This is a genomic window from Bradyrhizobium lupini (genome assembly GCF_040939785.1).
GTDB lineage: Bacteria > Pseudomonadota > Alphaproteobacteria > Rhizobiales > Xanthobacteraceae > Bradyrhizobium > Bradyrhizobium canariense_D.
The window spans coordinates 3,640,523-3,695,619 of sequence record NZ_CP162553.1 but is presented as its reverse complement, the minus strand read 5'-3'; the positions used below and the strand labels follow the sequence as shown (position 1 = coordinate 3,695,619).

51 protein-coding genes, 2 tRNA genes and 3 pseudogenes (1 of these 56 cut by a window edge) are annotated in these 55,097 nt (G+C 63.8%); 28 read left to right on the top strand and 28 right to left on the bottom strand.

Annotated features, from left to right (window positions below; genetic code table 11):
* Both AB3L03_RS17375 and AB3L03_RS17370 read right to left on the bottom strand, forming a co-directional pair.
* Positions 1-557: pseudogene (locus tag AB3L03_RS17375) on the bottom strand (methylated-DNA--[protein]-cysteine S-methyltransferase); it reaches 339 nt to the left of the window's first position.
* A 56-nt stretch (positions 558-613) separates the two neighbouring features.
* Entirely contained in the window at positions 614-1,147 is a 534-nt protein-coding gene (locus AB3L03_RS17370; protein ID WP_018459597.1) for a DUF2244 domain-containing protein, read from the bottom strand.
* Between the two features lie 22 nt (positions 1,148-1,169).
* Between AB3L03_RS17370 and nth the strand changes: the two genes are divergently transcribed.
* From nth to AB3L03_RS17355, 3 genes are read left to right on the top strand one after another with little or no spacing between them, the layout of a single operon-like run.
* Positions 1,170-1,922: an endonuclease III gene (nth, locus tag AB3L03_RS17365; RefSeq protein ID WP_368508960.1), complete on the top strand. Its 753-nt coding sequence runs from the start codon at positions 1,170-1,172 to the stop codon at positions 1,920-1,922.
* A 34-nt stretch (positions 1,923-1,956) separates the two neighbouring features.
* On the top strand, positions 1,957-3,093 hold the full coding sequence (locus tag AB3L03_RS17360; protein WP_247474983.1) for an HlyD family secretion protein: 1,137 nt from the start codon (positions 1,957-1,959) through the stop codon (positions 3,091-3,093).
* Complete coding sequence (locus AB3L03_RS17355) at positions 3,080-4,708, top strand: MFS transporter (RefSeq protein WP_368508959.1); 1,629 nt, start codon at positions 3,080-3,082, stop codon at positions 4,706-4,708. Before AB3L03_RS17360 ends, AB3L03_RS17355 begins: the two co-directional genes overlap by 14 nt.
* Before the next feature lie 52 nt (positions 4,709-4,760).
* On the opposite strand, the gene AB3L03_RS17350 is transcribed toward AB3L03_RS17355, so the two are convergent.
* Positions 4,761-5,552, bottom strand: a complete 792-nt coding sequence (locus tag AB3L03_RS17350) for a phytanoyl-CoA dioxygenase family protein (protein ID WP_018459592.1) — start codon at positions 5,550-5,552, stop codon at positions 4,761-4,763.
* Positions 5,553-5,771: 219 nt separating this feature from the next.
* Positions 5,772-6,512: a sulfate transporter family protein gene (locus tag AB3L03_RS17345; RefSeq protein ID WP_368508958.1), complete on the bottom strand. Its 741-nt coding sequence runs from the start codon at positions 6,510-6,512 to the stop codon at positions 5,772-5,774.
* A gap of 192 nt (positions 6,513-6,704) precedes the next feature.
* Between AB3L03_RS17345 and AB3L03_RS17340 the strand changes: the two genes are divergently transcribed.
* Positions 6,705-7,898 carry a CoA transferase gene (locus tag AB3L03_RS17340; RefSeq protein WP_368508957.1) on the top strand — a complete coding sequence of 398 codons (1,194 nt, stop codon included), beginning with the start codon at positions 6,705-6,707 and terminating at the stop codon, positions 7,896-7,898.
* Positions 7,895-8,842, top strand: a complete 948-nt coding sequence (locus AB3L03_RS17335; protein ID WP_368508956.1) for a hydroxymethylglutaryl-CoA lyase — start codon at positions 7,895-7,897, stop codon at positions 8,840-8,842. Before AB3L03_RS17340 ends, AB3L03_RS17335 begins: the two co-directional genes overlap by 4 nt.
* Positions 8,843-9,143: 301 nt before the next feature.
* Here AB3L03_RS17335 and AB3L03_RS17330 read toward each other — a convergent pair whose 3' ends face one another.
* Positions 9,144-11,579, bottom strand: a complete 2,436-nt coding sequence (locus AB3L03_RS17330) for a heavy metal translocating P-type ATPase (RefSeq protein WP_368509056.1) — start codon at positions 11,577-11,579, stop codon at positions 9,144-9,146.
* A gap of 49 nt (positions 11,580-11,628) precedes the next feature.
* Here AB3L03_RS17330 and AB3L03_RS17325 point away from each other — a divergent pair, with 49 nt between their 5' ends.
* Positions 11,629-11,904 carry a metal-sensitive transcriptional regulator gene (locus AB3L03_RS17325; RefSeq protein ID WP_085359525.1) on the top strand — a complete coding sequence of 92 codons (276 nt, stop codon included), beginning with the start codon at positions 11,629-11,631 and terminating at the stop codon, positions 11,902-11,904.
* Between the two features lie 103 nt (positions 11,905-12,007).
* Here the strand turns inward: AB3L03_RS17325 and AB3L03_RS17320 are convergent, their stop codons facing one another.
* On the bottom strand, positions 12,008-12,985 hold the full coding sequence (locus AB3L03_RS17320; RefSeq protein WP_018459587.1) for a YiiX/YebB-like N1pC/P60 family cysteine hydrolase: 978 nt from the start codon (positions 12,983-12,985) through the stop codon (positions 12,008-12,010).
* Between the two features lie 192 nt (positions 12,986-13,177).
* Between AB3L03_RS17320 and AB3L03_RS17315 the strand changes: the two genes are divergently transcribed.
* Positions 13,178-14,566 carry an FAD-dependent oxidoreductase gene (locus tag AB3L03_RS17315; RefSeq protein ID WP_085385564.1) on the top strand — a complete coding sequence of 463 codons (1,389 nt, stop codon included), beginning with the start codon at positions 13,178-13,180 and terminating at the stop codon, positions 14,564-14,566.
* A 142-nt stretch (positions 14,567-14,708) separates the two neighbouring features.
* On the opposite strand, the gene AB3L03_RS17310 is transcribed toward AB3L03_RS17315, so the two are convergent.
* From AB3L03_RS17310 to pheS, 3 genes are read right to left on the bottom strand one after another with little or no spacing between them, the layout of a single operon-like run.
* Positions 14,709-15,479, bottom strand: a complete 771-nt coding sequence (locus AB3L03_RS17310) for a sulfite exporter TauE/SafE family protein (protein WP_018455726.1) — start codon at positions 15,477-15,479, stop codon at positions 14,709-14,711.
* A gap of 22 nt (positions 15,480-15,501) precedes the next feature.
* Positions 15,502-17,910 (bottom strand): phenylalanine--tRNA ligase subunit beta, encoded by a 2,409-nt coding sequence (gene pheT, locus AB3L03_RS17305; RefSeq protein ID WP_204512938.1) that lies wholly within the window; start codon positions 17,908-17,910, stop codon positions 15,502-15,504.
* Entirely contained in the window at positions 17,907-18,989 is a 1,083-nt protein-coding gene (pheS, locus tag AB3L03_RS17300) for a phenylalanine--tRNA ligase subunit alpha (RefSeq protein WP_027514765.1), read from the bottom strand. Before pheS ends, pheT begins: the two co-directional genes overlap by 4 nt.
* A 150-nt stretch (positions 18,990-19,139) precedes the next feature.
* Between pheS and AB3L03_RS17295 the strand changes: the two genes are divergently transcribed.
* Positions 19,140-19,550, top strand: a complete 411-nt coding sequence (locus AB3L03_RS17295; protein WP_368508955.1) for a hypothetical protein — start codon at positions 19,140-19,142, stop codon at positions 19,548-19,550.
* Position 19,551: 1 nt separating this feature from the next.
* Here the strand turns inward: AB3L03_RS17295 and rplT are convergent, their stop codons facing one another.
* Together rplT and rpmI are read right to left on the bottom strand one after the other, a co-directional pair.
* Positions 19,552-19,911, bottom strand: a complete 360-nt coding sequence (gene rplT, locus AB3L03_RS17290) for a 50S ribosomal protein L20 (protein WP_007598538.1) — start codon at positions 19,909-19,911, stop codon at positions 19,552-19,554.
* A gap of 81 nt (positions 19,912-19,992) precedes the next feature.
* On the bottom strand, positions 19,993-20,193 hold the full coding sequence (gene rpmI, locus AB3L03_RS17285) for a 50S ribosomal protein L35 (RefSeq protein ID WP_007598540.1): 201 nt from the start codon (positions 20,191-20,193) through the stop codon (positions 19,993-19,995).
* Between the two features lie 270 nt (positions 20,194-20,463).
* Between rpmI and AB3L03_RS17280 the strand changes: the two genes are divergently transcribed.
* On the top strand, positions 20,464-20,868 hold the full coding sequence (locus AB3L03_RS17280) for a hypothetical protein (RefSeq protein ID WP_368508954.1): 405 nt from the start codon (positions 20,464-20,466) through the stop codon (positions 20,866-20,868).
* 117 nt (positions 20,869-20,985) lie between these two features.
* On the opposite strand, the gene infC is transcribed toward AB3L03_RS17280, so the two are convergent.
* The gene (gene infC, locus AB3L03_RS17275) at positions 20,986-21,525 is read right to left on the bottom strand and encodes a translation initiation factor IF-3 (RefSeq protein WP_085349942.1); all 540 of its coding nucleotides are present in this window, start codon (positions 21,523-21,525) and stop codon (positions 20,986-20,988) included.
* 249 nt (positions 21,526-21,774) lie between these two features.
* Between infC and AB3L03_RS17270 the strand changes: the two genes are divergently transcribed.
* Positions 21,775-22,587, top strand: coding sequence for a carboxylesterase (locus tag AB3L03_RS17270; protein WP_247474994.1), 813 nt, complete (start codon positions 21,775-21,777; stop codon positions 22,585-22,587).
* Positions 22,588-22,731: 144 nt separating this feature from the next.
* Entirely contained in the window at positions 22,732-23,199 is a 468-nt protein-coding gene (locus tag AB3L03_RS17265; protein WP_368508953.1) for a nuclear transport factor 2 family protein, read from the top strand.
* Positions 23,200-23,216: 17 nt separating this feature from the next.
* Here AB3L03_RS17265 and AB3L03_RS17260 read toward each other — a convergent pair whose 3' ends face one another.
* The 3 genes from AB3L03_RS17260 to AB3L03_RS17250 form a co-directional block, all read right to left on the bottom strand.
* Positions 23,217-24,014, bottom strand: coding sequence for an acyl-CoA thioesterase domain-containing protein (locus tag AB3L03_RS17260; protein ID WP_368508952.1), 798 nt, complete (start codon positions 24,012-24,014; stop codon positions 23,217-23,219).
* Between the two features lie 200 nt (positions 24,015-24,214).
* Entirely contained in the window at positions 24,215-25,405 is a 1,191-nt protein-coding gene (gene queG / locus AB3L03_RS17255; protein WP_085349917.1) for a tRNA epoxyqueuosine(34) reductase QueG, read from the bottom strand.
* Positions 25,354-26,046, bottom strand: coding sequence for a glutathione S-transferase family protein (locus AB3L03_RS17250; RefSeq protein ID WP_018455735.1), 693 nt, complete (start codon positions 26,044-26,046; stop codon positions 25,354-25,356). The genes queG and AB3L03_RS17250 overlap by 52 nt, the downstream gene beginning before the upstream one ends.
* A gap of 170 nt (positions 26,047-26,216) precedes the next feature.
* Here AB3L03_RS17250 and AB3L03_RS17245 point away from each other — a divergent pair, with 170 nt between their 5' ends.
* Positions 26,217-27,023, top strand: a complete 807-nt coding sequence (locus AB3L03_RS17245; RefSeq protein ID WP_368508951.1) for an undecaprenyl-diphosphate phosphatase — start codon at positions 26,217-26,219, stop codon at positions 27,021-27,023.
* A gap of 33 nt (positions 27,024-27,056) precedes the next feature.
* Here the strand turns inward: AB3L03_RS17245 and AB3L03_RS17240 are convergent, their stop codons facing one another.
* Complete coding sequence (locus AB3L03_RS17240; RefSeq protein WP_368508950.1) at positions 27,057-28,022, bottom strand: complex I NDUFA9 subunit family protein; 966 nt, start codon at positions 28,020-28,022, stop codon at positions 27,057-27,059.
* A gap of 163 nt (positions 28,023-28,185) precedes the next feature.
* Between AB3L03_RS17240 and AB3L03_RS17235 the strand changes: the two genes are divergently transcribed.
* A tRNA-Leu gene (locus tag AB3L03_RS17235) sits at positions 28,186-28,272 on the top strand.
* A 301-nt stretch (positions 28,273-28,573) separates the two neighbouring features.
* Here AB3L03_RS17235 and AB3L03_RS17230 read toward each other — a convergent pair.
* Positions 28,574-29,035, bottom strand: a complete 462-nt coding sequence (locus AB3L03_RS17230; RefSeq protein WP_368508949.1) for a lysozyme inhibitor LprI family protein — start codon at positions 29,033-29,035, stop codon at positions 28,574-28,576.
* Positions 29,036-29,833: 798 nt separating this feature from the next.
* On the opposite strand from AB3L03_RS17230, the gene AB3L03_RS17225 reads away from it, so the two are divergent.
* From AB3L03_RS17225 to AB3L03_RS17180, 10 genes and pseudogenes are all read left to right on the top strand, one after another.
* A complete protein-coding gene (locus AB3L03_RS17225) occupies positions 29,834-31,357 on the top strand; it encodes a hypothetical protein (protein WP_368508948.1) in 1,524 nt (507 codons plus the stop codon).
* Positions 31,358-31,504: 147 nt separating this feature from the next.
* Entirely contained in the window at positions 31,505-32,119 is a 615-nt protein-coding gene (locus AB3L03_RS17220) for a ribonuclease D (RefSeq protein WP_007598566.1), read from the top strand.
* A gap of 143 nt (positions 32,120-32,262) precedes the next feature.
* Positions 32,263-32,991 carry an LPS export ABC transporter periplasmic protein LptC gene (gene lptC, locus AB3L03_RS17215; RefSeq protein ID WP_368508947.1) on the top strand — a complete coding sequence of 243 codons (729 nt, stop codon included), beginning with the start codon at positions 32,263-32,265 and terminating at the stop codon, positions 32,989-32,991.
* Positions 32,992-32,996: 5 nt separating this feature from the next.
* Positions 32,997-33,707, top strand: coding sequence for an LptA/OstA family protein (locus tag AB3L03_RS17210; protein WP_026233014.1), 711 nt, complete (start codon positions 32,997-32,999; stop codon positions 33,705-33,707).
* A 266-nt stretch (positions 33,708-33,973) separates the two neighbouring features.
* Entirely contained in the window at positions 33,974-34,972 is a 999-nt protein-coding gene (gene lptB, locus AB3L03_RS17205) for an LPS export ABC transporter ATP-binding protein (RefSeq protein WP_018455742.1), read from the top strand.
* A gap of 90 nt (positions 34,973-35,062) precedes the next feature.
* A complete protein-coding gene (gene rpoN / locus AB3L03_RS17200) occupies positions 35,063-36,676 on the top strand; it encodes an RNA polymerase factor sigma-54 (protein ID WP_085349908.1) in 1,614 nt (537 codons plus the stop codon).
* An 81-nt stretch (positions 36,677-36,757) separates the two neighbouring features.
* Positions 36,758-37,333 (top strand): annotated as a pseudogene (raiA, locus tag AB3L03_RS17195) (ribosome-associated translation inhibitor RaiA); the annotation flags it as partial.
* 279 nt (positions 37,334-37,612) lie between these two features.
* The gene (gene ptsN, locus AB3L03_RS17190) at positions 37,613-38,074 is read left to right on the top strand and encodes a PTS IIA-like nitrogen regulatory protein PtsN (protein ID WP_018455745.1); all 462 of its coding nucleotides are present in this window, start codon (positions 37,613-37,615) and stop codon (positions 38,072-38,074) included.
* Between the two features lie 450 nt (positions 38,075-38,524).
* Entirely contained in the window at positions 38,525-39,658 is a 1,134-nt protein-coding gene (locus tag AB3L03_RS17185; RefSeq protein WP_368509055.1) for an O-antigen ligase family protein, read from the top strand.
* On the top strand, positions 39,655-40,677 hold the full coding sequence (locus AB3L03_RS17180) for a glycoside hydrolase family 5 protein (RefSeq protein ID WP_368508946.1): 1,023 nt from the start codon (positions 39,655-39,657) through the stop codon (positions 40,675-40,677). Before AB3L03_RS17185 ends, AB3L03_RS17180 begins: the two co-directional genes overlap by 4 nt.
* Positions 40,678-40,842: 165 nt before the next feature.
* Here AB3L03_RS17180 and AB3L03_RS17175 read toward each other — a convergent pair whose 3' ends face one another.
* The 8 genes from AB3L03_RS17175 to AB3L03_RS17140 all read right to left on the bottom strand — a co-directional run bounded on the left by AB3L03_RS17175 (position 40,843) and on the right by AB3L03_RS17140 (position 48,104).
* Positions 40,843-41,115 carry a DUF1150 domain-containing protein gene (locus tag AB3L03_RS17175; protein ID WP_007598581.1) on the bottom strand — a complete coding sequence of 91 codons (273 nt, stop codon included), beginning with the start codon at positions 41,113-41,115 and terminating at the stop codon, positions 40,843-40,845.
* 51 nt (positions 41,116-41,166) lie between these two features.
* A complete protein-coding gene (locus tag AB3L03_RS17170) occupies positions 41,167-41,592 on the bottom strand; it encodes an Hsp20 family protein (RefSeq protein ID WP_007598583.1) in 426 nt (141 codons plus the stop codon).
* Between the two features lie 294 nt (positions 41,593-41,886).
* Positions 41,887-42,966 carry a sn-glycerol-3-phosphate import ATP-binding protein UgpC gene (locus tag AB3L03_RS17165; protein WP_204513026.1) on the bottom strand — a complete coding sequence of 360 codons (1,080 nt, stop codon included), beginning with the start codon at positions 42,964-42,966 and terminating at the stop codon, positions 41,887-41,889.
* 5 nt (positions 42,967-42,971) lie between these two features.
* Positions 42,972-43,820, bottom strand: coding sequence for a sn-glycerol-3-phosphate ABC transporter permease UgpE (ugpE, locus tag AB3L03_RS17160; protein ID WP_027514732.1), 849 nt, complete (start codon positions 43,818-43,820; stop codon positions 42,972-42,974).
* Positions 43,820-44,701 carry a sn-glycerol-3-phosphate ABC transporter permease UgpA gene (gene ugpA, locus AB3L03_RS17155; protein WP_018455751.1) on the bottom strand — a complete coding sequence of 294 codons (882 nt, stop codon included), beginning with the start codon at positions 44,699-44,701 and terminating at the stop codon, positions 43,820-43,822. The genes ugpE and ugpA overlap by 1 nt, the downstream gene beginning before the upstream one ends.
* Positions 44,702-44,748: 47 nt before the next feature.
* Positions 44,749-46,065 (bottom strand): sn-glycerol-3-phosphate ABC transporter substrate-binding protein UgpB, encoded by a 1,317-nt coding sequence (gene ugpB, locus AB3L03_RS17150; RefSeq protein WP_026233019.1) that lies wholly within the window; start codon positions 46,063-46,065, stop codon positions 44,749-44,751.
* Positions 46,066-46,285: 220 nt separating this feature from the next.
* A complete protein-coding gene (locus AB3L03_RS17145) occupies positions 46,286-47,503 on the bottom strand; it encodes a CaiB/BaiF CoA-transferase family protein (protein WP_026233020.1) in 1,218 nt (405 codons plus the stop codon).
* 175 nt (positions 47,504-47,678) lie between these two features.
* On the bottom strand, positions 47,679-48,104 hold the full coding sequence (locus AB3L03_RS17140) for an organic hydroperoxide resistance protein (protein ID WP_007598424.1): 426 nt from the start codon (positions 48,102-48,104) through the stop codon (positions 47,679-47,681).
* Between the two features lie 155 nt (positions 48,105-48,259).
* On the opposite strand from AB3L03_RS17140, the gene AB3L03_RS17135 reads away from it, so the two are divergent.
* Positions 48,260-48,721, top strand: coding sequence for a MarR family winged helix-turn-helix transcriptional regulator (locus AB3L03_RS17135; protein WP_018455754.1), 462 nt, complete (start codon positions 48,260-48,262; stop codon positions 48,719-48,721).
* A gap of 16 nt (positions 48,722-48,737) precedes the next feature.
* Here AB3L03_RS17135 and AB3L03_RS17130 read toward each other — a convergent pair.
* The 3 genes and pseudogenes from AB3L03_RS17130 to AB3L03_RS17120 form a co-directional block, all read right to left on the bottom strand.
* Positions 48,738-48,981: pseudogene (locus tag AB3L03_RS17130) on the bottom strand (GIY-YIG nuclease family protein).
* A gap of 135 nt (positions 48,982-49,116) precedes the next feature.
* A tRNA-Ala gene (locus AB3L03_RS17125) sits at positions 49,117-49,192 on the bottom strand.
* Positions 49,193-49,258: 66 nt separating this feature from the next.
* Positions 49,259-49,669: a TIGR02300 family protein gene (locus AB3L03_RS17120; protein WP_007598417.1), complete on the bottom strand. Its 411-nt coding sequence runs from the start codon at positions 49,667-49,669 to the stop codon at positions 49,259-49,261.
* Between the two features lie 172 nt (positions 49,670-49,841).
* Between AB3L03_RS17120 and aroA the strand changes: the two genes are divergently transcribed.
* From aroA to sppA, 4 genes are all read left to right on the top strand, one after another.
* Positions 49,842-51,179, top strand: a complete 1,338-nt coding sequence (gene aroA, locus AB3L03_RS17115) for a 3-phosphoshikimate 1-carboxyvinyltransferase (RefSeq protein ID WP_018455757.1) — start codon at positions 49,842-49,844, stop codon at positions 51,177-51,179.
* The gene (gene cmk / locus AB3L03_RS17110; RefSeq protein ID WP_018455758.1) at positions 51,176-51,814 is read left to right on the top strand and encodes a (d)CMP kinase; all 639 of its coding nucleotides are present in this window, start codon (positions 51,176-51,178) and stop codon (positions 51,812-51,814) included. Before aroA ends, cmk begins: the two co-directional genes overlap by 4 nt.
* Before the next feature lie 267 nt (positions 51,815-52,081).
* Positions 52,082-53,788 carry a 30S ribosomal protein S1 gene (gene rpsA / locus AB3L03_RS17105; protein ID WP_027566167.1) on the top strand — a complete coding sequence of 569 codons (1,707 nt, stop codon included), beginning with the start codon at positions 52,082-52,084 and terminating at the stop codon, positions 53,786-53,788.
* Positions 53,789-54,052: 264 nt separating this feature from the next.
* Complete coding sequence (gene sppA / locus AB3L03_RS17100; protein ID WP_368508945.1) at positions 54,053-55,033, top strand: signal peptide peptidase SppA; 981 nt, start codon at positions 54,053-54,055, stop codon at positions 55,031-55,033.
* The last annotated feature ends 64 nt before the right edge of the window (positions 55,034-55,097 follow it).

Here is a 55,097-nt window from a genome sequence, read left to right as displayed (position 1 = left end):
GGTACCTTCGTGATCCTCGACGTAAGTTGCGTTCCGCCATCGCCGCGTCATATCGGCAAGCGCCACCTGTTCCTCACCGGGATCGGCGAAAGCGAGTCCCGACAATCCGCGATCGGTCGCGATCACGATCGCGGTGCCGAACGGTGAGTGATGGAAGCCGTAGCGCAAGGTGAGGCCGGCGCCGCCGTTCTTCCATTCGCCCGGCGACATCGCCTCATGGGTGACGAAGAGATCGTGCAGCCGGCCCGGACCCGACAAACCGGGTCAAGCGCGGCGTCGAGGATGCTCGCGGAATCCCTGAGCAAGCCTTTGGCGTGATCGAGCGTGAGCGCCTGCATAAAAGCCTTCGGCGTGATCGAGGCCCAGCGGCGGAACAGATGGTGCAGCTCGTCCGGGGTGACGCCGGCCGCATCCGCCATCGCCTCGATGGTCGGCTGCGTGCGCCATTTTTCGGAGATGAAGGCGATCGCCCGGCGCACGGAATCATAGTCGCGCATCGCGGCGTTCTGGGAGCCCGGCCCGGCCAGGCGCTGGTCATGTATCGCGAGTGTCATCATGCCTGGAAATGTAGGAGGGGGCGGGGTACGAAACCACCCGATTTCCGATCCGCAAATCAGGTCACCGGATTGTAGGTCGGACCGCGCCTGGCGGCATTTAAGGCCTCAACCAAACCCTTGTAGAAACTTGCCTTTTCGTCCGGCCCCAGGAAGCGGGCGATCTGGATCTGGTGACCTCGCGAGATCAGATAGAGGTGCTCGATGCCAAAATCCTCGTCGATTTCCATGTCGAGTCGAACCCAGAGCGGATTGAAGGTCCATTCGACGACCTGGCCATGCTGGCTGACGCGCCGCACGCGCAATTCAGATGGCGTGACCACGATCTCCTCGCTGGCCCGCGCCGCACGGAAATTGGCCTTGAAAGCCCACCAGATCACCAGCACGTCGAGGCCGAAAAAGCCGAACACCGGCCAGGCGCCCATCATCAGGAAGACGAGGCCGGTGACGAAGCTGACGGCGCTCAGGAACAGCATCACGGCGAGGAAGCCGGTGCGGTTCAGCGAGCGGTGCGGCGTCAGGCGCGCGGAAAAGATCTGAGGCTCAGCCTCGCTTGCAGATCGTTCGCGCTCAATTTCATTGCCTGTGCTCATCGTCCCTCAGTATATCCCGATCATGGCGAAAATCACCCGCAAGCCGGCCCCCCGCAAAACGTCCGTGCCGAAGAAAAAGGCGAAGGTGGCCGCCGCGAAGCCCAAGGCCCCCGGCAAGAAATCTCTCAAAGCCATGAAACCCTGGACGCCGCCCGAAGTCCGCGAGGCCTTCAGCCGTTTCCGCAAGGCTAACCCGGAGCCAAAGGGGGAGCTCGAGCACGTCAATCCGTTCACGCTGCTGGTTGCCGTGGTGCTGTCGGCACAGGCGACTGACGCCGGCGTCAACAAGGCGACGCGCGCGCTGTTTGCGGTCGCCGACACACCGCAGAAGATGCTCGACCTGGGCGAGGAACGCCTGCGCGAGTACATCAAGACCATCGGCCTCTACCGCACCAAGGCGAAAAACGTGATCGCGCTGTCGGCGAAGCTGCTCAGCGAGTTCGGCGGCGAGGTGCCGCGCACGCGCGCCGGGATCGAGTCGCTGCCGGGCGCCGGGCGCAAGACCGCCAATGTCGTGCTCAACATGGCCTTCGGCGAGCACACCATGGCGGTCGATACGCATGTCTTCCGCGTCGGCAACCGGACCGGACTTGCGCCCGGCAAGACGCCGCTGGAGGTCGAGCTCGGTCTCGAAAAGGTGATCCCGGCCGAGTTCATGCTGCATGCCCATCATTGGCTGATCCTGCATGGCCGCTATACTTGCCTCGCGCGCAAGCCGCGCTGCGAGGTTTGCCTGATCAACGATCTCTGCCGGTGGCCGGAAAAGACGGTCTGAAAATAGCGTTCGGGAAAGTGGTTTGGAGTCTAGCGTGAGTCAGCAGGAACAAATCTCGCCATCGCCACCTCCTGCTACACCGGCGCCGCCACCGAAGCCAACGCAGCCACCGGCGAGTTCGCTCTGGAGCCGGCTCGCGATTCCGCTGTTCGCGGTGATCGTCGCGCTCGGCTTCGTCGCGCTTGCAACGCAGCGCTTCGACGAATGGGTCGGCAATTCGGTGGTCCAGACCACCAACGACGCCTATGTGCGCGCCGAGCTGACGCGGCTCGCCAGTCGCGTCTCCGGCGAAGTGCTGACCGTCGGGGTCACCGACTTCCAGCGCGTCAAGGCCGGCGATCTCCTGATCCAGATCGATCCTGCCGACTATGAGACGCAAGTCGCGCAGGCCGAAGCGGCGGTCGCCGCTGCGCAGGCCGTGCTCGACAATCTGGCGAACCAGATCGAGCTGCAATATGCGACGATCGCGCAGGCGCAAGCCGCGCGGCTCTCGGCCGAAGCCGTGGAGGTCGAGGCGCGGCAGGAGCAGGAGCGTCAGCAGTCGCTGTCGCAGACCGAATCCGGTACGCGGCAGCGCTTCGAACAGGCGGTCGCAGGCTATGCCAAGGCGCAGGCCGACGTGCGCGCGAGCCGCGCCGTGATCGCGGCCCAGCAGCACCAGCTCGAAGTCCTGCAAGGCACCAGGAAGCAGCGCGCGGCCGATCTCGAAGCGACCAAGGCGACGCTGGCGAGCGCGAAGCTAAAGCTCGGCTACACCAAGATATCCGCGCCGTTCGATGGCGTCGTCGGCGAGCGACAGGTCCAGCCCGGCGACTACGTCAACATCGGCACCAACCTCATCAACGTCGTGCCGTTGCCGAAGGTCTATGTGATCGCGAATTACAAGGAGACCCAGCTTACCCACGTCGCACCGGGTCAGCCGGTCGAGATCACCGTCGACAGTTTCCCGCGCGAGAAGCTGCGCGGCCGGGTCGAGCGCATTGCGCCCGCGACCGGCGCGCAGGTCGCGCTGCTGCCGCCGGACAACGCAACCGGCAATTTCACCAAGGTCGTGCAGCGCATTCCCGTGCGCATCCAGTTCGACGACAACCAGCCGCTGCTGGCGCGGCTGGTGCCGGGCATGTCGGTCGTCACCAGCATCGACACCAAGGCCGGCAATGGCGGAAAATGACGATTCCAGTCGCGGACCGCTCTCGCGCGGCGGCGTCGCCCCGCAGCCGCTGTTTGCGGTGGCGGCGGTGCTGCTCGGCTCGTTCCTCGCCAATTTTGACAGCCGGCTGACCACGATTGGCCTGCCGGACCTGCGCGGCGCGTTCTCGCTCTCGTTCGACGAAGGCGCATGGCTCTCCACGGCGGGCATCGGCTCGCAGATCTTCATCGCGCCCGCGGTGGCCTGGCTTGCCACCGTATTCGGCCTGCGTCGCGTGCTGGGTATCCCCAGCCTCGTCTATGCCGCGGTCTCGCTGATCATCCCGTTCGTGCACGACTATCCGACATTGCTCGCGCTCAGCGTCGTGCATGGCCTCCTGCTCGGCACCTTCGTGCCGGCGACGCTGATGATCGTGTTCCGCAATTTACCGATCCGCTGGTGGCTTCCGGCGATCTCGATCTATTCGATCCGCGTCGGCTTCGCGCTCGATACATCGAGCTCGCTGGTCGGCTTCTATGTCGACCATCTCGGCTGGCAATGGCTGTACTGGCAGAGCGTCCTGATCGCGCCGCTGATGGGCCTGATGGTCTATTGGGGCACGCCGAACGAGCCGGTGAATCGCGCTTTGCTGCGCGACGCCGATTGGGGCGGCATGCTGCTGCTCGGCGCCGGCGTCTCGATGATCTATGCCGGGCTCGACCAGGGCAACCGTCTGGACTGGCTGGGGTCGGGGACTGTGATGGCGTTGATCATTGCCGGCGCGGTGCTGGTCGCGGGCTTCCTCGTCAACGAGTCCCTGGTGCGGCAGCCCTGGGCGCATGTGAACGTCTTGTTCTCGCGCAATATCGGCCTGGGGCTGGTCCTGATCCTGCTCTACACGCTGACCAGCCTCTCCAACGCGTCGCTGGTGCCGAATTTCCTCGCCACCATCGCCCTGCTCAGGCCGGAGCAGAGTGGCTTGCTGCTGCTCACCTGTGGCGCCTTGCCAATGTTCGTGCTGGTGCCGCTCTCGATCTGGCTGCTGCGGCATTTCGATACGCGCACGGTGGTGGTCGTGGGATTTGCCTGTTTCGCCGCCGCCAATCTCTGGGGCACGCAGCTCAGCCATGATTGGGCGCGCGAGGATTTCGCGGGCATCGTGCTGCTCCAGGCGATCGGGCAGTCGCTGACCTTGCTGCCGCTGATCATCACGCTGCTGTCCAACTCCGATCCGAGCCGTGCGACCTCGTTTGCCGCCTATATCCAGATCATGCGGCTCGGTGGCGCCGAGATCGGCATCGCGTTGATGGGGACGTGGCTGCGCGTCCGCGAGCAGATCCATTCCTTCTATCTCGGCCAGAATCTCGGTGTCGGCGACGTCGACGTGGTCCGCATGCTGAAACAGCTCGCCGACCATTTTGCGGCCCATGGTGCCGGCTCGGCACAGGCACGCGCGGTCGGTACGCTCGCCGGCCTCGTCCAGCGCGAGGCCAATGTGCTCGCCTATATCGACGGCTTCTGGCTGTGCTTCTGGGTCGCGATGGCGGCGCTCGGCGTCGTCACCCTGGTCACCCGTGCCCCGCCCGGCCCGTTCACGCCGGCGCCGTTCGGCTTCGCCAGGATGCTGTTGCGCAGATGCGGAGTGCCCCTGACGTAGGTTCAGGATCCAGACGACCCACGCGCCGAGCGACGGTCCGGGTTGGCTCTGACTATAACGTCAGACCACAAGCCCGACGGATGGCGATCTGAACCGGCGAGGGTGGCAACGCCGGGTCGAACTCGCCTGTTGGCAGCAGCGGCGGCTGTGCCATGAAACGCGGGCGCTTCCCCCGGTGAGGTTGCGCGGCGTGAACCAGGAATGGATGGCAGAGATAAACGGTCCCTGCCGCACCGATTGCCAGTTCAACGTCGCAATCTTCCGTAGAAGCGTAACCGTTGGCAGAGATCTGCTCCAGCGTTGCGCCTGCATCGCCATAGGGCAGCAGCTCCCGGGCGATGGTGGCGTGCGAACCTTTCCGTATCTTCGTTGGCGCATCCTCAGGGCCTACGCCCGAGAACAGGAAGAGCATTAGCAATGCGCGTCCGCTGCTCTTCACATTGACGCGCCACTGCATGAAATCCGGATTATCGAAGCCGAAACTCATGTCCACATGCCAGCCATCATCACCAGGGGATTCCGGTGAGGGAAAGCGGACCGGAAAAGTTCCGAGCGCATTGGGCGCGATCCAGCGGCGGTCACCCGCGAGTTGGTCATAGGCTTCGTGCAGGATCGGCGTGTTGGCGGCTTCAATGAATGGTGGCGAGGTCTTGGATCCCACCCGAATGACCGGCTGGGTCCAGCTTTCGGGCTCGTGTGGCGATAGACCAATATCCGCCCACAATTCGTCCCTGCATTGTTCCGCAAGGTGCGTGCTGAAGGCGTTCTCGATCTTGATGAAACCGTCGTCGATGAAGTTTAGGACCCGATGAGAGGTCACGCCGATGCGCTCGGTTTTGGGCATTGCACATTTCTCCGTTCGGCCACCGCGTCAGCGCAGCCGTCTTGATCTGATTGGCGCGATACGCCGGAACGACTTGGTCGCTCAGATCAGCGGGAAGAATGTGGACATGAAAATCATGCTGCGTACCTTACGGCGGCGGAGAGCAAAATCAAGACAAGCGGGACGCAGAGCGCCTCTACGAGGGGGCGTCGTACGAGCGCGCCGCCAAGTCCGCTTGACCTACCGCATCTTCCGCGCCGGCTCGATCAGCTCGGGCCGCGGACCTGACAGCCGCTTGTGCATGTGAACCATGAAGGCCATGGCGAAGATCGGCGTCGCCAGATTGACGATCGGGATCGAGACGAAGGCTGCGATGAACAGGCCCGCGGTGAAGATGGTGGCGGCGTTGTCGCGCCGCATCGCCTTGGCTTCCTCCGGCGAGCGAAACCGCATCGCCGCGAGCTCGAAATATTCGCGGCCGAGCAGCCAGGCCGTGGCGAGGAAGAAGACCAGGAAACCGGCGCCGGCGAAAAGCACCAGCGGTAATGCGACCAGATAGACCAGGATCGTCAGCAGCGCGGTCTTGACGCCCTCGTAGATCGCCTGGCTGAACGGCAGCGCGATCCCCGGCCGCTCCGCCGGATAGTGCTCGCGCTCGACGATGTCGGCGACGTCGTCGACGAACACGCTCGCAACCAGGGAGGTGATCGCGGGCATCAGGAACACAGCCCCGAACACGACGCCGAGGCCCGCGGCGATCGAAATGATCCAGGACAACACCTCGAGCGATGAGTGCCAACCCGGACCGAGCAGGCCTTCCAGCCACGCCTCGCCATAGGTCGCAAACCAGCTCAGCAGCCGCTGCAAGCCGATCGCCAGCACGATGATCAGCACCAGTGCGACGCCGATCGACCGCCACAGGATCGAGCGCATCGGCGGCGAGATCATTTGTGACAGCGCCTTGACGGCGGCATCCAGCATGGGAGTTCCTCTCACGAAATCACCCGCGAGAGGTAGACACCCCGGGCCACTTCGGCAAGGGAGATCGGCGGCACCGCTTATGGCCGGATTGACCGCTGGCATCAACGAAGCCACGATGAATTCGGCAAGACCGTTGCTCCACCAACCCGCTTGACAACAAGCGGAACCAGCGCGGCAAAGGAACAGGCGCATATGGCGATGGAAGAATCGGCGGACGGATTGCCGCTTGCAGGCGTGCGCGTGGTCGAGATGACCCACATGGTCATGGGCCCGACCTGCGGCATGATCCTGGCGCAGCTCGGAGCCGACGTGATCAAGGTCGAGCCGCCTGCGGGCGACAAGACCCGGAGCTTGGGGGGCATGGGGACCGCCTTTTTCCCATTGTTCAACCGCGGCAAGCGCAGCGTGGTGCTGGATTTCGAGAAGACTGAGGATCGCGACACCATGCACCGGCTGCTGGCGACCGCCGACGTGTTCCTTGAGAATTTTCGCGACGGCCAGCTCGGTAAGCAGGGGCTTGGCGCGGACGAATTGCGCCGCCGGCATCCGGGTCTGATCATTGCCGGCCACAAGGGATTCCTCTCCGGTCCCTACGAGCACCGCCCCGCGCTCGACGAGGTGGTGCAGATGATGGCGGGCCTTGCCGCCATGACCGGCACCAGCGAAAAGCCCCAGCGCGTCGGCTCGTCCGCCAACGACATCATGGGCGGCATGTTCGGTGTGATCGCGATCCTCGCGGCGCTCTATCAGAAGCGCGGAGGAAAACGCGACGGCGCCGACATCCGCATCGGCCTGTTCGAGAACTGCCTGTTTCTGGTTGCCCAGCACATGGTCGAATACGAGATGACCGGGAACAAGCCGCGCTCGATGCCGGAGCGCGAGCATGCCTGGCCAATCTATGACATCTTCGAGACCGCCGGCGGCGAGCGCATCTTCATCGGCGTCGTCACCGAAGGCCATTGGCAGAGCTTTTGCCGCGAGTTCGGCCTGACTGAATTCCTCGATGATCCCGCCTTGCGCACCACGACCGATCGCATCCTGGCGCGCGGGCGGATCATTCCGCGCGCGGCCGGGATCATCAGGCAGTGGGACGTGGCAAAACTGTCGCAGAGGCTGGATGCGCTCAACATCTGCTTTTCGCCGATCAACCGGCCCGAGGATCTCTTCACCGATCCGCATGTGCTGCGGCCGGGCGGGCTCGTCAACAATGTCACCGCCGACGGCAGGCCGTTCCGGGTGCCGGCGCTGCCGATCGAATGGAACGGCAGCCATATCGGCGAAGGCCTGAAGGTCGCGCCGCTCGGCGCCGACACTGCGGCCGTTCGCGCCGAGATCGACAATGAAAATGAAGATGCCACGTCAAAAACAACAGGGAGGCGCGGATGAGCCGGATTCAGGAGATTTACCCCTCAGGGCGCGTCAGCCTGCGCGAAGTCGGCCTGCGCGACGGGCTCCAGCTCGTGAAGAAAATTCCGTCGACCGACGCCAAGCAACGCTGGGTGCGCGAGGAATATGCCGCCGGCGTGCGGCATTTCGAGGTCGGCTCGTTCCTGCCGGCGAAGACTTTTCCGCAATTCGTCGATGTTCGTGATGTCGTCGCGACCGTCGCTTCATTGTCCGGCGCGCATGGCATCGCGCTTGCGCTCAACGAACGCGGCGTGAACGAGGCGCTGGAATCCGGCGTCGGCGAAATCGCCTCCGTGATCTCGGCGACGGAAGAGCACAGCCAGGCCAATGCGCACCGTTCGCGCGAGTCCGCCATCGTCAATCTGAAACGCCTGTGCGAGATGCGCGATGCCACCAGCCACAAGCCGCTCGTCAACGCGGCGATCTCGATGGCGCTGGGCTGCTCGATCACCGGGGCGGTCGACCCTGCAGAAGTGCTGCGGCTGGTCGACAAATGCCTCGAAGCCGGTGTCGATTTCGTCGGCATCGCCGACACCGTGGGCTATGCCGGGCCGAAGCAGGTGGCGGAGCTGACGCGCGCCGCGGTGAAGCTCGCAGGGTCGAAGCCGATCTGCATCCATCTCCACGATACCCGCGGCATGGGCATCGCGAACGCGGCCGCGGCGCTCGACGAAGGCGCGCGGATCCTCGACGGCTCGCTCGGCGGCCTCGGTGGCTGCCCCTTCGCCCCCGGTGCGACCGGCAATGTCGTGTTCGAGGATCTCGTGTTCCTGTGCGAGAGCAAGGGCTTTGCGACCGGCATCGATTTGGAGAAGCTGATCATGGTGCGCAGGATCCTGCGCGAGGAGATGCCGAACGAGCAGCTCTACGGCGGCCTCGCTCGGGCGGGATTGCCGGGTGGGAGCGCGGCGAAGGCGGCTTAAATCCGCAAGCGGAACGCCCTTCCCTTCTCTCCCTTGCGGGAGAAGGTGGCGCGAAGCGCCGGATGAGGGGTCTCTCTCCGCAAGCTCGAAGGAAAGTAGTAGCGGAGACATACCCCTCACCCGTCTCGCCGCTTCGCGGCGAGCCACCCTTTCCCACAAGGGGAAGAGGGGAACGCACCGCCTGCGCGGCAAATCTACTCATGCCGGTGCGCGTGCTGGCGTGCCTTCGTCGGCTCCGCTTCGTCCAGGCTACGCGCATCTTACCGCGTTTCGTGAACGGTGCGAGAGAGAAGGCGCTCGCTCACAGCCGCGTTGCCCGTAGCCGCAGCGCGTTTCCAACGACGCTGACCGAGGACAGCGCCATCGCGGCCGCGGCGATGATCGGCGACAGCAGCACGCCGAACGTTGGATAAAGGATTCCGGCCGCGATCGGAATGCCTGCGGCGTTGTAGATGAAGGCAAAGAACAGGTTTTGCCGGATGTTGCTCATCGTCGCCTGCGACAATTTTCGCGCACGCACGATGCCGGTCAGATCGCCCTTCAGCAAGGTGACGCCGGCGCTCTCCATCGCCACGTCCGTGCCGGTGCCCATGGCGATGCCGACTTCGGCTGCGGCCAGCGCTGGCGCGTCGTTGACGCCGTCGCCAGCCATCGCGACGCTGCGGCCGGCCTTCTGCAGCTTTGTCACCACCGCGCTCTTCTGATCCGGCAGCACCTCGGCCTCGACATCGGCGATGCCGAGCCTGCGCGCGACAGCCTCCGCCGTCGTGCGGTTGTCGCCGGTCAGCATGATGACCTTGATGCCTTCGGCCGCGAGTGCCTTCAGCGCCTCCGGCGTGGAAGCCTTGACCGGATCGGCGATCGCGAACAGGCCGGCGAGCCGGCCGTCGACGGCCATGTTGATCACGGTCGCGCCATCGCCGCGCAGCCGTTCGGCCTCGCCATCGAGCGTTTTGGTGTCGATGCCGATCGACATCAGATATTTGGCATTGCCGAGCACGATGGTTTTGGCGTCGACCTTGCCGGTGGCGCCCTTGCCTGTCGGCGAATCGAATTGCTCGACCTGGCCCAGCGCGAGCTGCTTCTCCTTCGCCGCGCGCATGATCGCGTCGGCCAGAGGATGCTCGCTGGCGCGCTCCACGCTGGCGGCCAAGCGGAGGATGTCATCTTCCGCAAAGCCGGCCGCCGGCACGATCGCGACCACCTTCGGCTTGCCCTCGGTCAGCGTGCCGGTCTTGTCGACCACCAGGGTGTCGATCTTCTCCATCCGTTCCAACGCCTCGGCGTTCTTGATCAGCACGCCTGCCTGCGCGCCGCGGCCGACGCCGACCATGATCGACATCGGAGTCGCCAGGCCAAGCGCGCAGGGGCAGGCGATGATCAGCACGCTGACGGCGGCGACGAGGCCGAAGGCCAGCCGCGGCTCCGGTCCGAACCAGGCCCAGGCTGCGAACGCGATGACGGCAACGGCGATCACCGCCGGCACGAACCAGCCCGCGACCTGGTCGGCGAGACGCTGGATCGGCGCGCGCGAGCGCTGCGCGTCCGCGACCATCTGCACGATCTGCGACAGCAGCGTCTCACGCCCGACCTTGTCGGCGCGCATGATGAAGCTGCCGGACTGGTTGAGCGTGCCCGCGATGACCTTCGCGCCCGTCTCCTTGGTGACCGGCATGGACTCGCCTGTTACCAGCGACTCGTCGAGCGAGGAACGGCCCTCCAGAATGACGCCGTCGACCGGCACTTTTTCGCCCGGACGCACGCGCAAGCGGTCACCGGCATGAAGGGCGTCGATCTCGACCTCGTGCTCGCCGCCGTCGGTATCGATGCGGCGCGCGGTCTTCGGGGCGAGCTGCAGCAGCGCCTTGATCGCACCCGACGTCGCATCGCGGGCGCGCAGCTCCAGCACCTGACCGAGCAGCACCAGCACGGTGATGACGGCCGCTGCCTCGAAATAAACCGCGACCGCGCCTTCGTGGCCGCGGAAGGTGGCAGGGAAAATCTGCGGCGTGATGGTGCCGATCAGGCTGTAGACATAGGCGACGCCCGTGCCCATCGCGATCAGCGTGAACATGTTGAGGTTGCGCGTCAGCAGCGACTGCCAGCCGCGGACGAAGAACGGCCAGCCGGCCCACAGCACCACTGGCGTTGCAAAGACGAGCTGGATCCGATTCGACAGCGTCGCATCGATCCAATTGTGCGGGCCCGCGAGATGGCCGCCCATCTCCAGCACGACGGCCGGCAGCGCCAGCGCGCCGCCGATCCAGAACCGCCGCGTCATGTCGGCAAGCTCGGGATTGGGACCGGTCTCCAGGCTCGCCACTTCCGGCTCCAGCGCCATGCCGCAGATCGGGCAGGTGCCAGGTCCGGCCTGGCGGATCTGCGGATGCATCGGGCAGGTGTAGATCGTGCCTGCGGGCATCTCGGGTTGGGGTGTCTTCTCCTTGGCGAGATATTTTGCGGGGTCGGCAGCGAATTTGGTGCGGCAGCCGGCCGAGCAGAAATGGAAGGTCTCGCCGTGATGGTCGAACCGGTGTTTTGAGGTCGCAGGATCGAAGGTCATGCCGCAGACGGGATCGCGGACTGTTGCCGCGGCGCCGTGGTCATGCGCGTGATCGCCGTGCCCGCCGCAGCAGGAGGAGGCCGCGGGCTTGGCGACCGGCGGAGCTTTGCTGCCACAGCCGCATCCGGAACGTGTTTCCGCGTTGTGACGGTGCTCGTGTTCGGCGTCGTTCATTGCCACGCTCCGGCCTTGCAAGTCATACCCTGGGGGGTATATAGTCGGCATGCGCAAGGACATCAAGGCATCTGTCGGAAAACGTCTCGGCCGGATCGAGGGGCAGGTTCGCGGCCTTTCGAAAATGGTCGAGGAGGACCGCTATTGCATCGACATCGTCACGCAGATCTCGGCGGTGCGCGCCGCCTTGCGCCGGGTCGAGGAAGAGGTTCTGAAAGATCACGTCGCCCATTGCGTCGAGCATGCGATCGCGAGCGGCGACAGGGCGGACCAGCGCGAGAAGATCGCGGAGTTGATGGCGGTGATTGGGCGGGCGGAGCGGTAGATCGCCGTCATTGTGAGGAGCGTAGCGACGAAGCAACCCAGACTGCTCAGGCAGAGACCTGGATTGCTTCGCTGCGCTCGCAATGACGATAGTGGAGCGACGGCTACGCCGCCCGTTCGCGCGCCCGACCGCGCCGCCTTGGGCGGTCCATGGCCAGCTTCTTCAGCCGCCGGAAGCGCTCCGAGACGGTGACGCGATCGACCGTCTCCGCTGGGTGCGCGCTCACTTCTTCAGCCGGAATCGGCGCCTCTTCGTCAATCGTTTCAGGAACGAGCGGCGGCGCACGGAACGTTTCTGGAAACACACCGAAGGTGCCGGCTACCTCCTCGAGCGGCTTCTGCTTGTCGGCCCAGTGCAAGGCGGTGTAGTCGAAGCCGTGCACGATGGTGGGTTTGACGACTTCGAAATAGGGCGAGATGTCGAAGTCGCGGGGCATGTAGAGCGAGGAATCGCGGATGTGCAGGATCTCGCGGCGGGCAGCACGGCTGCCGGCCTTGGTGATCTTGGGCAGGATCGGGTAACGCACGGCGTCGAACGCTTGCGCGATCAGGGCCGAGCAGATGATCTTGGTGGGATCGCCCGAGCCGATCGAGATCATGCGCCGCCGCCAGCGCTGCGGGATCGGCAGCGGAAACAGAAAGCGCATCAGGTCGACGATGTTCTTGGTGTCGTAGCCGAAGCCGATGCGGTTGATCGCATAGCGGCAGACCGTGGTGCGGTCCTCATAGGACAGCCCGACCGGCCGGCAGACGCGGGTGTGATAGGGGAAATATTTCGACAGCGGCGCGGAGGTGACACCTTCGCCGATATTGGCCTCGATCAGCACGTGCGGCTCGCCGTCGGGCTCTTCCGCACCCTCGATCGGGCCGACATAGAGTGCGCCGTGGGACCAGGTCGACTGCGTCAGATATTTGATGATGCCCGAGATGCGGTTGTTGCCCTCGACCAGCAGCACGTCGCCGGGCTCGATGACGCCGCGCAGATGCTCGGGGTCGCTCGGCGTGAACGGCTCATAGCCCGGCACCTCCTTCGAGAGGTACGCGGCAATCAGCTTGCCGACTGAGTCCAGGACCGTCCCCATTTCAAAACTCCCCCACGGCCTTTTCCGACCGTCTTTTTCTCTTCTCTACCATGGTCGGAACGTGTTGCAATTCGGTTCATCGATTTGTGACATCAAGCACGATTGATTCACCATGATGGTTGCCGCGCAACATCAGATACGGCAAGGTTCGCTAGCTGTTCCCGTTTGCCGCAAGTCTCCGGAAACCATGACATGACAATCACGCGCCGCAGCTTCCTATCGGCGTCGGCGGGCCTTGCCGCGATGCCGGTCCTGCGCGCGACCGCCGCGACCCTGCCGCGCGAGGCTGACATTGTCGTGATCGGCGCGGGCGCGGCGGGAATTGCCGCGGCGCGGCGTATCATGGCGGCCAATCGCAAGGTCGTGGTGGTGGAGGCTGCGTCGCAGATCGGCGGCCGCTGCATCACGGATACGACCACCTTCGACGCGCCGTTCGATCGCGGCGCGCGCTGGATGCACAATCCCGACACCAATCCGATGATCCGGCTGGCGCGCAGTGCCGGGCTCGACGTTCTGCCGGCGCCCTCAGGCCAGAAGATGCGCATCGGCCGCCGCAACGCACGGGCCGGCGAGACCGAGGAGTTCCTGGCGGCGTTGGTCCGGGCCAACCGCGCCATCGACGAGGCCGCGCGCGGCAAGCTCGATACCGCCTGCGCCTCGGTGCTGCCGAAGGATCTCGGCGACTGGGCCGGGGCGGCCGAGTTCATGCTGGGTGCGAGCTTCGCCGGCAAGGACCTGAAGGAGCTGTCTGCGATCGACAAGGCGCGTGCACAGGATCGCAACGCCGCGATCGCCTGCCGCCAGGGCCTGGGGACCCTGATCACCAAACTGGGTGAGCAGGCGCCGGTCGCGCTGTCGACACCGGCGAGCCGGATCGTCTGGAGCAATCGCGACGTCAGCGTGGAGACACAGGCCGGCAGGATCGCCGCCCGCGCGGCCATCATTACGGTCTCGACTAATGTCCTGACCTCGGGCGCGATCAAGTTCGGGCCTGACATTCCGAAGCGCACGCTCGATGCCGCATCAAAGCTCACGCTCGGGAGCTACGATCACATCGTGCTGCAGCTACCGGGCAATCCGCTCGGCCTGTCGCGCGACGACATCCTGATCGAGCAGAGCAACTCGACGCGCACGGCGCTGATGTTCGCCAATATCGGCGGCTCCTCGCTGTGCTCGATCGATGTCGGCGGCTCGTTCGGCCGTGATCTCACCCAGCAAGGCGAGAAGGCGATGACGGCCTTCGCCAGAGAATGGATCACGAAGCTGTTCGGCAGCGAAGTCGCCGCAGCCGTGCAGAAAGCCAGCGTGACGCGCTGGAATGCCTCGCCGTTCGTGATGGGTGCGATGTCGGCGGCCTCGCCCGGCGGTCAGTTCTCGCGAAAAATCCTGACCGAGCCGATCGGCAACATGTTCCTCGCCGGCGAAGCCACGCACGAGACGCTCTGGGGCACCGTCGACGGCGCCTGGGAAAGCGGCGAGCGCGCCGCGGACGCGGCCTTGCGCAAGATCGGCGCGCTCAAGGACGAGCCGGCCGATGTCCCGACGCAGTCCACGAAGAAGCGGCGAGCGCCGCGGCAATAGGCAATTGACCTGGACAAGCGCAGCGCAGATCCAGGACCCATGACCCCAGAAGTCGTTTGGCGAAGACTTTTGGTGGCCAGCTCGCGGTACAAACGCTGGGGTAATGGGTCCTGGCTTTCGCCAGGACGACTCGCGGAGAGACTTACCGTAACACCCCGTCCAGCAGCGGCAGTCCCGCGATCACCGCGAGCGCGATCAGCGCGTAGCAGATGGCGCGAAACACTTTCTCGCTGGCACGGCCGAACAGCGACGCACCGAAGGCGACGCCGATCGCATAGACCGGCCCGACGATGAGCGATAGCACAAGCGACTCGCGTGAGATCAGGCCTGTGGTCGCGTAACTGATCATCGAGAAGAAATCCGACGCGCCGAAGAACAGCAAGATGTTGGCGCGCGCGACGATCGATGCGACCGGGCGGCCGAGCCAGTAGCCGACGATCGGCGGGCCGCCGGTCTGGGCGAGGCCGCTACAGAAGCCGGAGAGGCTGCCGATGCCGACCGAGAGCCACGCGTGGTCCTTGCCGCGATAGCGCCAGCCCGACAGCAGCAAGAGCAACAGCGCGGCGACGAAGCAGGAGATGATCCACCGCGTCGTAACGGGTTCGAGCACGCTGAGGAAATAGGTGCCGACGGGCACGCCGACCAGCGCGCCCAGCACGATCACGGCGGTGGCCTTGCGGTCGGCCTTGCGCCAGGCGTCAGGCAGCAGCGGCGCGGCCGCGACGAAATCGATCACGAGGAGCAGCGCGGCAACCAGACGCGGCGCCGCGATGCTGCTCGCCAACGGCATGAAGATCAGCGCCGAGCCGAAGCCGGAGAAGCCGCGCGCGGTGCCCGAAACGAAAGCGACGGCGCAGAGCGCCATCGCAATGGTGAGGCTGACGTCCTTTGGAAGAAAGTCAGTGAGATTCATGCTCTATGATTCTCGAGCATGATCATGCTCTCAAAGTGCCGCCGGTCTTCTTCGTCACCTCCGCCACGATTTTCGCGGCGACGGCCTCGATCTCCTGGTCGGTCAGGGTCTTTTCGCGCGGCTGAATCGTCACCGCGATCGCGATCGACTTCTTGCCGTCGTCGATGCCCTTACCTTCGTAGACGTCGAACACGTTCACAGCGGTGATCAGCTTCTTGTCGACGCTCTGAGCCGCGCGCACGATGTCGCCGCCCTTCACGGTGCGGTCGACGATGAAGGCGAAGTCACGCGACACAGGCTGGAATGCCGACAGCTCGATCACGGGCTTGGCACGGGTCGGCTTTTTCTTCGCCTCGGGGATGCGGTCGAGGATCACCTCGAACACCATCAGCGGGCCGCCGGCACCGAGCGCCTCGAGCGCGCGCGGATTCATCTCGCCGAAATAGCCGAGCACGTTTTGCGGCCCGATCTGGATCGTACCGGAGCGCCCGGGATGCAGCCAGGACGGGCCGCCCGCGACGATCTGAAGGGCCTGCATTGGTGCGCCGGCGGCGGCGAGTACCGCGAGCGCATCGGCCTTGGCATCGAACACGTCAGCCTGCGCCGAACCCGACCAGTGTCGTCCCAGACCTTGCGACGACGCAAAGCCGCGGCGGAGGCCGCTTGCCGCCATGAACTGATCCTGCGGGCGATCGCCCTTGAACACCTGCCCTACCTCGAATAGCGCGACATCGCTCAAGCCGCGATCGGCATTGGCCTGCGCCGCCGCGATCAGGCCGGCCAACAGGGTCGGGCGCATGTCGGACAAATCCGACGCGATCGGGTTGGCGACCTCGAGTTCGCGCTGGCCGCCGCCGAACAGCTCTGCGGCTGACTTGGTGATGAAGGACCAGGTCACCGCTTCGATGATGCCGCGGCTCGCCAGCGCGCGCCTGGCGCGGCGGGTGCGGAGCTGGAGCGGGGTCAGCACGGATTTGCGTGCGTCCTCGCCGCGCTCGAACGGCGTCATCGGCACCTTGTCGACGCCGTAGATGCGGACGACTTCCTCGACGATGTCGGCCTTGCCGTGCACGTCGGTCCGCCATGACGGCACCGCGACCTTCACGACGGGCCCCGGGCCCGCCATCATGAAGCCGAGATGAGTCAGGATGCGCTTGATCTCCGGCATCGGTACCTCGATGCCCGAGAGGCGCTTGACCTCGGTCACCGGAAAATCGATCACGCGGTCGTCGCCGAAGCTCTTGCCGACCACGACGTTCTCGGACGGCGTGCCGCCGCACATCTCCAGCACGAGTTTTGTCGCGAGCTCCAGCCCCGGCACCATGAAAGCCGGATCGACACCGCGCTCGAAGCGGTAGCGCGCGTCCGAATTGATGCCGAGCTTGCGGCCGGTCTGGGCGATGTTGATCTCGTTCCAAAGCGCCGATTCGATCAGCACGTCGGTGGTAGTCTCGTCGCAGCCCGAGGCCTCGCCGCCCATGATGCCGGCGAGCGATTCGACGCCGTGCTCGTCCGCGATGACGCAAATCGCGGGATCGAGATTGTAGCTGCGGCCGTCAAGCGCGAGCAGCGTCTCGCCGTCGCGGGCGCGGCGCACCACGAGATTGCCCTTCACTTTCTTCGCGTCGAACACGTGCAATGGCCGTGCGCGGTCGTAGGTCATGAAGTTGGTGATGTCGACCAGCGCGTTGATCGGGCGCAGCCCGATGGCGGTCAGTCGCTTCTGCAGCCATTCCGGCGACGGCCCGTTCTTCACGCCACGCACGAGCCGCAGCGCGAAGCCTGGGCACAGCGCCGCGTCCTCGACCGTGACCTTCACCGGGCAGGGGAATTCGCCCTTGATCGGCTTGATTGTGGGGTCCTTGAACTTGCCCATGTCGGCGGCGGCAAGCTCGCGCGCGATGCCGTGCACGCCGGTGCAGTCCTGCCGGTTCGGCGTCAGGTTGATCTCGACTACGGGATCGCCGAGGCCGGCCCATGCGGCGTAGGCAGCGCCGATCGGCGCATCCGCGGGCAATTCCATGATGCCGTCATGGTCGTTGGAAATCTGCAACTCAGCCGCCGAGCACAGCATGCCGCGGCTCTCGACGCCGCGGATGGTGCCGACACCGAGCGTGATGTCCTTGCCGGGAATATAGGTGCCGGGCGGGGAGAACACGCTGACGAGACCCGCACGCGCATTCGGCGCGCCGCACACCACCTGCACGGGTGCGCCGCCATCACCGGTGTCGACCATGCAGACGCGCAGCCGATCCGCATTCGGATGCTGCTCGGCGGATATCACCTTCGCGATGGTGAAAGGCTTCAGCGCCTTCGCCTTGTCCTCGATGTTCTCGACCTCGAGCCCGATCATGGTGAGCTTCTCGGCGAGCTTGTCCAAGGGCTCGTCGGTATCGAGATGTTCCTTCAGCCAGGAGAGAGTGAATTTCACGAGCTCAGCCCTCCCGCGAGGGTCGGTACTTCGAGCGGCTTGAAGCCGTAATGGGACAGCCAGCGGACGTCGCTGTCGAACAGCTGGCGCAAATCGGCGATGCCGTATTTCAGCATGGCGATGCGGTCGATGCCCATGCCCCAGGCAAAGCCCTGGTACTCGTCGGGATCGATGCCGCAGGCGCGCAGCACGTTCGGATGCACCATGCCGCAGCCGAGAATCTCGAGCCAGTCCTCGCCCTCGCCGAAGCGGATCTCGCCCTTGTCGCGGCGGCACTGGATGTCGACTTCCAGCGACGGCTCCGTGAACGGGAAGAACGAGGGCCGAAAGCGCATGTTGATGTGGTCCACCTCGAAGAACGCCTTGCAGAACTCGTGCAGGATCCATTTGAGATGGCCGAGATGGGAGTGCTTGTCGATGACGAGGCCTTCGACCTGGTGGAATTGCGGCGTGTGGGTCGCGTCCGAATCGATGCGATAGGTGCGGCCCGGGCAGATCACGCGGATCGGCGGCTTCTGGCTCAGCATGGTGCGCACCTGCACCGGCGAGGTGTGGGTGCGCAACAGCATGCGGGAGCCGTCCTCCTTCGGGTGGAAGAAGAACGTGTCGTGCATCTCGCGCGCGGGATGGCCTTCCGGAAAATTCAGCTTGGTGAAGTTGTAGTCGTCGGTTTCGATATCGGGGCCTTCGGCAACCGAGAATCCCATGTCGGCGAAGATCGTGGTCAGCTCGTCCCAGACCTGGCTCAGCGGATGGATGCGGCCGGCCTCGGCGGGCGCATCGCGCAGCGGCAGGGTGACGTCGATGGTTTCCGACGCAAGCCGCGCGTCGAGCGCCGCCGATTTCAAGACGTCGCGCCGCGCGGCGAGCGCCTCGGTGACCTTGTCCTTGGCCTGGTTGATCGCGGCGCCTTGCGTCTTGCGCTCGTCCGGGGACATTTTTCCGAGCGTGGCAAGCAGCGCCGAGATCGAACCCTTCTTGCCGAGGGCTGCGACGCGCACCGCTTCGAGGGCGGCCTCGTCGCCGGCGGCGGCGATCTGGTCGAGGATGGATGTTTCGAGCATTGCGAGGTCGGACACGGTCAAATCCCTGCTGCCAAATTCGGCTGGGTTGTCGCCGCCCGAAGGCCGTAACGTCAAGCGAAAAGCCGGTCATTCGGGCTGACGAGCGGCTGGGTTGAACCTCGCGCGGGAGGCTGGCACCAAGGAGGATACGAGGAGACTTTCGCGATGCTCTCAAGATCCGGTCTGGCTGCTCTCGCCGTCGTTCTCTTGGTCGCGAGCACCCCGGCGCGCGCCATGGTCTGCATGGAGAAGTCCATGACGCTGGACGAGGTCGTCGACACCATCGGTGCCCAGAAGGGCTGCGAAAGCGCGATGAAGGTGTTTCAGGATTGCCAATTGACCGCGAGCGGCGATGTCCAGCTCGGCGCCGCCGTCGAGAAGAAATGCGAGGCGGACTTCGTGCCCGGCCTCAACACGGTGCGGAAACAGGCTTACCAACGCGAGATGCGCGTGTGCGACCGGAAGTACCGGAATAAATCCGGCACCATGTATCTGTCGTTCACGGCATTCTGCCGGGCGGAGGTCGCCCAGCGCTACTCGCAACGCGCGCTGAAGGCCGGCGGAGCCGGCCGCTAGCTCAGGCCGCCAGAGCGGCCTTGGCCTTCTCGGCGATCGCCTGGAACGACGCGGGCTCGTTGATCGCGAGATCCGACAGCACCTTGCGGTCCACGGTGATCCCGGACTTGGCCATGCCATCGATAAAGCGGCTGTAGGTCAGGCCGAACGGACGCACGGCGGCGTTGATGCGCTGGATCCAGAGCGCGCGGAACGTCCGCTTCTTGCGCTTGCGATCACGGAAGGCATAGACGAGAGCCTTCTCGACCGCCGGCTTGGCGGTGCGGATCGTGTTCTTGCGGCGGCCGCGGAAACCCTTGGCGGCCTTGTAGACTTTCTTGTGCTTGGCGTGGGCGGTCACACCGCGTTTGACGCGAGCCATGACAAAAATCCTTCGAAAGATGACTTGATGTTCGGATCGCCGCGAAAGCCGCGGCGCGGGTGGCAATGATCGTGGACGCGATCAGGCGTTCGGCAAGAAGTACTTCTTGACGTTGTCGCCGTCGGTCTTGAACAGCACGGCGGTGCCGCGCAGCTGCCGGATCTGCTTCTTCGTCCGCTTGATCATGCCGTGACGCTTGCTGCGATGAGCGAACATCACTTTGCCGGTGGCAGTCACCTTGAAGCGCTTTTTAGCGCCCGATTTGGTCTTCAGCTTGGGCATTTGGCTCTCCTAATGGCCATAGAAATCCGCCCGCAAAGGCGGCTGGCCGTCAAAATGCTCGTTAGAGCGTTGATTGTGCTCAGGTTTTACGAACAAGCGCGAAACCCGCACGGACACCGCCACGGCAGCCCTTAATCAGCCGGGCAATGAAGGCTGGGCTTATGACAGAGGACGGGCGAATTGGCAACGATGAACCGGTGGAACCTAGCCGGCGACTATCCGGAATTGCTAACCTCATGTCCGAGCCGTGTGACCCGGAGCAGGACCAGAATGCCCCCTTTTTCCCAAACGCTGTCGTCCTTGACTGATGTCGCTCGTCCGCGCTGCCTGGCGCTGTTGGCCGTGCTCGCCATGGCCGCGTTTCCGTCGAGTGCCAATGCGCGCATCCGCGGCTATGACGGCGTCTGGAACGTCACCTTCGCCACCACCCGCGGCAATTGCAGCTCGGGCTACAGCGTCCCCTTCACCGTCACCGGCAGCCGGGTGTCGTCCGCCGGCGGCGGTCGGGTCTCCGGCAAGGTCAATCGCAGCGGTACCGTCGCGGTCCAGGTCTCGGTCGGGGCCTCCCATGCCAGCGGCGGCGGCCGCCTCGCTGGCGTGAACGGCGCCGGTTCGTGGAGGGGTATCATCTCCGGCGATCAGTGCAGCGGCACCTGGCATGCGACGAGGACGTAATTATCGCCTCCAGAGGACGGTGCGCTCTCTCTTGCGCAAGCGGGAGAGGCAAAAAAACAAAACGGCCCGCCGGAGATCCGGACGGGCCGTTGAATTCTTCAGCCTAAAGAACCAGCGTCAGCGCGGCGCCAGCACCATGACGACCTGACGGCCCTCGAACCGCGCGTCCTGCTCCACCTTGGCGAGCTCGGCGACGTCGGTCTTGATCTTGTCGAGCAGCTTGGTGCCGATCTCCTGGTGCGCCATTTCGCGGCCACGATAGCGCAGGGTGATCTTGACCTTGTCGCCTTCTTCGAAGAACCGCTGCATGGCGCGCATCTTCACTTCGTAATCGTGGTCGTCGATCATCGGGCGGAGCTTGATCTCCTTGATCTCGACGATCTTCTGCCGCTTGCGGGCTTCGGCGGCTTTTTTCTGCGCGGAATACTTATACTTCCCGTAGTCCATGATCTTGCAGACGGGAGGGCTGACGTTCGGCGAGATCTCGACCAAATCCATGCCGGCTTCCTGGGCCAAGCGGATAGCCGCGACGGTCTCGATGGTGCCCTTGTTGTCACCGGTCTGATCGATCAGCTGGATCTGCGCATTGCGAATATCGTCATTGATGCGCGGCCCGTCTTTGGCGGCAGTGGGCGGGGCTTTATTTGGACGGCGAATGGGTGGTTCTCCAAAGTTATGAAAAGAGGCGGCTATTTTGCAGGAAGATACGGTTGCCGGCAAGCAATCGCTCGTGCGGCGGTCGAAAAAGCCTCAAATGCGAGGCATTTTGGCCACGGCGGGGCACGCAGAGGGACATAGACACCTTGCTTCTGTTCCGCAAGCGTCCCAAAGGGCCAATGACGACGTCCGGCTGCGCTGCGGAGCACGTCCGGACAGCTCAAACCGCACAGCCAGAGTAAACGTTCCATGAATCACCCAATTCCCGATGCCGTGCTCGACTTCATCGATGTGGGCGAAGGCCCGTCCGCACGCCGGATCGCGGTGCGCCGCCGCGCGGCCCAAGAATCAAGTCAAGGACCTGGGCTGGTCTGGCTCGGCGGTTTCAAGTCGGACATGCAGGGCAGCAAGGCCGTGGCGCTGGACGAATGGGCCCGGGATCACGGCCGCGCCGTGGTCCGGTTCGATTATTCCGGCCACGGCGAATCCGGTGGCGATTTCGTCGACGGAACCATCGGGCGCTGGCTCGAGGAAAGCGTCGCGGTATTCGAGCGGTTCTGCGACGGCCCGCAAATCCTGATCGGCTCGTCCATGGGCGGCTGGATGGCGCTGCTGCTCGCGCGCGAGATCAAAAAGCGGCAAAAGAAACTGCAAGCCAAAGCCTCGCTGGCGGGCCTGGTGCTGATCGCGCCGGCGCCCGATTTCACCGAGGAGCTGATGTGGAAGAATTTTCCGGCCGCGGTGAAGAAAGAAATCGAGACCAAAGGCGTCTGGCTGAGACCGTCGAACTATGGCGACGGCTTGCCCTATCCGATCACGCGGAATCTAATCGAGGAGGGACGCAACCACCTCCTGCTCGGCAGCGCCATCGATCTCGGCTGTCCCGTCCGCATCCTGCAAGGTGCGCAGGATCCTGACGTGCCCTGGCAGCACGCGTTCGCCCTGACCCATCGCCTGCCGGCCGACGACGTCGTGCTGACCATGATCCAGGACGGCGATCACCGCCTCTCGCGCCCGCAGGACATCGCCCGCATTCTTGCCGCCGTGGCCGAGATCGGGTGAAATCGTCACCCAGCACTCGGTGTCATCGCCCGACTTGATCGGGCGATGCAGTATTCCAGAGGCGCTCGTGCTCAAGCCGAGAAGCCGCGGCGTACTGGATGCCCCGGTCGGGGCATGACTGAGAATGGGAGGGGAGAATCGCCGATGACCACCACCGCCATGCTGCGCGCCTTCTGCGACGCCGTCGAACAACGCAACGGAAAAGCCTTTGCGGATCTCTTCACCGAGGACGGCGTCTATCACGACGTGTTCTATGGCGCCTTCGCCGGCCGCGAGAAGATCGCCGCGATGATCGACGACTGGTTCTATCGCACGGCGACCGACTTTCGCTGGGACATGCACGACCCGGTGTCGAACGGCACCACGCTCTATGCGCGCTACACGTTCAGCTATCGCTCGATCTTGCCGGAGGCTGATGGCGCGCGGGCGATGTTCGAGGGCGTGGCGATCATGACGCTCCGGGACGGAAGGATCGTCAGCTATCACGAGGTCGCCAACACCGCGCCGGCGTTTGTCGATTTGAAGTTTGCGCCGGAACGGATTGCGAAGATCGTCGCCAGACAGGGCGCGGAGCTCAGGGCGCGGCCGGAGATGAAGCGACATTTGGGTTAGCCGTCGTTCTTGCGCACCTACCGCTTCGACGGATTTACCATCGGCTTGCGCTGCGCCAGCGCCGCGACAGTGGCGGTGCCGATCGGGCCCTGCTCGTCATAGAGCCAGCATTCGCCGATCGCCACACCGTCGGTGGCCTGGTGGTTCACCACCTCGAAGCCGATCCAGTTCGTCACCGGCAGGCGGTGCAGATAGATCGTGACGTCGCTGTTGATGTAGCCGAGCCCCTTGTCGCCGGCGTTCGCGAACGGACTGGCGAAGTCCGCGCCGGTGGCGACATGGACGAACGGCGTCATCGGCACGCCCGCGACCAGCTCGCGCACCTCGCTCATCCAGAGCTTTCGTGGCCCGAGCGAGCCCATGTGACCGACGATCGGTCGCGTGGTCCATTTGCCGTTCATGCCGAGCCTGGGATCGGTCGGCTTGGGAATGTCGGCCGGCTTCGGCACGTCCCAGTTCGGCGGCGACCAGACATTGCCGTCGGGATTCTGCGTTCGCCGTAACAGCTGGCACGAGGCGCGCGCCATGCCGATGCCGCCGGAAAAGAACTCTGCTTCCACGACGCGGATGCGCATCCCGTCGCGCACCAGCCGTGTCGTCACCTCGATCGGCTTGTCGATGGTGGGCAGCCGAAACATATCGACGGTCAGCCGCGCCGGCACGAATTCAGGACCGGAATGGCGCTCCTCGATGGCGAAGCCGAGCAGGCCGACGATGACGCGTCCGTGCAGCGATGTCGGATCCCACGGCCCATTGGCGACTTCCGTCGGGTGGAATGTGTCGCCGTCGCGGGTGAAGAAAGGCATGTTTGTCATGACGCGCGAGCTTGGAGGAACGTGCGGGGAAATCAAGATGCTCAATCCTCGTGGTGAGGAGGCGCGAAGCGCTCTTACCACAACAACGGTGTCATCGTCCGGCTTGACCGGGCGATCCAGTACTCCGCGGCGCTCGTGATTGAATCGATAGGCCGCGGCGTACTGGATGCCCCGGTCAAGCCGGGGCATGACACCGAGGATTAGGAAGCGAGCTCCCACTCCTCGCGCACGCCGTCATCACGCTCGCGCGCTATGGCGGTTGCTCTCATCGTTTCGAACTCATCCCGCGGCACCAACTGCCCCAGCGCCCATACCGCAGCCCCGCGTACCAGCGCGCTCTCATCCTCCAGCAATCGCCGCGCCTCGTCCGCCAGTGCCGCATCACCGGAGTTGCCGATCGCGATCAGCACGTTGCGCAAAAAGCGGTCGCGGCCGATGCGTTTCACCGGCGATTTGGTGAACAGCGCGCGAAACGCAGCGTCGTCGAGCCGTGCGAGCTCGGCAAGACCTGGCGCGCGCAAAGCGTCACGTGCGGCGAGCTTGGCCTCACGGCCCTCCTGCGCGAACTTGTTCCAGGGACAGGCGGCGAGGCAATCGTCGCAACCATAGATGCGGTTGCCGATGCTTTTACGAAATTCGCGCGGGATCGGGCCCTTGTTCTCGATGGTGAGATACGAGATGCAGCGCCGCGCATCGAGCCTGTAGGGCGCGGGAAAGGCCGCGGTCGGGCAGATGTCGAGGCACGCCCGGCACGAGCCGCAATGATCGATCTCGGCGTCGTCGCGCGGCAGTTCCAGCGTGGTGTAGATCGCGCCGAGAAACAGCCACGAGCCGAATTCGCGCGAGACCAGATTGGTGTGCTTGCCCTGCCAGCCCAGATGCGCGGCTTGCGCCAGCGGTTTCTCCATCACGGCCGCAGTGTCGACGAATACTTTCACTTCGCAAGGCTTCACCTCACAAGTTGCGGTCGCGACCAGCCATCGCGCCAGTGCCTTCAGGCGCTTCTTGATGAGGTCGTGATAGTCGTCGCCCTGCGCATAGACCGAGATCGCCGCGCGCGTGCGCTGTTGCAGGATCGCGAGCGGATCCTGGTCGGGGCCGTAATTGACGCCGAGCATGATGACGCTGCGCACGTCCTGCCACAGCCCGCGGGGATCGACCCGGCGCTCCGGCTGCGCGGCGAGCCAGTCCATGTCGCCATGGCCGCCGGATGCGATGAATTCGAGAAAATGTTTTCCGGCGCTTTCGATCGTGCCGGGCGCCGTAATGCCGATGCAGTCGAAGCCGAGCGCACGTGCTTCGTTTGCCAGCGCCGTCTTCAGTTCGGTCGGATCGGAGTTCAGAAGTCCAGGTCCACGTAGGTCCGCGACGCCGGCACGCCCGCCAGCCATTCGCTCAACAGCGGACGGAACGACGGGCGGGATTTCACCCGCGCGTACCACGCCTTTGCCGCGTCGTCCTCGCTCCATGGCACGTCGCCCAGATAGTCGATCGCCGAGAGGTGCGCCGCGGCGGCGAGATCCGCGTAGGTGAGCCGGTCGCCGGCGAGGAAATTACGCGTCTGCGCCAGCCAGCCGATATAGGCCAGATGATAGCGCACGTTTGCCTTGGCGGCACGCATCACGTCGGCCGAGGGCGGGCCGCCGCCGTTGTCCTCGCTCATGAAGCGCTTGTAGATGCGCTCGGTGACGAGCGGGTGGGAGACTTCCTCGAAAAACTTTTCGTTGAACCAGGCCATCAGCCGGCGGACCTCGACGCGTTCGCCGATCGTGTCCGGCATCAGGCGCTTCAGTCCCATCTCGGAGCCATAGGCCTCGTCGACATATTCGGCGACGATCGCCGCGCCCGGGATCGGCGGCTGCTCGTCGTCCACCAGGACGGGCGTCGTGCCCGCCGCATTGAGCAGCAGAAATGCTTCGCGCCGCTCCCAGCTGCGCTCTTCGATCAGCTTCAGCTCAAGCCCGTATTCTCCCGCGATCAGGCGGATGAACCGCGAATGCGGACAGAACGGATGATGAAACAGCGTAAACATGAAGCCTTTGACTATGTGATGGTGCTTAAGAATCCATCAATGTTTTGTGCGGCGCCACACTAGTCATTCAAAACCGCGAAGCAAGGGCGCGACGCCGCATTTTGCGATTGCAGCAAGGGAGCGGATGGGCGAGAAGAGCCCCGCTTTTCCAGCCGAAATGGACCGTAAATATGTCAGATGCAATACGGGCAGTGATCCTCGGCATCATCGAGGGTGTGACCGAGTTCCTTCCCGTGTCCTCGACCGGCCATTTGCTGCTTGCCGAGCGCTTTTTCCATCTCGGCGAAGGCGCGTTCTGGGATTCGTTTACGGTCCTGATCCAGCTCGGCGCGATCCTCGCGATCGTCGTGTTGTACTTCAAGAAATTGTGGGACGTCGCGATCGGCATGTTCACGGGTGACGTCTATGCACGTCGCTTCGTGATCGGCGTGCTGGTGGCGTTCCTGCCCGCCGTCATCGTCGGTCTCGTCGCCGGCAAGTACATCAAGAGCATGCTGTTCAATCCGTGGGTGGTGTGCTTCTCGCTGATCGTCGGCGGCGCCATCCTGCTCTGGGTCGACAAGCTCGATCTCAAGGCGCGCGAGCATGACGCCACCCGGTTTCCGCTGCTGATGTATCTCTATATCGGCATCGCGCAGTGCATCGCGATGATCCCGGGTGTGTCGCGCTCCGGTGCCAGCATCGTCGCGGCGATGTTCCTCGGGGCCGACAAGCGCGCGGCGGCGGAGTTCTCGTTCTTCCTCGCCATCCCCACCATGATCGGCGCGTTCGCCTACGATTTCTACAAGAACCGCTCCGAGATGACGATGGACCACATGGGCATCGTCGCGATCGGCTTCGTGGTGTCGTTCGTCACCGCGATCATCGTGGTGAAGACGTTCCTGGAATACGTCACCCGCCACGGCTTCGTGGTGTTCGCCTGGTGGCGCGTGATCGTCGGCACCCTCGGCCTGATCGCGCTGGCACTGGGGCGGTAACCCCGAACTTCAAACAATTGACTGCGGGGATGGTTACGCGCTCTTGCGCTGGAATTGCCCGGCGGCGCGGAAACGCCAGAGATATTGCGGGGCGATCGCTTCAAGCGAGTCGGGCGCGATGCCGAGGCCTTCCAGCGTTAGCCCAGCGGCCTTCGCCGCGTCCGACACGACATTGTCGCGCGCGAGCAGCGTGACCTGGTCCGGCGTCAGCTTCAGCGCGCCCGGCGCGAATTGCAGGAAGTTGGCCTTGAAGCGGGCGAGGCCAAACGGCAGCGGCATCAGCATCGGCTTGCGATCGGCAATCGCGAGAATGGCCTCGATGATCTCGCGCATGGTCAGGACTTCCGGGCCGCCGAGCTCGTAGGTCGCGCCCGCCTTGGCCTTGCCGTCGACGGCATCCGCGACCGCGGTGGCGACGTCGCCGACATAGACCGGCTGCATCTTCGTGTCGCCGCCGATCAGCGGCAGCACCGGCGACATCCGCGCCAGCGCCGCGAAGCGGTTGGTGAATTGGTCCTCGGGGCCGAACATCACGGAGGGGCGGAAGATCGTCGCCGACGGCACCGCGGCCAGGACCGCGGCTTCTCCGGCCGCCTTGGCCCTGGCATAGCGCGAGGGCGATTCCGCGTCGGCGCCGATCGCCGAGACATGGATCAGCTGTGCCCCGGCGGCCGCGGCCGCCTTGGCGACGGTCTCGGCGCCCTTGGCCTGGACGGCGTCAAAACTCTGCGCGCCACCCTCGGCCAGGATGCCGACCAGATTCATCACGACCTGCGAATCACGCAGCGCCGCCTCGATTGAGGCCGGATAGCGCACGTTCGCCTGCACGGTGTGGACCTGCCCGACCTTGCCGGAGGGCTGGAGGTAGCCGGCCAGCTCCGGCCGCCGCACCGCGACCCGGACCCGGTAGTCGCGCCGGCACAGTGCACGGACCACATTCCGGCCCAAAAACCCCGATCCGCCGAAAACCGTGACGAGCGTGTCCAGATTCGATGCCATGGGATCCATTCCTGGGGTCCATATCCTGCGGGAAGAGTGCGTCTCGTCAGGTTTGTATCGGGCCGGTTTGCGATGCGCAATCCGCATCCCGAAGCGGGGTTCAAGCATGAATTGACAACCGCGTCACCGAACCGTAGTAACCGCCTCCGTGCCTAACCGGCATGCCCAGGTGGTGGAATTGGTAGACGCGCTGGCTTCAGGTGCCAGTGGCTTAACGGCCGTGAAGGTTCGAGTCCTTTCCTGGGCACCATCTCCTACTCAAGCGATTGAAATCGCTTTTGCAGGGAATTTGAGTTGCTGACCGGTACTCAAAACCGAGGCACGGCGCTCATGGCGTACCGAATGGCCTACATCGCTCGTCGGGTCGGCTCGGATCGCAGGCGATCTGGAGGCGGCTGGCTTCAGTCGCTCAGGCAAGCGCTACGCGCCGACAGCCGTTGCCCGGATACCAGGTGAGCTATGAACGACGTCCACCGCGCTCGCGGCCGAAGCCGTCATCGCTATGTGGGAAAAGGTCGGCAAAGCTGATGACCCCAAGCGCCTAAGAGGTTTCAGTGCTCGTTGACCGCAGCGCCGAGCTTGATCAGGCTCAGCGAGCGGTTCGCGGTCTCGCGCAGGCGGCAGTAGCTCGCGCTGCCCCGGTACATGCCGGGATCGACCTTGTCGAAGACCGCGCAGAAGCCATCACGCGACGCGGCGAAAGTTTTCTGCGAGTCATTGATCGCCTTGATCGCGTCGGCGAACCCGCCGGCCTGAACCTTCTTTAGTGCCTCATTGGTTTTCTGCGTCCAAATGGCGAGTTCGCGCGCCGCGCAGGCTTTCCATTTGGCGACATCGTCATTCGCGCCCTCTGCCGCTTTGATGCAGGGGTCGGCGACGAGCCCAACGCACGCGCCGCCGAAACCGCCGGTTTTCTCCGCGGTCTTCAGGCAGCCATCGATCACCGCAAGTTCGGCTGGCGCGATGCCTTGGGCGAAAGCCATCGATGCGAGCGGGAGGCTTGCGGCGAGCATCGCGGCGGCAAGTTTGAGCTTCATTGGAGATCTCCGTTCGGCGCATCGAAAATATGGAACAGAACACCGCTGCGAGCGCATGAAGCTCAGCGAGACGGTAGACCGGCGGGTGTGGCGGAAGGGCCGGACGGCGAGTGCGAAGGGAAAACGAGGGGGTATGCGGCTTCGGCTACGCCTTTCCAATCAATGCCTTTGATGTGCCTTGACCTGACTTACGGGATTTTCGACCAATAGGTGATACATGCAACTTTGGTCATCGAAGGCCCAGCGTTGGTTCACCTGAATGTGGAACAGGAGCTACGCTGACGAATAATGACGGCGGGACCGCTTAAGGCACGCACTGGCGATCTCCACGCTGCGCGGTCGCGGTCTCGCGGGCCTCCATTTGGACAACTGAAGGTGACGATCGAGTCCTTTCCTCGGCACCACACCCAACCCAAGTCGTTGAATCGCTCCCGCCGGTGACACCACCTCCGCCCCCGAAGCCGGTGACTGCGCCGCCGCCGCTGCCGAAACCGGTAGCTGAAGCGATTTCGGGCATTTTCCAGCAATGCGATTAATAACAGCTCGGGGATGAGACGATGCAGGTCCGCTTTGAAGATTTCCAAGTGTAAACAGCTGCTTGGGAGGGCTCGGAAGCCCGCCGTTGAGCGGAATTTCATTCCGCCAATCCCCCCTCGGTTGCATCGTCCGAATTTACCCCGCTTTAGACAAACTAGCTCTAAGTCAGCGGGCAGGCTCGCATCCGGCCGTCGGCGAGCGCGGAGCCATCGGGCTCGCATTGTCGTGGGGGAAGCGGTGGATCAGCATCAGGTCTGGCACGAGCCGGCATTCGACAAGGCTGCGAACGCGATCAGCCCGTTTCTCCTGAGATCGGGAATTTATCTGTTCCTGATCTCGTTCATCTGCCTGTTCTACGTCTTGAACGCGCCGCTTCTGCTCGGCCATTACGATCTGGGCTGGCATCTGGCGGCCGGAGATATCATCCGGGAACGCAACGCCATCCCGCTCCGCGACCCCTGGTCGTTCACCCACGGCGACAAGCCATGGCTCAACCTGTCCTGGCTCTGGGACGCGCTTGCCAGTGCGACGTTTCAATACGCAGGCTTCGGCGGCCTCGTCCTGCTGACGGTGGCCTGCGGCGCAGCGATCGTCGGCATCCTGACCGCGATCTCTCTCGGCTACGGCGCGTCGGCGATCGCGGTCTGCGTCTCGGTCTTCTTGGCCTGCCTGCTCTATCCCGCTTACGAAGCTTCGCCGAACATGTATCTCGCGGTCTCGCCGAATGCATGCACGATGTTGTTCTGCGTCGTCTTCTATCGCGAATGCCTGCGACGAACGCGATGGTTCGTGCTTCCCGTGTTGATGGTGCTCTGGGCCAATCTGCACGGCGGTTTTCTGCTCGGCTTTTTCGTGATCGGCGTCTTCTGCGGCGGCGCCGTGCTCAGAGCGGCCTGGGCCGACCTCAGGATTCTTGCTCTCGCGGGGATCGGGTGCCTTGCCGCGACCTTCGTCAATCCGCTTGGCTGGAATATCTATGCCGGTGCCGCCGCGACTATGGGGCACTTCGTCCAGGGCAATATCGGCGAATGGCTGTCCTACTATCACAACATGGAAATGCCGGGCAGCATTCCCGGCATCCTGTACATGTTGGCCTTCGTCGCGCTCGAGCTTCGCTACAGAAACTCCAGACCGATCCCGCTCGAGCCGAGATTGATGTCCTGGCTGTTCCTGATTCTGGGGCTGTATCAGTTCAGGTACATCGCTTTTTTCTTCATCTTCTCGACCGCGCCGATGGCGCTTCACCTCAGCCGCTTGCTGCCTGAGCGTCTCACCGGTCGGGACGTCAGGGGAGCGTTGCTGGCCGCCGGCATCGTCGGTCTCGGCACCCTGCCGATGGCCTATTTGAACGTTGCGCCGGCGCTCGCACTTCCGCCGATGCTGTCGAGCGAAGATGCCGGCTATCTGCAAAAGCATCTCGCAGGTCGGCGGGTCCTGAACAATTGGAACGTCGGTGGCTACCTGATCTTCGCGACGCACGGCACCGTCCCCCCATTCGTCGATGGTCGCGCCGCGACCGCCTATCCGGACGATTTGCTGCGCGACTATTTCAAGCTGGTGGGCTGGGAGATCGACGAAGCCGCGTGGGACATGGTGCTCGACAAATACCGGATCGACGCCGTGCTGTGGGTCAAGGCGCACGAACAGCTGCGGCGATTTCTGGTGGAGCGGCGAGGCTGGCGCGAGCAATACACCGGCGCTTACGAGACCGTTTACGTCAGGCCGCAATCCGGTTTGGCCGGCGAAGCCAAAAGACAATGACGACTGGCGCCGCGGCTCTGTATGACCAGCCGCGCCTGATGCTTGCGCCGGCGGCTGCCAGCGGATACATCGCGGCCGGCCCTCGCCAGCATCTGTCCCGGGGATTAGCCTGCAAAGCGCACCGATTCGATTGAGGTTTGAAACGCCATGACCGTACGCCTGCACCGCGGCGACCTGCCCGATCTGTCCCGCTATACCGGAGCGGTGGCGATCGACACCGAGACCATGGGCCTGAACCCGCATCGCGACCGGCTCTGCGTGGTGCAGCTCTCGCCCGGCGACGGCAGCGCGGACGTGGTGCAGATCCCCAAAGGTCATACCGACGCGCCGAACTTGAAGGCGCTTTTGGCCAATCCCGCGAACACGAAAATCTTCCATTTTGCGCGGTTCGACGTCGCGGTGCTGTACCAGACGTTTGGTGTCATGACCGGGCCGATCTACTGCACCAAGATCGCCTCCCGCCTGATCCGCACCTATACCGACCGCCATGGCCTCAAGGACCTCGTGCGCGAGGTACTCAATGTCGACCTCTCCAAGCAGCAGCAATCGAGCGATTGGGGTTCCGACAGCCTGACCGAGCCGCAGCTCGCCTACGCCGCCTCCGATGTGCTGCATCTGCACGGCTTGCGCGAGCGGCTCGATGCCATGCTGGCGCGGGAAGGCCGCACGGCGCTGGCCAAAGCCTGTTTCGACTTCCTGCCGACCCGCGCTTTGCTCGATCTCCAGGGCTGGGCCGAAGAGGACATTTTCGCGCATTCCTAGAGTTTAGCGTGGCGGCAAGCTGGGCGGTCGCCCCGTTTCAGACACTTTCGTAACGGCCTGTCGCGGGCTGCATATTTTGGCGTTGCCGGCTACAATGGGGCGCCCGCCAGCCGGACAAGGCGAACGACACCTCAGGAGCCCAGGTGAATTCGGCCCACAATGTCACCTACGACGCCGCGCTCGCGGCGAAGTTCGCCAGCGCGGCGCGCCACAGCCGCCTAGTGCGGATTCTGCGCATCGCGGTGCCGACGACAGTGGCCGCGACCATGGGTCTGCTCGTCCTCATCTCGACCATTTTCAACCCGTTCCAGATCCCCGTGAAGCTCGACTCCGGAAATCTCGTGGTCACTGGCACGAAGATCACGATGGAATCGCCGCACATGTCCGGCTTCACGCCGGACCAGCGGCCCTACGAGCTCTGGGCCAAGACCGCGACCCAGGACATCACCGATCCCGATCATGTCGATCTCCATGATTTGCGCGCGAAGGTGCTGATGGAAGACCAATCGACCCTGTTCCTCGATGCCCGCACTGGACGGTTCGACAACAAGCAGCAGCAGCTCGACCTGCACAAGGACATCTTCCTGCGCACCTCGACCGGCTACGAGGCGCGGCTGAACTCGGCCTTCGTCGACATGGGCAAGGGCACGGTCTCCTCGGACGAGCATGTCGACGTCAAGCTGACCAACGGAACGCTGACGGCCGATCGGCTGCGGATCACGGAAGGCGGCGACGTCATCCGCTTCGAAGGCAATGTGGTGATGCATCTCGACAAGCTGGACGATCCTGCCGCCGCTCAGCCCGCGCCGACTGAACCCGCGCCGGCTGCGAAGACACGTACGCCCCAGAACAAGTCCGCCAATTCAAAGTGATTTTCATGATCAGGTTTTTTCCGCGCAACGACGGCAAGCGGCGCGTCATCCCGGGTGCGGCCGCGCTCGCCGTCGGCATCGCACTGGTCGCAACGGGTGCGGCGATCGCGCAGAGCACGATGCAAGGCGTGCCCAACGCGATGCAGGGCTTCTCGCAGAACCGCGATCAGCCGATCCAGATCGAGGCCGCCTCGCTCGAGATGCGCGACAAGAAGAAGGAAGCGACGTTTTCCGGCAATGTGAAGGTCATTCAGGGCGACACCACCATGACCTCGAAGACGCTGGTGGTGTTTTACGATTCGGGCGGCGACAAGCCGGCCGCGCCACAGCCTGCGGCAAAGGCGACCAAGGGGGCGCCGATGCAGTCGGCGACGCCGGGACCGGGCGGCAACTCCTCGATCAAGCGACTGGAGGCGCGCGGCAATGTCGTCGTCACCCAGAAGGACCAGGTGGTCACGGGCGAGACCGCCGTGTTCGACACCCGCACCAACCTCATCACCATGCTCGGGGGCGTCGTCTTGACGCAGTGCAAGAACGTGCTGCGCGGCGACCGGCTGGCGGTCGACATGACCACGGGCGTGTCGCGTGTGGAATCCGATAGCGGCCGGGTGCAGGCGCTGCTGCCGCAGGGCGGCGGCAATGATTGCGGATCCGGAGGCGCGGGCAAGCCCGGCGCGGGACCTCTGCAATTGCCTGGCGCAACTAAACCCAAATAAGTCAGCGTAGACCCAAGCCCGTCAAAGTAAATTTGAAGAATGATTTCAGACGCTTGGGTCGATCATCGCCGATCCGAGGTTGAAGCTTGCGCGCCGAGACTGTATCTAGCGCGAAGGGCTTTCGAAGCGGGCTTCGCCGCTTTTCGGGCGTGTTTCACTGGGCATGAGACATCCCTTCATTCATGCTGCGTCGGCGAATCCTGAAGCCGGCGCGGCAGATCGCGCGAAGACCGCGCAGGATCGTCGCGAAAGGCTAGAAGGCGGGGATGGTCGATCTCTTCAGCATGTTCCGTCGGCGCCCCGCCAAACGCGGCCGGCCAGGATTTGCGCGCCAGGACATCACCGCGCTCGCTGACAGCGTCGGCGGCCTCGTGGCCAGCCCTGTCAGGGACGCGCCGCCGATCGCCCGTAACCAGCCGATGCACGCACCCGATCAGTTCCAAGGGGACTATCAAGCCGAGCAGCCCCGGGCCCAGGCGGTTCATCCCGTGAGGGCTGCCGGCAGGCCCAACGGTTCCGGCGGGCCTCAGCTCTTGAAGCGGCCGGGCTTCCTGGCTGTGCATAGCGTGGAAAAGAGTTTTGGCAGCCGCCAGGTCGTGCGCGGCGTCAGCATCTATGTGCGCCGTGGCGAAGCGGTCGGCCTGCTCGGCCCCAACGGCGCCGGCAAGACCACCGTGTTCTACATGATCACCGGCCTGATCAAGGCCGATCGCGGCGCGATCGAGCTCGACGGCCACGACGTCACCAAGCTGCCGATGTATCAGCGCGCGCGGCTCGGGATCGGCTATCTGCCGCAGGAGGCCTCGATCTTCCGCGGTCTCACCGTCGAGCAGAACATCCGCGCCGTGCTCGAAGTGGTCGAGCCGTCGCGCAAGAAGCGCGAGCAGCAGCTCGACTCGCTGCTCGACGAATTCAACATCACGCGCCTAAGGAAATCGCCGTCGATTGCGTTGTCCGGCGGTGAGCGGCGCCGCGTCGAGATCGCGCGTGCGCTGGCGACGCGTCCGAACTACATGCTGCTCGACGAGCCCTTTGCCGGCATCGATCCGATCGCGGTCGGCGACATCCAGGACCTCGTTCGCCATCTCACCAACCGCGGCATCGGCGTGCTGATCACCGACCACAATGTGCGCGAGACGCTCGGCCTCACCGATCGCGCCTACATCGTCTATGCCGGTGAGATCCTGACCGAGGGGAGCCCGGATGAGATCGTCGCCGATCCGGACGTGCGCCGCCTTTACCTTGGCGAGGAATTCCGCCTCTAGCCCGTTTTTCCAATTCGTCAAGACGTGTACATCGGGCTTGGACTAGGATAAGCAAAAATCGGACCAACTTTTGGGATCGGTTCTTGCTTCATGGCGCTTTCGCAGAGATTAGAGTTCCGGCAATCGCAGTCGCTGGTCATGACGCCGCAGTTGATGCAGGCGATCAAGCTGCTGCAATTGTCCAATCTCGATCTCACGACCTTCGTCGAAGAGGAACTCGAGCGTAATCCCCTGCTGGAACGGGCCAATGACGAGCCGCCCGCGGGCGAGGGCCCGGCCGAGACCGGCCAGTTCAATGACAGCGACGGCGGCCACAACGACGAGCCGGGCGGCGGCCCGGGCGAAGCCTTCGAGCCCGGCCAGGAAGAGTGGATGAGCAAGGATCTCGGCACCCGCGCCGAGATCGAGCAGACCATGGACACCGGGCTGGACAACGTCTTCTCCGAGGAACCGGCCGAGGCGGCCGCGCGCAACGCCCAGGATGCGGCGCCGACCACCTACACCGAATGGGGCGGCGGCGCCTCCGGTGACGAGGACTACAATCTCGAAGCCTTTGTCGCCGCGGAGACCACGCTCGGCGACCATCTCGCCGAGCAGCTCTCGGTTGCCTTCACCGGGGCCGCGCAGCGCATGATCGGCCAGTATCTGATCGACCTCGTCGACGAAGCCGGCTATCTGCCGCCGGATCTCGGCCAGGCCGCCGAACGGCTGGGCGCATCGCAACAGGACGTCGAGAATGTTCTTGCCGTACTGCAGAAATTCGATCCGCCCGGCGTCTGCGCGCGCAATTTGAGCGAATGCCTGGCGATCCAGCTCCGCGAGCTCGACCGCTACGATCCCGCGATGCAGGCCCTGGTCGAGCATCTCGACCTCCTCGCCAAGCGCGACATCGGAGCCTTGCGCAAGGTCTGCGGCGTCGACGATGAGGACATCGCCGACATGATCGGCGAGATCCGCCGGCTCAATCCCAAGCCCGGCATGAAGTTCGGCACGGCCCGGCTCCAGACCATGGTGCCCGATGTCTATGTCCGCCCGGGACCCGATGGCGGCTGGCATGTCGAGCTCAACAGCGACACCTTGCCGCGCGTGCTGGTCAACCAGACCTACTATTCGCAGCTCTCGAAGAAGATCGGCAAGGACGGCGACAAATCGTATTTCACCGATGCGCTTCAGAACGCGACCTGGCTGGTGCGTGCGCTCGACCAGCGCGCCCGCACCATCCTGAAAGTCGCAACCGAAATCGTGCGCCAGCAGGACGGCTTCTTCACCCATGGTGTGGCGCATCTGCGACCGCTGAATCTGAAGGCCGTCGCCGACGCCATTCAGATGCATGAATCCACGGTGTCGCGCGTCACCGCCAACAAATACATGGCGACCAATCGCGGCACGTTTGAGCTGAAATATTTCTTCACGGCCTCGATTGCCTCGGCCGATGGCGGCGAGGCTCATTCGGCCGAAGCCGTGCGCCACCACATCAAGCAGCTGATCGATGCGGAGGCGCCCTCCGCGATCCTGTCCGACGACACCATCGTGGAACGCTTGCGCGGCTCGGGCATTGATATCGCCCGCCGCACGGTCGCGAAGTACCGCGAAGCCATGCGCATTCCTTCCTCGGTGCAACGCCGTCGCGACAAGCAGAGCGCTCTTGGTAACGTCGTCTCCACCGCCATGGCCGATCGCTCCCGCAATCCCGAACCGGCCTGATTGCGCCGGCGCGAAATCGCGCTACTCTCGATCTGCTATCGGGCCCAAATCCAGGCCAGGCACGAACCAAGTGAGGTTCACATGACTCTCCGCATCTCGGGAAAGAGCGTCAACGTCGGCGAGGCCCTGCGCGGCCGCGTCAACGACCGGACTGAAGAGGTCCTGCGCAAATATTTCGACGGCAATTACTCTGGTCACATCACGCTGAGCAAGGACGGCTTCGGCTTCCGCACCGACTGTGCGCTGCATCTTGATTCGGGAATCACGCTCGAGGCCGATTCCAACGCACCGGACGCCTATGCCAGTGCCGACCAGGCGCTGGTGATGATCGAGAAGCGGCTCAAGCGCTACAAGAGCCGGCTCAAGGATCGCTCCGCCCGCAAGGCCCATGTCGCCTCCGCGGCGCTGGCCGCGATGGATGCCACCAGCTACGTGCTGGAGGCACCGGGCGAGGGTGAGGATGAGGACGAGATCACCGGCTACAGCCCCGTCATCATCGCCGAGGCCACCACCTCGCTGAAGCCGCTGTCCGTGAGCGAAGCGGTCATGGAACTCGACCTCAGCGGGGCGCCCTGCCTGGTGTTTCAGCACGGCTCCTCCGGCCGGGTGAACATCATTTACCGCCGGGCCGACGGCAATGTCGGCTGGATAGACCCCCGGGGGTCAAGACGGACGGCAAGGTGGGTGGCAAGGCGTGAGGCCGTCGGGCGACGCTCTGGGGGCCCCGCGCCGGGGCCCCTTTCCGCCTTAACAATGACCGGGGCAAAGCTGCACGCGGGAGTTGGCACCGGGATTGCGTTGGAGTAGAAGCCCCCCACATCAGGGGCGAGCTAAGTCCGCCTCCTGCTTCATCTTCTTGACGTCGGCCCGCCCTGGTTCTTTGTCCAGGCTGGCCAATTCGGAACCTGACGTTTTCATTCACCTCGGAAAACTTCCATGCCGATTACCGATCTGGTCGCGCCCGAGGCGATTCTCCCGGCATTGAAGGTCAACAGCAAGAAGCAGGCGCTTCAGGAACTCGCGGCCAAGGCCGCCGAGTTGACCGGGCAGAACGAGCGTTCCGTGTTCGAGGTACTCCTGCAACGCGAGAAGCTCGGCACCACTGCGGTCGGCTACGGCGTCGCCATTCCCCACGGCAAGCTGCCCAAGCTGGAAAAGATCTTCGGCATGTTCGCCCGCCTCGATCGCCCGATCGATTTCGAATCGATGGACGGCCAGCCGGTCGATCTCGTCTTCCTGCTGCTCGCCCCCGAAGGCGCCGGTGCCGATCACCTCAAGGCGCTGGCCCGCATCGCCCGCCTGCTCCGCGACCAGGACATCGCCAAGAAGCTCCGCGCCTCGCGCGATGCTCAGGCGATCTATTCGGTGCTCGCGCTGCCGCCGGCGACCGCGGCGTAACTCCCCTCCTTCTTGCAGGATAAGGCCCGATCGATTCTGGCACCTGGATTGCGCGGCGCGCAGCAATCTCGTCATGCTCATCTTGATCTCGAAGGTAGAAGACGCGAATATCTTCCCGTTTGAGACGTAGGGCACAGGGGGCGGCCCTCACATCGTTAAGGGCCGTTCGCCGTTATGGACTGAGTGCACGTGACTGGGAATGGAAGGGCGCCGCTGCACGTCGGTGCCGGGGCGGAAGAGCGGCCCGCGGCCGTGCTTCAGGGTGGTCAGCTTGGCGCCGGACTGCATACCGCAGCGGACTCCGATGCATATGAAAGCGCGATCTGGAAAGCGCCAAGCGCCGGCGTGGAACGGCTGGCGAGAAACGTGATCCGCAGCTCGATCACCCTCAACGTGATCGCATCAATGGGTGTTCTTCACCCCGCATTACTACCTTCAGAGTGGAGCTATGTGCAGCAGGCGGTCGCGCTGCTGATGTGGATCGTCTCGATCTATGCCAGTGTCTTCGTACGGCCGCGGGTCCGGATCCAGCCCAATCCAGATCTCATCGCGTTGGTCACATTTTATGCCCTCGCGGCCGTTTCCGTTCTCTGGACCACGCTTTCCATCGCAGCGATCATGAAGAGCGTTGCACTTGTGGTGACGACTTTCGGTGCGTATTGCCTCATCACGCGTATCGACATCGACGAGATCGTCGGATCCACGGCGCTTGGGCTGTTCGTTCTGGTCGCCGCCTCGGCGTTGTGCGCCGTCTTCGTGCCCGAGATCGGCGTCGACCAGAGCTGGATGCACAACGGCCAGTGGCAAGGAATCTACGAATCGAAGCAGACGCTCGGCTTTCTAAGCGCATATCTGATGTTCTTTGCCTGTTATCAGAAGATCACGGGGCAGGGATGGATTGCATTCCTCGTGTCGCTTGTTCTGGCATCGACCTGCGTCATCGCCTCGGAGTCGCGTGGTGCCGGCGCTGTCGCATTCGCGGCAGGCGGGCTGCTCGTGACTTCCATGTGGTCGATCCGCTGCATGAAAATCTATGCGGTGTTGCCATTCATCATGTGCATCCTGGCCGCTCTGCTGATGCTGTATTTTTACGTGACGGGGTACGATTCCATCCATCTCGGCGAGGCGACCGTCGATTTGACCGAGCGGACCTTCATTTGGCAGTACGCCATCGGCCATTTCAACGATGCGCCGCTGCTGGGCTTCGGCATCAACGGATTCTGGACGCGCCCCGCGATCTACGACTATTTCAACCAGAATCATGGCTGGGTGCTCGACAATTATCATAGCGGTTACATCGCGGTCGCGATTGAAACTGGATTTCTGGGATATTTGCTGTTCGTCACGAGCGTTTATCTGTTCTCGGAAAAGGTCCTCTATTTGATCGCCACCCGGTCGATCGATCGGTATCACTGCGCGCTGATCATCGGCTTCGTCGTCCTGAGCTTTCAATCGAACTTCACGGAGACGATGTTTCTTCGCTCGACAATGTTCACGTCGGTGCTGCTCGTCGCATTCTCCTTCGCAGTGTGCAGGCCGGTGCCCCAGCAGGGGCCTGCAGCGATGACGGGGCAAACAGGATGAATGCCATCCGCGTCCGCTGGACGATAGCCTTTCGTCTTGTCTTGGCACTATCCGTGCTTCCGATCTGCTTCCGGACCGAGGCAGCCGGACAGGCCAACACGCCCCCTGCTCCAAAATTGGGGCGCGGCATCAACATCCTCGGCTACGACGGCATCTGGGAGGGAGGCCGAAACGCGCCATTTCGTCTGGACAACCTCACTGCGATCAGACGCGCCGGGTTCTCGCACGTTCGGATCAATTTCTTCGGCTTTAAATTCATGAATCCGGAGAAGGTAATGGATGAAGTCGTCTTGAGGCGGCTCGATGGCGTCATCGAGGAAGTGCTCGCCCGAAATCTCATCCCCATCCTGGACGAGCACGATACCCATGTTTGTCAGCGCGACATCTCCGAGTGCACAGACAAGCTGAAATCGTTCTGGACCCAAATCGCCGCGCGCTATGCCGGGAAATATCCAGCACTTGTCTTCGAGGTCCTCAACGAGCCGGGCGGGCAGATGTCGTCCACCGGCTGGAACGGCCTTCTGAACGAGTGCCTCAGCATCGTCCGCGCCACCAATCCCCGGCGGACGGTCATCGCTTCGGTTCTCAACGTCGACGAGATGCCGGTTGAGGACCTGGTCCTGCCGTCGGATGACCGGAATCTGATCGTCACGTTTCACTATTACGCGCCGATCCGTTTCACCCATCAGGGCGCACCGTGGTCGCCCACATTCTCGCGAATCGGCCCGGTCGACTGGGGTACCCCGGAGGATAAACAGAAGGCCCGCGCCGATTTCGAGAAGATTCGGTCCTGGTCCCAAAGAGAAAAGCGCCCGATCTATCTCGGCGAGTTCGGCGTGTACGAGGCCGCTCCAGCCGAAGCACGGACCAGATATCTGTCATTCGTGGCGCGGAGCGCAGAGCGGCTTGGCTGGGCTTGGGCCTATTGGCAGTTCGATCATGATTTCGCGGCCTTCGACAGCGCGCGTCAAGCCTGGAAGCCGGACATCCTGCGGGCACTGCTTCCGGCCGGGCGTTGAGGTGCATCCGGGACGCGAGCCATCGCCGCACACTGCCTCATTGCGAGCGAGCGAAGCAATCCAAAATCTTGCCACGGAAAGATTCTGGATCCCCCAAAGCAAACGGGCACGCCTTCCTGCGAAGGCATGCCCGCTTGAAACCCTATTCGTGCGACGCGCGCGTGCTCAGTGCACGCTCACCGCTTGCAGCTCGTTGCTCCAGGCGTTGGCGATTGCGGCTTCGCGGCTGTCGGTCAGCATGATCGGCGTGCCGTCGGCGGCGTGGAGCGCGAAGAGCTTGAGGCCCGGCGCGATCTTCGGCGCTTCGGGAAACAGGCCCGGCACATCCTCAGAGCGGATCTGCTTCACATAGGCGATATGGCCTTCGCCGAGGGTTGCCAGCGTCTCCGGCGAGACGTTCTTGGCTTCGTATTCGAACGCAACGTGACCTTCACTCATGGTCTCGACTCCTCTCTCGAAACTAAGCGGTCGAGTCCGCTACTCGTTCCATTATTCGTGCTCATTGATAGCGATTGTCTTAACGATCCTCTCCGGTTCCGGCCGGGCAAGATCGATCGCCAGCAATCCGTTCTTCAGATCCGCACCCAGCACCAGCATCCCCTCCGCCAGCACGAAAGTGCGCTGGAAGTGGCGCGCGGCGATGCCGCGATGGATGTATTGCCGGGTCTTGTCGTCCTGCTGCCGCCCGCGAATGACGAGCTGGTTTTCCTCAATGGTTACATCGAGTTGGTCGCGGGTGAATCCGGCGACCGCCAGCGTGATCCGCAGACGCTCGGGCTGGCCCTCCGACCGGTCGCACCTCTCGATATTGTAGGGAGGGTAACCGTCGGCGCCTTTGACGACCCGATCGAGCACGCGCTCGATCTCGTCGAAGCCCAGAAGGAAGGGACTGGAAAGCGTGGGAACACGAGACATAGTTTACAAAGTCCTCTCGAAGCGACTTTGGTGCATCAGGGCCCGTACAGGCACCCCTTGATCAGCAATATGGGCATATCCGCGTGTGGGTTCAAGGACGTAGCCGGGGCTGTGGACTGGCAGCTCACCCGCTCTGCCATGCACAAAAGCTGACTTGTCGCCATGGCGCGAAACGCCTGCCACAAGCCGGCCCGACGAAATTGCGGTGTGATTTTTCTCAACAAAAACAAACCCCCTTCTACTGTGCATGGGGTTGTTTTCGCGTTTTTTAATCGACGGCCCAGCGGAACCCGGTCAGGCCTCGATCCGCGTCCGCCCATCGCCGCTGAACAGATGCAGCTTTTGGCGCATTGCTGCGACGCGGATCTTCTCGCCGATCGGCGGCGCCTCTGAGCCGGGAATGCGGACGATGACCTCGCCGGGCGGCAGTTCGCCGGGGTTGGCGGCGATGCGCTGCTCGTCCTGGGCCCGCGTGCCGTAAACGAAGGTTTCGGCGCCGACGCGCTCGATCGCTTCCACGGTGAGCGGAAGGGCGACGCCGCCCGCCGGGGTCTGGTCGGTGATGACGAAATCCTCCGGGCGAATGCCGAGGATGCCGGCGTCGGTGCTGCCGAGCTGCGACTTGATCTCGTCGGCGCGAATCGACATCAGATTCATCGGTGGCGCGCCGATGAAGGAGGCGACGAAAGTCGTCGCCGGCTTCTCGTAGATCGCCAAGGGATTGCCGACCTGCTCGACCTGGCCGCCATTCATCACCACGAGAATGTCGGCGAGCGTCATCGCCTCGAGCTGGTCGTGGGTGACGTAGATCGACGTGGTGTTGAGCCGGCGCTGCAATTTGCGGATCTCGACCCGCATCGCGATGCGGAGTTTGGCGTCAAGATTGGAGAGCGGCTCGTCGAACAGGAACACCTTCGGCTGGCGCACGATGGCGCGGCCCATGGCGACGCGCTGGCGCTGGCCGCCGGAGAGCTGGCGCGGCTTGCGCTCCAGCATCGAGGTGAGCTCTAGCACGCGCGCGGCTTCGTCGACGCGGGTCTTGACCTCAGCCTCCTTCATGCCGCGGTTGCGCAGGCCGTAAGCCATGTTGTTGAAGACGCTCATATGCGGATAGAGCGCGTAGTTCTGGAACACCATCGCGATGTCGCGGTCGGCGGGCTCGATCTGGTTGACGATGCGGCCGCCGATGTCGATCTCGCCGCCGGTGACGGTTTCGAGGCCCGCGACCATGCGCAGCAATGTCGACTTGCCGCAGCCGGAGGGACCGACCAGCACGCAGAACTGGCCGTCGCCGACATCGACGTTGACGCCCTTGATGGCCTCGAAGCCGCCGGGATAAGTTTTGCGGACGTTGCGCAGGGTGACGTTAGCCATGGGATTTACTTTTCCGTCTCCACGAGTCCGCGCACGAACAATTTCTGCATCACGACGACGACGAACACCGGGGGCAGCATCGCGAGCACGGCGGTCGCCATCACGATCGGCCATTCGGTCAGCGCGTCGGTGGTGGTGATCATCTTGCGGATGCCGACCTGGATGGTCTGCATGTCGTCGCGGGTGGTGATCAGCAGCGGCCAGAGATATTGATTCCAGCCAAGGATGAAGAGGATCACGAACAGCGCCGCCATGTTGGTGCGCGACAGCGGCAGCAGCGTATCCCAGAAGAAGCGCAAGGGACCGGCGCCGTCGATGCGCGAGGCTTCCAGCAGCTCGTCCGGGACGGTCATGAAGAACTGGCGGAACAGCAGCGTCGCGGTGGCCGAGGCGATCAGCGGCAGTGACAGGCCCGCATAGCTGTCGAGCATGTGCAGATCTGCGACGATCTTGTAGGTCGGATAGATGCGCACCTCGACCGGCAGCATCAGCGTGATGAAGATGATCCAGAAGATCGGCATCCGGAAGGGAAAGCGGAAATAGACGATCGCATAGGCGGAGATGATCGAGATCGCGATCTTGCCGACCGCGATCAGCAGTGCCATCACCAGCGAGTTCAGCATCATGTTGCCGACGGGCTCGCGGGTCGATCCGCTCGTGCCGACGAAAATGGTCTGGTAGTAGACCTCGAAGAAATGACCGCCCGGCAGCAGCGACATCTGCCCGTTGGCGATCAGCGCGTTGTCCTGGGTCGAGGCGACGAACGCGATGTAGACCGGGAAGGCGACGACCGCGATCCCGATCCAGAGGATGATGTGGGCGATGTAGCGCCGGAAGCCCTCTTCCTCGACCATCAGTAGGTCACCTTGCGTTCGACGAAGCGGAACTGGATTCCGGTGAGCACGATGACCATGACCATCAGGATCACCGACTGCGCCGCCGAGCTGCCGAGATTGCCGCCGAGCAAGCCGTCGGAATAGACCTTGTAGACCAGCGTGACCGTCGACGTTCCGGGACCGCCGCGGGTCATCGTGTCGATGATGCCGAACGTGTCGAAGAAGGCGTAGACGATGTTGACCACTAGCAGGAAGAAGATGGTCGGCGACAGCAACGGGAAGGTCACGGTCCAGAACCGCCGCATCGGACGGGCGCCGTCGATCGCGGCGGCCTCGAACACGCTCTTTGGGATCGCTTGCAGGCCGGCGAGGAAGAACAGGAAATTATAGGAGATCTGCTTCCACGCGGCGGCGAGGATGATCAGCGCCGCGGCCTGGTCGCCGTCGAGCAGCGGATTCCAGTCGACGCCCATATTGCGCAGATAGCGCGAGAGCACGCCGAGCGAGGGATGCAGCATGAAGATCCAGAGCACGCCGACCACGGGCGGTGCCACCGCATAGGGCCAGATCAGGAGCGTGCGGTAGAGCATCGAGCCACGCAGCGGCTTGTCCGCCATCACGGCGAGCAGCAGCGCAAAGGACAGCGACGAGACGGCGATGGCGAACGAGAACAAGAAGGTCCGGACGATCGCCTCGAAATAGGCTGCGTCCTTGAACAGCTCGACGTAATTCTCGAACCAGACAAAGGTGGTCGACAGACCGAACGCATCCTGGAGCAGGAAGGACTGGATCACCGCCTGCAGGGCCGGCCAATAGAAGAAAATCAGGACGATCGCGAGCTGCGGCGCAACCAGCGCGTACGGTAACAGTCTTGACTGGAAGATGGCTTGCTTTTGCATGATGCCAGCAGAGCGGCAGGCCGGGTCGCGGCCTGCCGCTCATTGCCTCACTTGACGGCGGTCTTTTCGAACTGCCGCAGCATCGTGTTGCCGCGCTCGACGGCGGCATCGAGCGCCTGCTTGGCGGTCTTCTTGCCGGCCAGCGCCTGCTCAATCTCTTCCGACCAGACGTCACGCAGCTGCACCATGTTGCCGAGGCGCAGACCGCGCGAATTCTCGGTCGGCTCCTTGTTGGTCAGCTCGAGCAGCGGGGTCTCGAGATAGGGCTGATCCTTGTAGAAGCCTTCTTCCTTCGCCTTGGCGTAGGCCGCCTTGGTGATCGGCAGGTAGCCGGAGGCCTTGTGGATGTAGACCTGGCGATCGGTGTCGGAGAGGAAGGTCAGGAATTTCGCGACGCCCTTGTATTCCTCGGCCGACTTGCCGCCCATCACCCACAGCGAAGCGCCGCCGATGATCGAGTTCTGCGGTGCGCCTTTGACGTCGGGATAATACGGCATCGGCACGGCGGTGAAGTTGAACTTGGCCTGCGCCTTGACGTTGCCGAAGAAGGCCGACGAGGTCAGGTAGATCGGGCACTCGCCCGAAGTGAAGCGGCCTTCGCCGGTGTTGGTGCGGCCGGCGTAGTCATAGGTCTTGGTCTTCTGCAGCTCGACCAGGGTTTCGAGATGCTTGACCTGAAGCGGTCCGTTGAACTCGAGCACGGTGTCGAAGCCGTCGAGGCCGTTGGCCTTGCTGGCGAGCGGCACGTTGTGCCACGCCGAGAGCTGCTCGAGATTGACCCAGGTGATCCAGGAGCCCGAGAAGCCGCAGGTGTCATGACCGGCAGCCTTCAGCTTCTTGGCGGCCTCGAACGTTTCGGGCCAGGTCTTCGGGATCTCTACGTTCGCCTTCTTCAGCTCGTCGAGGTTCACCCACATCACGGTCGAGGACGAGTTGAAAGGGAAGGACAGCATCTCGCCCTTCGACGTCGAATAATAACCGGTGATGGCGGGCAGGTAGATCTTGGGGTCGAACTTCTCGCCGGCGTCGGCCATCAGCTTGTAGACGGGCTTCACGGCGCCGGTCGCGGCCATCATGGTCGCGGTGCCGACTTCGAACACCTGCATGATGTGCGGGGCGTTGCCGGCGCGGAACGCCGCGATGCCGGCGTTCATCGTATCGGGATAGTTGCCCTTGTAGGTCGGGATCACCTTGTAGTCGCTCTGCGACGCGTTGAAGTCGGTGGCGAGCTTGACGATGACGTCGTTGTTGGCGCCGGTCATCGCGTGCCACCACTGGATTTCGGTCACGGCCAAGGCCGGCGAGGCCGATAGTCCAACCGTGAGTGCAATAGCGGCAGCCGCTCCAAAATGTCGAAGAGCCATCAAGTAAACCTCCCTTGGGCCGTCAAAAATGATCGCTTGCGCTAGCAGCGCCATATGACGTTCACATGACTGTGTAAGCGGCCGAAACGAAAGCGGCAAGCGCTGGAAAAGGGAAGCCGTCAAATAGGCGAATGCCGCGCGCGCAGCGTCCTCCGTTCGCGGTGCACAGAGCGCCCGCACCGCACTGCGGCATTGCCGTGGGATGTGGAAGGCGAGGGCGCTAGCGCTTGCGCTCGGGGCCGCAGACAGTGCCCTGCTCGACCATCGCGTCGATCTCGGACCTGGAGTAGCCGAATTCGCCCAGGACCTCGGCGGCGTGCTCGCTGAATTTCGGCGGCAGGCGCCGCAGGCTCGGCTTGCTGCGGTCGAGCCGGATCGGCGACGCCACGCCTTTGTACCAATCCTTCTCGATAATATCGCCGCGCGCGATCGTGTGCGGGTTGGTCAATGCCTGGTCGATCTTCTGCACGGGGCCGGCGGGCAGGCCCGCGGCGAGCAGGCGATTGCACAGCGGCTCGGCCTCGTGCTGGCTGAACACGGCGGCAAGCTCGGCCCGCAGCGCCTCGCGATTGCCGATGCGATCCTTGTTGCGCGCAAAGCGCGGATCGGTGCCGAGCTCGGGCTTGCCGATCTCCTTGGCGAGCTTGCGGAAGGTGCCGTCATTGCCGACGCCGATGAAGATGTCGTCGGTCTTGGTCGGGAAGATCGCATAGGGCACGAGGTTGGGATGCTCGTTGCCGGTGAGCGACGGCGGCTTGCCATGCATGAAATAATTCGCGGTGTGCGGATGCATGATGGCGAGACCGGTCTCGTACAGCGTGGTCTCCAGGAACTGGCCCTGGCCCGAGCGCTGCCGCTCCGACAGCGCCATCAAGATGCCGATCGCCGCATAGAGGCCGGTGCCGATGTCGACCAGCGGCACGCCGATCCGCATCGGTCCGCTCTCGGGCGAGCCGGTCGCCGCGATCATGCCGGTCATGGCCTGGATGATGGCGTCATAGCCGGGATTGCCGCCGCGCGGGCCGTCGGCGCCGAAGCCGCAGATCCGGCAATGCACGAGGCGCGGAAATTTCTCGCGTAACACCTCGTTGCCGATGCCCCATTTCTCCAGCGTGCCCGGCTTGAAGTTCTCGATCAGGACGTCGGCGCTCTCCAGCATCTTGAGCAGCACGGTCCGGCCGCCCTCGGAGGCGAGGTCGAGGCCGATCGAGCGCTTGTTGCGGTTGATGCCGATGAAATAGGCCGCGTCTTCCTCGTGGAAGGGAGGGCCCCAGTCGCGTACCTCGTCGCCTGCGGGCGGCTCGACCTTGATCACGTCGGCGCCATGGTCGGCGAGGATCTGGGTGCAATAGGGGCCGCCGAGCACGCGCGTCAGATCGATGACGCGCAGGCCGCTCATTGCACCCATGGCAGCTCCAGAACTGGCGGCTTCAGTCATGCCTTCGCGTCCCCTGTGTCGATGTGATCACAGGCCTAACGAGGTTCGTCCGAGCCGGCAATGGCTTCGCGCGTAGGGCGTCATGCAGGCCGCTTGCCGCAATCCCGCGAGATGGCAAATAAAGGGAAGCGGCCGGCCCGGGGGTATCCCGGGCCAGCCGCTTCACCGAAACCGGTCAGACCACCGTCAGGCGGACGTCGACATTGCCGCGCGTCGCGTTGGAATACGGGCACACCTGGTGCGCCTTCTCGACCAGCGCCTCGGCTTCCGCGCGGGCGAGGCCTGGCAGCGAGACGGCAAGGTCGATGTCGAGACCGAAGCCGCCGGCCGCGCGTGGGCCGATGCCGACGGTCGAAGTCACGGAGGCGTCGGCCGGAACCTTGGGGCCGCCCTGCGAGGACACGAACTTCATCGCGCCGATGAAGCAGGCGGCATAGCCCGCAGCAAACAGCTGCTCGGGATTGTTGCCGGCGCCGCCTCCGCCGCCGAGCTCCTTCGGCGTGGTGAGCTTGACGTCGAGCGCGCCGTCGAGGGTCGCGGCATGGCCGTCGCGGCCGCCGGTGGCCTTTGCGCTGGTCTTGTAGAGGACGTTCACTGACATTTTTGTCTCCCTGTGTTTTCGGGGTGGGGGCGCCATCTTTATCGCAGGCAATTAGATTGCGCGCAATTGAAATTATAGCGTCTCACATTTAATTGTTCGCAATTGAATGTAGCGACGGCCGGCCCCAGAATGGAGCAAGTCCTGTGAGATTCTCGATGCCCCGGAAACATTCGGCAGCGGACGCGCCGCTGCGCCTCGACAACCAGATCTGCTTCGCGGTCTATTCCGCCGCGCATGCGTTCAACCGCGTCTACAAGCCGCTGCTGGACCGGCTCGGCCTGACCTATCCGCAATATCTGGTGATGCTGGTGCTGTGGGAGCGCGACGACGTGCCGGTCAAGAGCATCGGCGAAAAGCTGCACCTGGATTCGGGCACGCTGACACCGCTGCTCAAGCGGCTCGAGGCGGCCCACCTCGTCAAGCGCACGCGCTCGAGCGAGGACGAGCGTCAGGTGCTGATCGCGTTGACGCCGCAGGGCCAGGCCTTGAAGGACAAGGCGCGGGCCGTGCCGCAATCGATTCTGGCGGCATCGGACTGCTCGGTCTCGGAGCTTGTCGCGATGAAGGACGAGATTGTGGCGTTGCGCGATCGGTTGAATGCGGTGATCGGGGAGTAGGGTTAGAGGTGCGCTCTTAGGACAGCCGCTTCTTTGTGAAGGCTCGGCCGGAGTGAGACTTCAGGTAGGCTTCAAAAGCGAGCGCTTTGTGCTTGTCAGGGGAAGGCGCAGTACCAGATCAGCTTCCAAGGCTTGAACTTGGCAGTGTGGGTGGATTTGCCAGCATTGTGCTCTGGAAACCGGCGCTTCAGATCTTCCGTAGCCCCAACGTATTCCTGCTCGGGAAATTCGATGCTGCGGAGGATGTAGACGTACCACATTGACGATTATCGCCCGGGCAGCCGCTGCGTGGGAGTCTCACCAGTCCGTCTTCGCCCTTCGGGCTTCGCCGGACACCACGCTTCGCCCTTCGAGCTCCGCGCGGCTGCGCCACGCGTAGCCCGAAGGGCGAAGCGTGGTGGAGCCAGGCGGGATCGAACCGCCGACCTCTTGCATGCCATGCAAGCGCTCTCCCAGCTGAGCTATGGCCCCTTAACCGTCCGACGCGCCTTGGGCGACGCGTCGGGAAAGACCCAGAACCACAGTTCTGGAATTATCTCAAGTCTCTTCGTCACCGCCGACATCACCAATGATGTCGGTGACGTCCTCATCGCCTTCTTCGTCGTCGGCGATAAAGGTCGAATCATCGTCGTCATCGTCCTCGATAGTTTCATCGACTTCGATGTCGTCCTCGGATTCGGGCACGACGGCCTTGACCTTGCCGGTGTTCTCCTCGGCATCGGCCTCCTCGAGCGAGACCTCCTCGACCTCCGCCGGCTCTGGCGTGGCGTCGGCGGCAGCGGCTGCGTGACGGGCTTCGGCACCGCGGGGTGCGCGAGCCGGCGCGATGGGCGCGATCGGCACGACTTCACCGGTATAGGGCGAGATCACCGGATTCTTGTTGAGGTCATAGAACTTTTTGCCCGTGGTCGGGCAAATACGTTTAGTTCCGAGTTCGGACTTGGCCACGGCAGAGGAATCCTGGAAATGTCTGAAAAGCGGTGCTTCACTTGGCTAGTTGGCGGCCCGCTGTCAATAGCGCATTGCGGGAGAACGACATGCCCGTGACGGCGGGGAGACCATGTGGTACCTGCCCCGCGAGTCCCACAGGGACGTTTCGGGCCTACCCAAGGACACAAACTTGACCGATTCCGACAAGCCGACGCCGCTCCAGTCGCGCGCCAGCGGTCCCCTGACCGGGAAAGTAAGGGTGCCCGGAGACAAGTCGATCTCCCACCGTGCCCTCATCCTCGGCGCGCTCGCGGTCGGAGAGACGCGGATTTCGGGCCTCCTGGAGGGCGAGGACGTCCTTAACACCGCCAAATCCATGCAGGCGCTCGGCGCCGGGGTCGAGCGTACCGGAGATTTCGCCTGGAAGGTGAACGGCGTGGGTGTCGCAGGCTTCGCGGAGCCCAAAGCGCCGCTGGATTTCGGCAACTCCGGCACCGGCTGCCGGCTCGTCATGGGCGCCGTCGCCGGCTGTCCGATCTCCGCGGTTTTCGACGGCGATGCCTCACTGCGCAGCCGGCCCATGCGCCGGATCCTGGATCCCCTGGAAAAGATGGGCGCGAAGGTCGTCTCCGGCGGCGCGGGCGGCCGTCTGCCGCTGACCGTCCAGGGTGCGCGCGATCCGCTGCCGATCACCTACAAGACGCCTGTGGCCTCGGCCCAGATCAAATCCGCCGTGCTGCTCGCGGGCCTGGCCGCGCCGGGCGCCACGACCGTCATCGAGACCGAGGCCAGTCGCGACCACACCGAACTGATGCTCAAGCATTTCGGCGCCGAGATCACCTCAGTGCAAGAAGGTCAGCACGGCCGCCGTATCACGCTCGTGGGGCAGCCGGAGCTGCATGGCGCCAATGTCGTCGTGCCCGCCGATCCCTCGTCGGCGGCGTTCCCTATCGTTGCTGCGCTGATCGTCGAAGGCTCCGAAATCGTCCTGTCCGACGTCATGACCAATCCGCTGCGCACCGGTCTTTTCACCACGCTGCGCGAAATGGGTGCCTCGATCGAGGAAAGCGAAGTTCGTGGCGACGCTGGCGAGCCGATGGCAAAGCTGCGGGTACGCGCCTCGAAATTGCGCGGTGTCGAGGTGCCGCCGGAGCGTGCACCGTCGATGATCGACGAATATCTGGTGCTGGCGGTGGCGGCCGCCTTTGCCGAGGGCACGACCATCATGCGCGGCCTCCAGGAGCTGCGCGTGAAGGAATCCGACCGTTTGGAGGCCACCGCCGCCATGCTCCGCGTCAACGGTGTCAAGGTCGAGGTCTGCGGCGACGATTTGATCGTCGAAGGCCGCGGCCACGTTCCCGGCGGCGGCGTGGTGGCCACCCACATGGATCATCGCATCGCGATGTCCGCGCTGGTGATGGGCTGCGCCTCCGATCAGCCGGTAACCGTCGATGACACCGCCTTCATCGCCACCAGTTTTCCGGATTTCATCCCGATGATGCGTTCGCTTGGGGCCGATTTTTCATGATCATTGCCATCGACGGGCCCGCGGCGTCGGGCAAGGGCACCCTCGGCAAGCGCCTTGCCCACCATTACGGCTACCGTCACCTTGATACCGGCGTGATCTATCGCGCGGTGGCCTATTCCCTGATGCAGTCCGGTCATGATCTCCGGGACGAGGCGGCGGCGGTCGCTGCGGCGCTGGAACTCGATCCCGAAAAGTTCGGCAATCCCGCCCTGAAGACCCAGAAGGCCGGCGAGGGCGCCTCGATCGTCTCGGCGATCCCCAAGGTGCGCGAGGCCCTCATCAACTTTCAGCGGCAATTCGCCGCCGATCCGCCCGGCGCCGTGCTCGATGGGCGCGATATTGGAACCGTGATCTGCCCCCATGCCGACGTGAAGATCTTCGTCGTCGCCGACCCCAAGGTCCGTGCCCGCCGCCGGACCATGGAGGCCAAGGCGCGGGGCGAGGAGGCGGACGAGGCGGCCGTGCTCGCCGATATCATCCAGCGCGACGAGCGCGACAAGAACCGGGCGATCGCCCCCCTGAAGCCGGCTCCGGATGCTTACTTGCTAGATAACTCCCAACTGGATATAGAAGGCGGCGTCCGGGCCGCCATCGACATTATCGAGGCCGTCCGAGCGGGCCGGTCGCGGGGTTAAGCCGCTGCCGTCATTGGAGGAAGCGCCCGCTCCCGCTCTTTGAGGTCGATACTCTCGGTCCCTGCTCGGGGCCGACGCGATCCAGGTTCCGGACAAAAGATTTCCACGTATCGAACGCGCGGGCCTCAGCCGGCCCGCTTCCGCTGTTCCGCCCTCCAGGTCGGAGCAGCGAGCGGTCGCTCGAAGGTTCTGCGGACCTTCCGACACTGCGCGTACGGTGCGCCCAAGAACCCAACGGCCGGCATGACATCCGCAACTGGAGAACAAATGGCTTCGACTTCTGCTGATACCTATAGCCCGTCGCGCGACGATTTCGCCGCGATGCTCGACGAGTCCTTCGCAGGCGGCAACCTGCAGGAAAGCTCAGTCATCAAGGGCAAGGTTGTTGCAATCGAAAAGGACATGGCCGTCATCGACGTCGGCCTGAAGACGGAGGGCCGCGTTGCCCTGCGCGAATTTTCCGGCCCCGGCCGTGACAGCGAGCTCAAGGTCGGCGACGAGGTGGAAGTGTTCCTCGATCGGATCGAGAACGCCCTCGGCGAAGCCGTGCTGTCGCGTGACAAGGCGCGCCGCGAAGAGAGCTGGGGCAAGCTCGAGAAGGCCTTCCAGAACAACGAGAAGGTCAACGGCGTCATCTTCAACCAGGTCAAGGGCGGCTTCACCGTCGACCTCGACGGTGCCGTGGCCTTCCTGCCGCGTTCGCAGGTCGACATCCGTCCGATCCGCGACGTTGCGCCGCTGATGAACAACTCGCAGCCGTTCCAGATCCTCAAGATGGACCGCCGCCGCGGCAACATCGTCGTGTCCCGCCGCACGGTTCTCGAAGAGACCCGCGCCGAGCAGCGTCAGGAGCTGGTGCAGAACCTCGAAGAGGGTCAGGTCATCGACGGCGTGGTCAAGAACATCACCGATTACGGTGCGTTCGTTGATCTCGGCGGCATCGACGGTCTGCTGCACGTCACCGACATCGCGTGGCGCCGCGTCAACCACCCGACCGAGGTGCTCTCGATCGGCCAGACCGTGAAGGTCAAGATCATCAAGATCAACCACGAGACGCACCGCATCTCGCTGGGCATGAAGCAGCTGTTGGACGATCCGTGGCAGGGCATCGAAGCCAAGTACCCGCTGGGTGCCCGCTTCACCGGTCGCGTCACCAACATCACCGACTACGGCGCGTTCGTCGAGCTCGAGCCGGGCATCGAAGGCCTGATCCACGTCTCCGAGATGTCGTGGACCAAGAAGAACATGCACCCCGGCAAGATCGTTTCGACCTCGCAGGAAGTCGAAGTGCAGGTGCTGGAAGTCGATTCCGTCAAGCGCCGCATCTCGCTCGGCCTCAAGCAGACCATGCGCAACCCGTGGGAGGTCTTCGTCGAAGGTCACCCGACCGGTTCGACGGTCGAGGGCGAGGTCAAGAACAAGACCGAATTCGGTTTGTTCCTGGGCCTCGAGGGCGACGTCGACGGCATGGTCCATCTCTCCGACCTCGACTGGAAGCAGCCGGGCGAGCAGGTGATCGACAACTACAAGAAGGGCGACATGGTGAAGGCCGTGGTGCTCGATGTGGACGTCGAGAAGGAGCGCATTTCTCTTGGAATCAAACAGCTTGAAGGCGACCCCTTCGCCGAGCCGGGCGATGTCAAGAAGGGCGCGGTCGTGACCTGCGAAGTGATCGAAGTGAAGGAGAGCGGCATCGAGGTGAAGATCACCGGTACCGACTTCACCACGTTCGTGAAGCGCTCGGAGCTCGCTCGTGACCGCAACGATCAGCGCGCCGAACGCTTCGCCGTCGGCGAGAAGGTCGATGCCCGCGTGATCCAGTTCGACAAGAAGGCCCGCAAGGTCCAGGTGTCGATCAAGGCGCTCGAAGTCGCCGAAGAGAAGGAAGCCATCGCGCAGTACGGCTCTTCCGATTCGGGAGCAACGCTCGGCGACATCCTCGGCACCGCGCTCAAGAACCGCGACACCAAGTAAGCGAAACGCAGGTTTCACTGCATCAAAGCCCCGGCGCGAGCCGGGGCTTTTTTGTAGTGAGGTCGTCGCCCGGATGGGGCGAAGTGAAATCCGGGAAAGCCTCTCCGTGAGGCGAGAACCCCGGATTACGCTTGCGCTCCATCCGGGCTACGCGGCAGCCGGCCTTGTTTTCTTCTAATTGCGCCGCAATTGATGTATCCAGATAAGCCAATGGCGACGCTGCGACGGCACAACGCGCCTGGCCTTTCATTTGGAGATATTGAGATGTCACTCGATTCGGACATCATCGTCGATCGCCGCAGGATCCGCCGCAAGCTGACGTTCTGGCGCGTATTGGCCGCGCTGATCGCGATCGCGGCGATCGCAGGCTTCGCGCTGGTCGCGACGCCTGGTGCGCGCGGCACGTTCGCGTCCGCCGGCTCGATCGCGCGGGTCCAGATCGAGGGCCTGATCCGCAGCGATTCCGATCGCACCCAGGCGCTCGAGCGGCTGGAGAATTCGCAGGCCGCCGGCGTCATCGTTCACATCAATTCGCCGGGCGGCACCACCGCCGGCTCCGAGCAGCTCTATGATTCGCTTGTACGGTTGAAGGCAAAGAAGCCGCTCGTTGTCGTCGTCGAAGGCCTCGCCGCCTCCGGCGGCTACATCACCGCGATCGCCAGCGATCACATCATCGCCCAGCAGAGCTCGCTGGTCGGCTCGATCGGCGTGCTGTTCCAGTTTCCGAACGTCTCGGAGCTGTTGAAGACCGTCGGCGTCAAGGTCGAGGAGGTAAAGTCCACGCCGCTGAAGGCCGCGCCCAACGGTTTCGAGCCAACCAGCCCTGAGGCACGGGCGGCGCTCGATGCGTTGGTGAAGGATTCCTATGCCTGGTTCAAGGGATTGGTGAAGGAACGGCGTGGCATGGATGACACGCAGCTCGAGAAAGTGGTTGATGGCCGTGTCTTCACCGGACGCCAGGCCATCGATCTCAAGCTGATCGATCAGATCGGCGACGAGAAGACCGCCGTGACCTGGCTGGTCGAGCAGAAGGGCGTCAAGAAGGGGCTCTCCGTGCGCGATTACAAGCTGCAGCCGCGCTTCAGCGATCTGCCGTTCCTCAAGACGGCGGCCGCAGTAACGCTGGAAGCACTGGGTTTAGGCTCGATTGCGCATCAAATCGGACAAACCGGCGTCGCACAGGCGGTCGATCGGCTCGGAATGGATGGAATGCTCGCCTTGTGGCAGCCGGCGGCGTCGAACTGACCGGAACCGGGCGAGCCACAGAGGTTTTTCCCGTTCGGCGCGTGTAGGTCCAGCCCGCTTTTTC

What these genes read in the sequence shown, in the direction of transcription:
- AB3L03_RS17270 (WP_247474994.1), top strand. Translation starts at nt 21,775, where the DNA reads ATGAATCACCCAATTCCCGATGCCGTGCTCGACTTCATCGATGTGGGC.
- AB3L03_RS17140 (WP_007598424.1), bottom strand. Translation starts at nt 48,104, where the DNA reads ATGTCAGTGAACGTCCTCTACAAGACCAGCGCAAAGGCCACCGGCGGC.
- AB3L03_RS17210 (WP_026233014.1), top strand. Translation starts at nt 32,997, where the DNA reads ATGATCAGGTTTTTTCCGCGCAACGACGGCAAGCGGCGCGTCATCCCG.
- AB3L03_RS17230 (WP_368508949.1), bottom strand. Translation starts at nt 29,035, where the DNA reads ATGCTCGCCGCAAGCCTCCCGCTCGCATCGATGGCTTTCGCCCAAGGC.
- rpsA (WP_027566167.1), top strand. Translation starts at nt 52,082, where the DNA reads ATGGCTTCGACTTCTGCTGATACCTATAGCCCGTCGCGCGACGATTTC.
- AB3L03_RS17355 (WP_368508959.1), top strand. Translation starts at nt 3,080, where the DNA reads ATGGCGGAAAATGACGATTCCAGTCGCGGACCGCTCTCGCGCGGCGGC.
- queG (WP_085349917.1), bottom strand. Translation starts at nt 25,405, where the DNA reads ATGGCTGGCGGGCGTGCCGGCGTCGCGGACCTACGTGGACCTGGACTT.
- AB3L03_RS17345 (WP_368508958.1), bottom strand. Translation starts at nt 6,512, where the DNA reads ATGCTGGATGCCGCCGTCAAGGCGCTGTCACAAATGATCTCGCCGCCG.
- AB3L03_RS17245 (WP_368508951.1), top strand. Translation starts at nt 26,217, where the DNA reads ATGTCAGATGCAATACGGGCAGTGATCCTCGGCATCATCGAGGGTGTG.
- AB3L03_RS17165 (WP_204513026.1), bottom strand. Translation starts at nt 42,966, where the DNA reads ATGGCTAACGTCACCCTGCGCAACGTCCGCAAAACTTATCCCGGCGGC.
- AB3L03_RS17335 (WP_368508956.1), top strand. Translation starts at nt 7,895, where the DNA reads ATGAGCCGGATTCAGGAGATTTACCCCTCAGGGCGCGTCAGCCTGCGC.
- sppA (WP_368508945.1), top strand. Translation starts at nt 54,053, where the DNA reads ATGTCACTCGATTCGGACATCATCGTCGATCGCCGCAGGATCCGCCGC.
- AB3L03_RS17295 (WP_368508955.1), top strand. Translation starts at nt 19,140, where the DNA reads ATGCTCTCAAGATCCGGTCTGGCTGCTCTCGCCGTCGTTCTCTTGGTC.
- AB3L03_RS17370 (WP_018459597.1), bottom strand. Translation starts at nt 1,147, where the DNA reads ATGAGCACAGGCAATGAAATTGAGCGCGAACGATCTGCAAGCGAGGCT.
- rplT (WP_007598538.1), bottom strand. Translation starts at nt 19,911, where the DNA reads ATGGCTCGCGTCAAACGCGGTGTGACCGCCCACGCCAAGCACAAGAAA.
- AB3L03_RS17280 (WP_368508954.1), top strand. Translation starts at nt 20,464, where the DNA reads ATGCCCCCTTTTTCCCAAACGCTGTCGTCCTTGACTGATGTCGCTCGT.
- AB3L03_RS17180 (WP_368508946.1), top strand. Translation starts at nt 39,655, where the DNA reads ATGAATGCCATCCGCGTCCGCTGGACGATAGCCTTTCGTCTTGTCTTG.
- rpoN (WP_085349908.1), top strand. Translation starts at nt 35,063, where the DNA reads ATGGCGCTTTCGCAGAGATTAGAGTTCCGGCAATCGCAGTCGCTGGTC.
- AB3L03_RS17250 (WP_018455735.1), bottom strand. Translation starts at nt 26,046, where the DNA reads ATGTTTACGCTGTTTCATCATCCGTTCTGTCCGCATTCGCGGTTCATC.
- AB3L03_RS17240 (WP_368508950.1), bottom strand. Translation starts at nt 28,022, where the DNA reads ATGGCATCGAATCTGGACACGCTCGTCACGGTTTTCGGCGGATCGGGG.
- AB3L03_RS17145 (WP_026233020.1), bottom strand. Translation starts at nt 47,503, where the DNA reads ATGACTGAAGCCGCCAGTTCTGGAGCTGCCATGGGTGCAATGAGCGGC.
- ugpA (WP_018455751.1), bottom strand. Translation starts at nt 44,701, where the DNA reads ATGCAAAAGCAAGCCATCTTCCAGTCAAGACTGTTACCGTACGCGCTG.
- cmk (WP_018455758.1), top strand. Translation starts at nt 51,176, where the DNA reads ATGATCATTGCCATCGACGGGCCCGCGGCGTCGGGCAAGGGCACCCTC.
- rpmI (WP_007598540.1), bottom strand. Translation starts at nt 20,193, where the DNA reads ATGCCCAAGCTGAAGACCAAATCGGGCGCTAAAAAGCGCTTCAAGGTG.
- AB3L03_RS17265 (WP_368508953.1), top strand. Translation starts at nt 22,732, where the DNA reads ATGACCACCACCGCCATGCTGCGCGCCTTCTGCGACGCCGTCGAACAA.
- AB3L03_RS17315 (WP_085385564.1), top strand. Translation starts at nt 13,178, where the DNA reads ATGACAATCACGCGCCGCAGCTTCCTATCGGCGTCGGCGGGCCTTGCC.
- AB3L03_RS17320 (WP_018459587.1), bottom strand. Translation starts at nt 12,985, where the DNA reads ATGGGGACGGTCCTGGACTCAGTCGGCAAGCTGATTGCCGCGTACCTC.
- AB3L03_RS17350 (WP_018459592.1), bottom strand. Translation starts at nt 5,552, where the DNA reads ATGCCCAAAACCGAGCGCATCGGCGTGACCTCTCATCGGGTCCTAAAC.
- AB3L03_RS17330 (WP_368509056.1), bottom strand. Translation starts at nt 11,579, where the DNA reads ATGAACGACGCCGAACACGAGCACCGTCACAACGCGGAAACACGTTCC.
- AB3L03_RS17175 (WP_007598581.1), bottom strand. Translation starts at nt 41,115, where the DNA reads ATGAGTGAAGGTCACGTTGCGTTCGAATACGAAGCCAAGAACGTCTCG.
- lptB (WP_018455742.1), top strand. Translation starts at nt 33,974, where the DNA reads ATGGTCGATCTCTTCAGCATGTTCCGTCGGCGCCCCGCCAAACGCGGC.
- AB3L03_RS17170 (WP_007598583.1), bottom strand. Translation starts at nt 41,592, where the DNA reads ATGTCTCGTGTTCCCACGCTTTCCAGTCCCTTCCTTCTGGGCTTCGAC.
- AB3L03_RS17325 (WP_085359525.1), top strand. Translation starts at nt 11,629, where the DNA reads ATGCGCAAGGACATCAAGGCATCTGTCGGAAAACGTCTCGGCCGGATC.
- ptsN (WP_018455745.1), top strand. Translation starts at nt 37,613, where the DNA reads ATGCCGATTACCGATCTGGTCGCGCCCGAGGCGATTCTCCCGGCATTG.
- ugpB (WP_026233019.1), bottom strand. Translation starts at nt 46,065, where the DNA reads ATGGCTCTTCGACATTTTGGAGCGGCTGCCGCTATTGCACTCACGGTT.
- AB3L03_RS17135 (WP_018455754.1), top strand. Translation starts at nt 48,260, where the DNA reads ATGCCCCGGAAACATTCGGCAGCGGACGCGCCGCTGCGCCTCGACAAC.
- AB3L03_RS17260 (WP_368508952.1), bottom strand. Translation starts at nt 24,014, where the DNA reads ATGACAAACATGCCTTTCTTCACCCGCGACGGCGACACATTCCACCCG.
- AB3L03_RS17340 (WP_368508957.1), top strand. Translation starts at nt 6,705, where the DNA reads ATGGCGATGGAAGAATCGGCGGACGGATTGCCGCTTGCAGGCGTGCGC.
- AB3L03_RS17220 (WP_007598566.1), top strand. Translation starts at nt 31,505, where the DNA reads ATGACCGTACGCCTGCACCGCGGCGACCTGCCCGATCTGTCCCGCTAT.
- AB3L03_RS17310 (WP_018455726.1), bottom strand. Translation starts at nt 15,479, where the DNA reads ATGAATCTCACTGACTTTCTTCCAAAGGACGTCAGCCTCACCATTGCG.
- ugpE (WP_027514732.1), bottom strand. Translation starts at nt 43,820, where the DNA reads ATGGTCGAGGAAGAGGGCTTCCGGCGCTACATCGCCCACATCATCCTC.
- nth (WP_368508960.1), top strand. Translation starts at nt 1,170, where the DNA reads ATGGCGAAAATCACCCGCAAGCCGGCCCCCCGCAAAACGTCCGTGCCG.